General features: G+C 69.7%; 39 protein-coding genes. 17 read left to right on the top strand and 22 right to left on the bottom strand.

What is annotated here, in order from left to right; translation table 11 throughout:
• Positions 1–114: 114 nt before the first annotated feature.
• From ACT3UN_RS13825 to ACT3UN_RS13810, 4 genes are all read right to left on the bottom strand, one after another.
• The gene (locus tag ACT3UN_RS13825; RefSeq protein WP_301442718.1) at positions 115–324 is read right to left on the bottom strand and encodes a CsbD family protein; all 210 of its coding nucleotides are present in this window, start codon (positions 322–324) and stop codon (positions 115–117) included.
• Between the two features lie 89 nt (positions 325–413).
• Positions 414–1,268: a 3-hydroxybutyryl-CoA dehydrogenase gene (locus ACT3UN_RS13820; protein WP_444657310.1), complete on the bottom strand. Its 855-nt coding sequence runs from the start codon at positions 1,266–1,268 to the stop codon at positions 414–416.
• Between the two features lie 107 nt (positions 1,269–1,375).
• Positions 1,376–3,196, bottom strand: a complete 1,821-nt coding sequence (locus ACT3UN_RS13815) for a BCCT family transporter (protein WP_301442716.1) — start codon at positions 3,194–3,196, stop codon at positions 1,376–1,378.
• Positions 3,197–3,637: 441 nt separating this feature from the next.
• On the bottom strand, positions 3,638–4,483 hold the full coding sequence (locus ACT3UN_RS13810; protein ID WP_301442715.1) for a hypothetical protein: 846 nt from the start codon (positions 4,481–4,483) through the stop codon (positions 3,638–3,640).
• Between the two features lie 127 nt (positions 4,484–4,610).
• Here ACT3UN_RS13810 and ACT3UN_RS13805 point away from each other — a divergent pair, with 127 nt between their 5' ends.
• Positions 4,611–5,219 (top strand): DUF1990 domain-containing protein, encoded by a 609-nt coding sequence (locus ACT3UN_RS13805; protein WP_301442714.1) that lies wholly within the window; start codon positions 4,611–4,613, stop codon positions 5,217–5,219.
• 7 nt (positions 5,220–5,226) lie between these two features.
• Here the strand turns inward: ACT3UN_RS13805 and ACT3UN_RS13800 are convergent, their stop codons facing one another.
• Positions 5,227–6,174, bottom strand: coding sequence for a D-isomer specific 2-hydroxyacid dehydrogenase family protein (locus ACT3UN_RS13800; protein ID WP_301442713.1), 948 nt, complete (start codon positions 6,172–6,174; stop codon positions 5,227–5,229).
• A gap of 83 nt (positions 6,175–6,257) precedes the next feature.
• Positions 6,258–7,055 carry a hypothetical protein gene (locus tag ACT3UN_RS13795; protein WP_301442712.1) on the bottom strand — a complete coding sequence of 266 codons (798 nt, stop codon included), beginning with the start codon at positions 7,053–7,055 and terminating at the stop codon, positions 6,258–6,260.
• Positions 7,056–7,364: 309 nt separating this feature from the next.
• On the opposite strand from ACT3UN_RS13795, the gene ACT3UN_RS13790 reads away from it, so the two are divergent.
• Entirely contained in the window at positions 7,365–7,652 is a 288-nt protein-coding gene (locus tag ACT3UN_RS13790; protein WP_301442711.1) for a hypothetical protein, read from the top strand.
• 86 nt (positions 7,653–7,738) lie between these two features.
• Positions 7,739–8,221, top strand: coding sequence for a GNAT family N-acetyltransferase (locus ACT3UN_RS13785; RefSeq protein ID WP_301442710.1), 483 nt, complete (start codon positions 7,739–7,741; stop codon positions 8,219–8,221).
• Between the two features lie 13 nt (positions 8,222–8,234).
• On the opposite strand, the gene ACT3UN_RS13780 is transcribed toward ACT3UN_RS13785, so the two are convergent.
• Positions 8,235–9,098 (bottom strand): CoA transferase, encoded by an 864-nt coding sequence (locus ACT3UN_RS13780; RefSeq protein ID WP_301442709.1) that lies wholly within the window; start codon positions 9,096–9,098, stop codon positions 8,235–8,237.
• A 26-nt stretch (positions 9,099–9,124) separates the two neighbouring features.
• Positions 9,125–9,280, bottom strand: coding sequence for a hypothetical protein (locus tag ACT3UN_RS13775; protein ID WP_301442708.1), 156 nt, complete (start codon positions 9,278–9,280; stop codon positions 9,125–9,127).
• A gap of 179 nt (positions 9,281–9,459) precedes the next feature.
• On the opposite strand from ACT3UN_RS13775, the gene ACT3UN_RS13770 reads away from it, so the two are divergent.
• On the top strand, positions 9,460–10,305 hold the full coding sequence (locus ACT3UN_RS13770) for a PTS sugar transporter subunit IIA (protein WP_301442707.1): 846 nt from the start codon (positions 9,460–9,462) through the stop codon (positions 10,303–10,305).
• A gap of 29 nt (positions 10,306–10,334) precedes the next feature.
• Complete coding sequence (locus tag ACT3UN_RS13765; RefSeq protein WP_301442706.1) at positions 10,335–11,957, top strand: PTS ascorbate transporter subunit IIC; 1,623 nt, start codon at positions 10,335–10,337, stop codon at positions 11,955–11,957.
• 22 nt (positions 11,958–11,979) lie between these two features.
• Here ACT3UN_RS13765 and ACT3UN_RS13760 read toward each other — a convergent pair whose 3' ends face one another.
• Both ACT3UN_RS13760 and ACT3UN_RS13755 read right to left on the bottom strand, forming a co-directional pair.
• A complete protein-coding gene (locus ACT3UN_RS13760) occupies positions 11,980–12,738 on the bottom strand; it encodes a DNA alkylation repair protein (RefSeq protein WP_444657309.1) in 759 nt (252 codons plus the stop codon).
• Between the two features lie 40 nt (positions 12,739–12,778).
• Positions 12,779–14,602, bottom strand: a complete 1,824-nt coding sequence (locus ACT3UN_RS13755) for an alkaline phosphatase D family protein (protein WP_441579472.1) — start codon at positions 14,600–14,602, stop codon at positions 12,779–12,781.
• Positions 14,603–14,813: 211 nt separating this feature from the next.
• Here ACT3UN_RS13755 and ACT3UN_RS13750 point away from each other — a divergent pair, with 211 nt between their 5' ends.
• Positions 14,814–15,896 (top strand): bile acid:sodium symporter family protein, encoded by a 1,083-nt coding sequence (locus ACT3UN_RS13750; protein ID WP_441579471.1) that lies wholly within the window; start codon positions 14,814–14,816, stop codon positions 15,894–15,896.
• Here the strand turns inward: ACT3UN_RS13750 and ACT3UN_RS13745 are convergent.
• Complete coding sequence (locus ACT3UN_RS13745; protein WP_301443661.1) at positions 15,878–16,537, bottom strand: hypothetical protein; 660 nt, start codon at positions 16,535–16,537, stop codon at positions 15,878–15,880. The two genes, ACT3UN_RS13750 and ACT3UN_RS13745, sit on opposite strands and share 19 nt — an antisense overlap.
• 164 nt (positions 16,538–16,701) lie before the next feature.
• Here ACT3UN_RS13745 and ACT3UN_RS13740 point away from each other — a divergent pair, with 164 nt between their 5' ends.
• Both ACT3UN_RS13740 and ACT3UN_RS13735 read left to right on the top strand, forming a co-directional pair.
• Entirely contained in the window at positions 16,702–18,108 is a 1,407-nt protein-coding gene (locus tag ACT3UN_RS13740; RefSeq protein ID WP_301443660.1) for an MFS transporter, read from the top strand.
• A 188-nt stretch (positions 18,109–18,296) separates the two neighbouring features.
• Positions 18,297–18,701 (top strand): YccF domain-containing protein, encoded by a 405-nt coding sequence (locus tag ACT3UN_RS13735; protein WP_301443664.1) that lies wholly within the window; start codon positions 18,297–18,299, stop codon positions 18,699–18,701.
• 30 nt (positions 18,702–18,731) lie between these two features.
• Here the strand turns inward: ACT3UN_RS13735 and ACT3UN_RS13730 are convergent, their stop codons facing one another.
• Entirely contained in the window at positions 18,732–19,457 is a 726-nt protein-coding gene (locus ACT3UN_RS13730; protein WP_441579277.1) for a response regulator, read from the bottom strand.
• Complete coding sequence (locus tag ACT3UN_RS13725; RefSeq protein WP_444657308.1) at positions 19,454–21,232, bottom strand: ATP-binding protein; 1,779 nt, start codon at positions 21,230–21,232, stop codon at positions 19,454–19,456. Before ACT3UN_RS13725 ends, ACT3UN_RS13730 begins: the two co-directional genes overlap by 4 nt.
• Positions 21,233–21,389: 157 nt before the next feature.
• On the opposite strand from ACT3UN_RS13725, the gene ACT3UN_RS13720 reads away from it, so the two are divergent.
• Positions 21,390–22,862 carry a CitMHS family transporter gene (locus ACT3UN_RS13720; protein WP_444657307.1) on the top strand — a complete coding sequence of 491 codons (1,473 nt, stop codon included), beginning with the start codon at positions 21,390–21,392 and terminating at the stop codon, positions 22,860–22,862.
• Positions 22,863–22,899: 37 nt separating this feature from the next.
• Here ACT3UN_RS13720 and ACT3UN_RS13715 read toward each other — a convergent pair whose 3' ends face one another.
• Positions 22,900–24,234 carry a PspC domain-containing protein gene (locus ACT3UN_RS13715; RefSeq protein WP_301443352.1) on the bottom strand — a complete coding sequence of 445 codons (1,335 nt, stop codon included), beginning with the start codon at positions 24,232–24,234 and terminating at the stop codon, positions 22,900–22,902.
• Between the two features lie 137 nt (positions 24,235–24,371).
• Between ACT3UN_RS13715 and ACT3UN_RS13710 the strand changes: the two genes are divergently transcribed.
• From ACT3UN_RS13710 to ACT3UN_RS13685, 6 genes are all read left to right on the top strand, one after another.
• Positions 24,372–25,670, top strand: coding sequence for an ATP-binding protein (locus ACT3UN_RS13710; protein WP_444657306.1), 1,299 nt, complete (start codon positions 24,372–24,374; stop codon positions 25,668–25,670).
• Positions 25,667–26,380, top strand: coding sequence for a response regulator (locus ACT3UN_RS13705; protein WP_301443354.1), 714 nt, complete (start codon positions 25,667–25,669; stop codon positions 26,378–26,380). Before ACT3UN_RS13710 ends, ACT3UN_RS13705 begins: the two co-directional genes overlap by 4 nt.
• Positions 26,381–26,399: 19 nt before the next feature.
• Positions 26,400–26,663, top strand: coding sequence for a hypothetical protein (locus tag ACT3UN_RS13700; RefSeq protein ID WP_301443355.1), 264 nt, complete (start codon positions 26,400–26,402; stop codon positions 26,661–26,663).
• Positions 26,664–26,670: 7 nt separating this feature from the next.
• Positions 26,671–27,114 (top strand): SRPBCC domain-containing protein, encoded by a 444-nt coding sequence (locus ACT3UN_RS13695; protein ID WP_301443356.1) that lies wholly within the window; start codon positions 26,671–26,673, stop codon positions 27,112–27,114.
• Positions 27,111–28,082: a nitroreductase family protein gene (locus ACT3UN_RS13690; protein ID WP_441582175.1), complete on the top strand. Its 972-nt coding sequence runs from the start codon at positions 27,111–27,113 to the stop codon at positions 28,080–28,082. The genes ACT3UN_RS13695 and ACT3UN_RS13690 overlap by 4 nt, the downstream gene beginning before the upstream one ends.
• Before the next feature lie 84 nt (positions 28,083–28,166).
• The gene (locus ACT3UN_RS13685) at positions 28,167–29,927 is read left to right on the top strand and encodes an ABC-ATPase domain-containing protein (RefSeq protein ID WP_301443493.1); all 1,761 of its coding nucleotides are present in this window, start codon (positions 28,167–28,169) and stop codon (positions 29,925–29,927) included.
• Between the two features lie 4 nt (positions 29,928–29,931).
• Here ACT3UN_RS13685 and ACT3UN_RS13680 read toward each other — a convergent pair whose 3' ends face one another.
• The 8 genes from ACT3UN_RS13680 to mmuM form a co-directional block, all read right to left on the bottom strand.
• The gene (locus tag ACT3UN_RS13680) at positions 29,932–30,852 is read right to left on the bottom strand and encodes a hypothetical protein (RefSeq protein WP_444657305.1); all 921 of its coding nucleotides are present in this window, start codon (positions 30,850–30,852) and stop codon (positions 29,932–29,934) included.
• Positions 30,834–32,219, bottom strand: a complete 1,386-nt coding sequence (locus ACT3UN_RS13675) for a M20/M25/M40 family metallo-hydrolase (protein WP_301443495.1) — start codon at positions 32,217–32,219, stop codon at positions 30,834–30,836. Before ACT3UN_RS13675 ends, ACT3UN_RS13680 begins: the two co-directional genes overlap by 19 nt.
• Positions 32,216–33,079: a MetQ/NlpA family ABC transporter substrate-binding protein gene (locus ACT3UN_RS13670; protein WP_444657304.1), complete on the bottom strand. Its 864-nt coding sequence runs from the start codon at positions 33,077–33,079 to the stop codon at positions 32,216–32,218. The genes ACT3UN_RS13675 and ACT3UN_RS13670 overlap by 4 nt, the downstream gene beginning before the upstream one ends.
• Positions 33,080–33,131: 52 nt before the next feature.
• On the bottom strand, positions 33,132–34,223 hold the full coding sequence (locus ACT3UN_RS13665) for a 2,3-butanediol dehydrogenase (RefSeq protein WP_301443497.1): 1,092 nt from the start codon (positions 34,221–34,223) through the stop codon (positions 33,132–33,134).
• Between the two features lie 214 nt (positions 34,224–34,437).
• Complete coding sequence (locus tag ACT3UN_RS13660) at positions 34,438–35,298, bottom strand: N-acetylmuramoyl-L-alanine amidase (RefSeq protein WP_441582176.1); 861 nt, start codon at positions 35,296–35,298, stop codon at positions 34,438–34,440.
• A 31-nt stretch (positions 35,299–35,329) separates the two neighbouring features.
• Positions 35,330–36,409, bottom strand: a complete 1,080-nt coding sequence (locus ACT3UN_RS13655) for a Gfo/Idh/MocA family protein (RefSeq protein WP_301443729.1) — start codon at positions 36,407–36,409, stop codon at positions 35,330–35,332.
• Positions 36,410–36,431: 22 nt separating this feature from the next.
• Positions 36,432–37,931 (bottom strand): GntP family permease, encoded by a 1,500-nt coding sequence (locus ACT3UN_RS13650; protein ID WP_301443728.1) that lies wholly within the window; start codon positions 37,929–37,931, stop codon positions 36,432–36,434.
• 93 nt (positions 37,932–38,024) lie between these two features.
• Positions 38,025–38,939: a homocysteine S-methyltransferase gene (gene mmuM / locus ACT3UN_RS13645; protein WP_301443727.1), complete on the bottom strand. Its 915-nt coding sequence runs from the start codon at positions 38,937–38,939 to the stop codon at positions 38,025–38,027.
• A gap of 36 nt (positions 38,940–38,975) precedes the next feature.
• On the opposite strand from mmuM, the gene ACT3UN_RS13640 reads away from it, so the two are divergent.
• Positions 38,976–40,391: an amino acid permease gene (locus ACT3UN_RS13640; RefSeq protein WP_301443726.1), complete on the top strand. Its 1,416-nt coding sequence runs from the start codon at positions 38,976–38,978 to the stop codon at positions 40,389–40,391.
• Positions 40,392–40,653: 262 nt separating this feature from the next.
• Positions 40,654–41,994 carry a sodium/glutamate symporter gene (locus tag ACT3UN_RS13635; protein ID WP_444657303.1) on the top strand — a complete coding sequence of 447 codons (1,341 nt, stop codon included), beginning with the start codon at positions 40,654–40,656 and terminating at the stop codon, positions 41,992–41,994.
• The last annotated feature ends 91 nt before the right edge of the window (positions 41,995–42,085 follow it).

Here is a 42,085-nt window from a genome sequence, read left to right as displayed (position 1 = left end):
CCCCGCTATATCCGCCCCTGTTCCGGCGGTGCACATGAGCGAACCCCTCCACCGTTCCCGTGCGGGAGGTGGAGGGGTCCGCGTCTACAGCGTGACGCCGGGGAGGGTCAAGGACTAGTTGTCCTTGAACTTCCCGATGACCTCGTTGGCCTTGTCGGTCGCCTTCTCCTTGACGTCCTCGAACTTCTGCTTCGCATCGGACTTGACCTGGTCGGCCTTGCCCTCGTTCTTGAGGTCGTCGTTACCGGCGGCGCCGCCGGCAGCTTCCTTGGCCTGGCCTGCTGCGTCCTCGGCCTTGTTCTTGATGTCGTCGATCCCTGACATTAAAGCTCTCCTTCGCTGTTGACGTAAAAAGGCTTGCGGGCACGAGCATAGTGAAATCCGTCGCGCCGTGCAGGGACCCCCGGGGGTATCTATGCGTAGTCGTAGAAACCCTTGCCGGACTTGCGTCCGACGTGTCCGGCCTGCACCATGCGGCGCAGCAGCGGCGGGCAGGCGTAGGACGGGTCGCCGAACTCCTCGAGCATCACGTCGGCGATGAACGCGCAGGTGTCGAGGCCGACCATGTCCGCCAGGGTCAGCGGGCCCATCGGGTGGTTCGCACCGAGCTTCATGCCGGTGTCGATGTCCTCCTTGGTTGCCACGCCCTGCTCCACCATGCGCACCGCCGAGAGCAGGTAGGGCACCAGGAGGAAGTTCACGATGAACCCGGAGCGGTCCTGCGCCTGGATCGCGGACTTGCCCAGCACCTCGGTGGCGTAGGTGCGTGCGGTCTCCACGGTGGACTCGTCGGTCGTCAGGGCCGGGATGACCTCGACGAGCGGGAGCACCGGGACCGGGTTGAAGAAGTGCAGGCCGATGACACGGCCGGGGTTCTCGGTGGCCGAGGCGATGGCCTGGATCGGCAGCGAGGAGGTGTTGGAGCACAGCGGGGCGCTCTTGTCCTCGACGATGGCGTCGAGCTTGGCGAAGACGTCCTTCTTGATCGCCTCGTTCTCGATGATCGCCTCCATGACCAGTTCACGGTCGGCGAAGTCCTCCAGGGCGGTGGTGAAGGTCAGGCGTGCCAGCGCGGCGTCGCGGTCCTGCTCGCTGAGCTTGCCGCGGTCGACGGCCTTGGCCAGCGACTTCTCGATCTTGGACTCGCCGAAGTCGAGGGCCTCCTGCTTGCCCTCCCAGACCAGGACGTCGCTGCCGGCCTTGGCCGCGACCTCGGCGATTCCGCCGCCCATCTGACCTGCCCCGATGACGCCTACACGCTGAACCATGGTGTTCTCCTTCATGCTCGTGAGAGCTGTCGTTCCTGCACTTGCGTATATGGTTATGTCTACATAGTGTAACCCGGCTCACGGTCGGCGGCGAACCGCGACCGGCGTCACCCCGGTCGCCCGCCCGAACCGTCCGGACCCTCCGGACCGTCCTGCGCGTCCTGAGTCTCCCCCAGCGCGTCGTAGTCCTCGGGATCGGCGTCGCCGATGCCGCCGACGACCCCGACGTCACCGGCGATGATCACGCTGCCGGGGACGATGAGGTTGCCGTCGGCGTCGTAGGACGCCCGGGGCAGCTCCTCACCGTCGTCGTCGTAGCCGGGTGCCGGCTTGCTCTCGTTCTCCTCCAACGCCTCCGGCGAGTCGGTCTTGTCCCACTGGCGGGTCACCGGCTCCGGCCGGGCGTGGAAGTCGTTGTTCATTCCCTTGAGCAGTGAGTACATCATCACGAAGAACATCAGGAAGAACGGCAGCCCGATGATGATCGACACCTCCTGCAAGGCCTCGATCCCGGCGTCCGGCGACATGACCAGGATCGCCGCGGCCACCGCACCGATCGACACCGCCCACAGCACCCGCTGGTAGGTCGGTGTCACGTTCTCCTCCCCCACGGCGAACATGTCGGTCACCAACGCCGAGGAGTCGATGGAGGTGACGAAGAAGATCGCCACGACCACCAGTGCGAAACCGCTGACCAGGGTGCTCCACGGCATGGTCTCCAGCAGGATGAACAGGGAGGACGCCGCGTCGCCGTCCTCGACGACCGGCCCCGACAGGCTCCCCGGGTTCGTGCGCTCGGCGTTCAGGCCGGCGTAGCCGAACACGGCGAACCAGATCAGGATGAACAGGGCGGGCAGCACCAGTACGCCGCCGACGAACTCCCGGACCGTCCTGCCCTTGGAGATCCGGGCGACGAACATGCCGATGAACGGCGACCAGCAGATCGTCCACGCCCAGTAGAAGACCGTCCAGGTGCCCTGCCAGCCCTCACGGGTGATCTGGTCGGCGTCCGACCAGAACATCAGTCTCGGCAGCCACTCGGCGTAGAGCGAGGCGGTGTCCATGGTGCCGCGCAGCAACAGCAACGTGGGCCCGGCGACGAGCACGAAGACGAGCAGCACCACCGCCATCACGATGTTGATGTTCGACAGGTTCTTGATGCCCTTGTCCAGGCCCGCGGCCACCGACCAGCAGGCGGCGCCGACGATGACCACGATGATGCCCACCAGCAGCAGGGTGGAACCCTCGATCCCGAACACGGTGCCCAGGCCGGACTCGATCTGCAACGTGCCCAGGCCCAGGGACACGGCGATGCCGAAGACGGTGCCGATGATGGCCAGCGCGTCGATGAGCTTGCCCGGCCAGGAGTAGATCGCCCCGCCGAGGATCGGCGCGAACACCGAGGACACCCGCGGCGGGAGGTTCCGCTTGTAGATGAAGTAGCCCAAGGCCAGTCCCGGCAGGGCGAAGATCACCCACATGTGGATGCCGAAGTGGTACATCGTGAAGCCCATGGCCTCGTTCACGGCCTCGTGGGACATCGGTTCGGCGTCCTGCATGGGCACGTTCACCGCGTGGTTGATCGGTTCGGCCACACCCCAGAACATCAGGACGCTGCCGAGACCGCCGGCGAAGAGCATGGCGAACCAGCTCTTCAGCGAGTACTCCGGTTTCTGCCCGTCGGGGCCCAGGCGCATGCGTCCGAAGTGGCTGAACGCCACGGCGATGAGGAAGAGCAGGGCGATGGTCACCCCGCCGATGTAGAGCCAGTTGAGGTTCGTCATCAGCCACTCGGAGACCACCGCGAAGTTGTCGCGGGCACTGTCGCCGAAGATCACGCACACCGCGACGAACACCACGATGAACCCGGCCGAGACCCAGAGGATCAGCGGGTCCGGACCGCGCCTGGCTCCGCTGCTTTCGTCCACCCCCTCCCCTGACGCGCCGCGTGTCGACTGACTGGCAGGTGAGCTGTCGGTCGCTGAACTGTCGGTCGGGGAAGTCACATCAATTCCGGTTCCTCCGGGGACACCGGCCGGTCAGGGCACCGTTGTTCCCGGATGGTTGAGGTCGTGTGGACAACGTGGCATCCGAGTGTACATAGGGGGCCAAAACCCGGCCGTGCGTACGCAGACACAGATGACCCCCGGCTCCTGACGAACCGGGGGTCATCTGCTGACGTTTCAAGAGGAGAATGCTCAGCTACCGAATACGGAGTCCTTTCGCGACGGCAATTCTGGATATCACCTCGCCATCTGTGGTGGCGATGTCTCCGACACTACGATCGCAGTCTTGGAGTTTCCTGACAGCCCACTGGAGCGTCCTTCAGAGGTGACTCCGGAAAATTCGGGAGAACGGCAACGAAAAGGTCACGCCCCGACGGCCGGGAGGTGCTCACGGGTCCCGTCGAAGGTGTTGAACAGCACCGGGGTGCCGTTGGACAGGGCACCGACGATGTGGCGCTTGCCGTCGGCACCGGCGACGTGCAGCGGGCTTCCGGAGTCACCGCTGATCGCCGGGATCAGGGCGGTGATCTCCTGGGAGTCGGTGTTCACCGCCAGGACCGGCCCGCAGGTGCGCCCGGACATCGTGCCGTCCTTGCAGACGATGGAGCCGACGAGGTTCTGGGTCACCGGGACCGGGTCGCCGAGGGGCTGGCTGTGGCCACGCAGCGCGTCGTCGAGCACCGGGATGCCCGTGTGCGCGGTACTGGAGACCTCCCCGTCATTCGGGGTGACCGACTCGTCGAGACGGAACCAGCCCACGTCGTCGAGTCCGGCGTAGGGGTCGAAGGGGTTGGCCTCGCCGCCGAGCTCCACACCGCCGGCGGCGATGTCCTCGGCGTCGGCGAGCAGCTGCCCGGAGTCGGTGGAGACCTTCACCACCGGCGAGCCGATCTCCGCCTCGCTGAGGCAGTGCCCGGCGGTCACACCGTAGAACGTGCCGTCCTTCTCGACGACGGAGTTCAGGGTGCACAGCGCCTCGGAGCCGTCGCCCAAGGTGAGCACGATGCCGGCGCCGGCGTGGGTCGAGGTCTGCGCGCCCGCCACCGCCGGCGCCACGACGGTGGTCCCGCCGGTCACCAGCGCGACCGCCATCGCCCCGGCGGACAGGACGCGTCCTGCCTTGCGCCCCGAGAAGAGTTTCGGGATGCGGCTCAGGGCACGGCTCGAACGGGTTCCGGAGTTCCCGGCTGACTCGGTTGTTACGGGCATGCTCGATCTTCCTTCGCTGTGGCAGGGAGGATGTACGTGGGGCATTGTAGCCGGTGTCGCCGAAAAATGCTCTCCACCGAGAAACTACCGGGGCACGGGAGCATGCCGTGTCGGTAGCCTCGGGGGAATGCGACTGCGCCTCCCGTCCTCCCCACCCCGACCGCCCGACCGCGCACTGTCGGAACGCGACCTCACCTACCCCGGCGAGTTCCGCGGACTGTCCGCCTCGGTGCACGACCTCGACGGCCACTCCGGGGTAGCCGACCGCCTGGAGCACCAGGGGTTCCACTGCCTGAGCACCAGCCGGGTCATCGGGCACGGCAAGGACGACCACGCCCGCGCGCTCGACAACCTGCTGGGAGGGCGGGCGCACCGGCTGGCCGGCGCACCGCTGCACCGCGCCGGAACACCGCTGGACGACACCGCGCCGATGGCGGTCGGCGACGTCGTGACGGTGACCCCGGGCCGCGGCCTGCTCACCCCGCTGGACTCGCCGTGCCTGGTCCTCACCGCCGGGCCGGACTCCCTTGTCTACGGCACCCTGCCGGGTCACGTGGAGTGCGGCGAGGAGGCCTTCACCGTGACCCTGCACTCCGACGGCACGGTCACCGCCACCGTCAGCGCGTTCTCCCGGCCCGGCACCCTGCTGACCAGGTTGGGTGGCCCGGTGGGTCGCCGCGTCCAGGCCCGGATGGCGAACGCCTACGTGCGCGGGATCGCCGCGCAGCGACCCTAGCCTCCGGTCAGTAGCCCTTCGACGGGTCAATCTCGGTGGGCATGCGCTCCCCGGAGAGGAAGGCGCGGTAGTTGTCGACGGTGGGCCCGGCGAGCTGGGCGTCCATCGAGGCGCGGGTGTTCGCCGAGTGCGTCGTGATCGTCACGTTGTCCATCTCCCACAGCGGGTGCCCGTCCGGCAGCGGCTCGGGGTCGGTGACGTCGAGTCCCGCGCCGCCGAGCTGCCCGGACTCCAGGGCAGCGACGAGGTCGTCGGTGACCACGACCGGCCCCCGTGCGACGTTGACCACGGTCGCCCCGGGACGGAAGGACGCGAACAGGTCGGCGTCGAACAGGCCGCGGGTGGCGTCCGTCAGCGGGACGGCGACGACGGTGTGGTCGGCGGCCGCCACGGCGTCCGACACCTGCTCGATCGGCAGCGTGCGCTCCGCCCCGTCCACCGGGTTCCCGGTGCGGTTGACCGCGATGACCGACGCCCCGAAGGGGGCGAGCATCTCGATGAGGTGCCGGCCGATGCCGCCGGCGCCGACGACCGCCACGGTGGTGCCGTGCAGCCACCGGGTGTTGTCGTCGACCTCACGCCACACCGACCAGCTGGCCGCCCGGGCGATCCTCTTGTGCATGTGGGTGACCGACAGGAGCAGCGCCATCGCGCTCTCGGCGACCTGGCGTCCGTACACCCCGGACGCGTTCGTCCAGCGGCGGTCGCCCTGCGCGCCGGCGTCGATGACGTCCTGCTTGAAGAAGCCCTCGATACCGGCCTGGCACAGCTGCACCCACTTCACCCGGTCGGGCAGCGTGGGGAAGTCCGCGGGGGCCACACCGTGGCAGATGAAGGCGTCGGCCTCGGCGAGGTCGTCGACCATCACCGCGCCAGCGTCCTCCAGTGCCGCGCGGGTCTGCGGCAGGGGGAACGTGGAGGTGAAGATGTTCAGGGGTGATGCTTGTCGGCTCATGCAACAATTCATACCTGCCACCCCCGGTGTCGTGCCCGGGCACGGGGGTGGGCCCGGTCAGGCCCGCTGGTCAGGCCCGCTGGTCAGGGCAGCTGGTCACGGAACTGGTCCAGGGTGTCGTTGAGCTGGTCCATGACGTCCGGGTCCAGGCTCGGCAGGTCCGGCAGATTGCTGGGCAGGTCCTCGAGGTCCGTGGGGATCTCGATGTCGCTGGGAAGTTCGATGTCGCTGGGCAGCTGGAGCCCCGGTGACGACGGTTCGCCACCGTCGTTGTCCTGGTTGTCCTCGTTGCCCTGGGTCTCCTCCGGTGTCTGCTGCGTGGTGGTCGTCGGGGCGGTCGCCCCGTCCCCGCTGCGGTTGAAGACGAACGTCACCAACGCCAGCACGATCGCGACCAGTGCGGCGACGACGAGCACGATGACGGCGAGCTTGCCGCCACGCTTCTTCCCGCCGCCGTTGTCGTCGGGCTGCCCCGCCCCGAACTGCGGCTCACCGTACTGCTGCTGGTCGTAGGGCTGCTGGTCGTACTGCTGCTGAGCGTAGGGGTCACCGTAGTACTGCTGCTGGTCGTACTGGGGCTGACCGTACTGCGGCTGCCCGTACTGGTCGGCGGGCTGACCGGGCCGGATGACCTGCGTCTCGTCCTCGTTGCCGTACTGGTACTGCGGAGGCTGGGGTGACTGGGGCGACTGGGGCGGTTGCGCACCGGCGCCGCCGTTCCACACCGTCGTCGGGTTCTCGTCCGCGGGAACGTCCTGCCCGTTTCCGTCCTGCCGGGGCCGGCCCGCGGGGTCCCAGGCCGTGGTCGGGGTCTCGTCCCCCTGCCACTCGCCGTCATCCGGCGTACCCCATCGACCGTTCGAGCGACCGTCCGAACTCATGGCCGTGTCCTTTCCTCGTGGGATCCTCATGGGCACGGTCATTGCCACCGGCCCGGTCCAGGCTCACAGGGTACCGCGCCGAGGCGCGGACACGGGCACCGAACACCGCACCGGTCGGCCTCAGGGCCGCCCCCGGTGCGTGCGGGGTGGGGCACGGGAAAAGGGCCGGTCCCGCGTTCCGGACGCACCTGCGGGGTTGCCCGTGTACCGATGCGCAGGTCCGACCAACTATGCTCATGGACGAGTACCCCACGGGAGGACGTGACTACCTCCCGCTGATCCACCGCTGACTCACTCAGGAGAGATGAGATGACCCGCACCCGCCGGACCACCGCCCTGCTCGCTGCCGCCGTTCTGGCGCTGGGGGCGACCGCCTGCCAGCCGCCGAGCGAGAACGACAGCGAACGAACCGCCCCCTCGACCGAGGTCACCCCGGACAGCGGCTACGAGGGCGCCGGCGTTCCGTCGAGTTCCTCCGCCTCCTCCAGCGAGGAGCCCTCCGAGGGCGCGACGGTCTACGGCACCGACGGCGAGCCGGAGACCGTCGGCGACACCGAGCCCTACGCCCCGGGCGCCCAGTCCTCCCCCGTCTCATAGGCGTCTGCGACTGCTCCTTCACCGGCGGTGACGTCCCGGCCCCCGCACGACTGGCGGGCAGGCGGGACGTCGCCGCCGTACGTGCGTTGGAACGACGTGCCGGGGAACCCTTCCGCACCGTCGGGCTCGACGTGGTCGCTGACGACGACCCTCCGGGCGTCGCGGAGCTCACCGCCGCGGTGGACGCCCACCACGTCCTCGTCGTCGACGGTGCCGGGGACGGTTTCACACACCTCGTCGCCTGGTTGTGGGTGGGGCTGGCCGACGGCGACCTCCTGATCGAGCAGGTCTCGGTGGATCCGTCGTGCCGGGGCCGACGCCTCGGCACCCGGCTCATTGCACTGGCGGTGGAGCATGCCCGCGCCCGCGGGTTCCCCGGGGTGTGCCTGACCAGTTTCGTCGACGTGCCCTGGAACGGCCCGCTCTACCGCAGTCTCGGATTCCTCCCGCTCGACGCCAGCGACCTGCGTCCCGATCTACGCCCCGACCTGCATGCCGTACGTGCCGCAGAGCAGGACGCCGGGCTGGACGTCGCACCGCGCGCCGCCTTCCGCCTCCCGCTGCGCTGAGCGGCCCCCCGTCTCAGCGCAGCGGCGCCACCGGCAGGTCGTGTTCACGGGCCCACCGACTCCAGTGCTCCAGGGTGCCGGCGGCGAAGAACTCCCGGAGATCCTCCGCGGTCACCTCGAACGCAGACTCCTCCCCCATCAGTGCTGCCAGTGCCGCGGCGAAGTGCGGTTCGATCGCCGCCACCGCCACGAAACCGTCGCTGGCCGGGTAGATCCCGTAGAGCGGGTAGCCGCCGCCCAGGATCGTCCCCGGCCCGGAGAGCCCGCACCGTGTGGACGCGGCGAAGTCGTCGACGACCCCGGACAGCGCGACCTCGACGTGGTGCCCCTGCCCGGTGCGTTGCGCCCGGAGTACCGCGGCGATGCCGTCGGCGACCGCCCGTTCGGCGCCTCCCAGATCCGCGGCCGGCAGCGTCGGCATCACCGGGACACCGTCATGCCGGGCGATCGTGCCCGCCGCAGCCTGGTAGGTCAGGTCATGCCCCGGGGTGTCCGCCGCCTCCCCGGGACTGCCGGTGATCGCCACCTGGCTCAGGTGGGGATGTCGGGCGTGCAGGTCCTCCCAGTCCAGCCCCAACGCGGCCAGCGCCCGCGGCCGGTGCGAGGTGACCAGCAGGTCAGCGTCCTGAAGAAGGGTGTGCAACCGCTCGGAGCCGGCGGTGGACTTCAGGTCCAGGGCCACCACGTCCTGGCCTGCGGCGAGGTGCGCATAGTACTCCGGGGCGACGAGCGACAGCGGGTCGCCGGACGGCGGCTCGACCTTCGTCACCGAAGCACCCAGGCCGCGCAGCCGGTGCGCGGCGACCGGGCCGGGCAGGTTCACCGCCATCGAGACGACCCTGACCCCGGCAAGCAGTTCATCGCTACTGTCATCCATGGCGGTGATGCTACGTGGGGTCGGCCTCAGGCGGTGGTGGGTTCGGGAAGAAACATGGCGCCGACCATCGCCACCACGAAACCGGCGAGGATGACCAGCCACACGGACTTCCAGTGCCGCAGCGGGAGCACCGGCAGCTCCTCCGGACGAGCGAAGACGGCCCGCTCGTCGTCGGCCAGCATCTGCCAGTTGACCCGGTAGTCCTGGTTCGTCTGCAGCCACCTCTTCAGGGTGCGCGAATCACGCCGGTTGCACAGCAGCCAGTACGCCCCTGCGTTCGAACATCCGGGCCCCGCGAGACCGCCGAAGCCCCCATTACCTAGTTTCGTTACCTACTAAGAGCAGGGATAGGATGAGTCTCATGAGCACCCTCACCTCCCTCCTGTCACAAAGCAGGATCGACCTGGATGTGACTGCCGCCGACTGGAAGACAGCCGTCGCGCACTCCGGGGAACTCCTGGAAGACACCGGCGCGACCGACGCCGCCTACACGACCGCGATGATCGACTCGGTGATCGACAACGGCCCCTACATCGTCGTCGCCCCCGGCTTCGCCTTCGCCCACGCCCGCCCCAGCGAGGCCGTGCACGAGACCGCGATGAGCTGGGTGCGCCTGGCCGAGCCCGTGGAGTTCGGCCACGAGAAGAACGACCCGGTCACCCTCGTCGTCGCCCTGGCCGCCACCGACGCCACCACCCACACCAGCGCCATGGCGCAGCTGGCCAAGGTCGTCGGACGCAAGTCCACCCGCGCGAAGCTGGACGCCGCGCAGACCCCCGAGGAGATCCTCGCCATCCTCGACGGACGCGACGCGCCCGCGTCGGACGCCGGCACCGACAGCACTGCCGCTGCCAGCACCGCCAGCGCCGCCGGGGCGTCCTACTCGATCCCCGACGGGGAGCGCTACCCCGGCGGGAACTCGCGCAACCACATCCTCACCGTGTGCGGCAACGGGCTGGGCACCAGCCTGTTTCTGAAGAACACCACCGAGGACGTCCTCAAGCGCTGGGGCTGGGACGCGCTCGTCTCCGTGGAGGCCACCGACACCATCTCGGCGAAGGGCAAGGCGAAGGACGCCGACCTGATCCTCACCTCCGGTGAGATCGCCAAGACCCTAGGCGACCCCGGGATCCCGGTCTGGGTCGTGGAGAACTTCACCAGCCCCCGCGAGATCGACTCCGCGCTCCGCGCGCTCTACGCCCTGTAAGAACGGCCCCCTCAAAAGGAGAATCCCCCATGGACTGGTTGCTCGCCATTCCAACGTTCATCGTCAACGAGATCCTCGCCGTCCCGGCGTTCCTCATCGGTATCTTCACCGCCATCGGCCTGATCGCCATGCGCCGCAGCGCCGGGCAGGTCGCCGGCGGCGCGATCAAGGCGATCCTCGGCTTCCTGCTCATCGGTGCCGGCGCCACGCTGGTCACCGCCTCGCTCGACCCGCTCGGCGTGATGATCGAGGGCGCCACCGGCATGCACGGTGTGGTGCCCACCAACGAGGCCATCGCCGGCATCGCCCAGGAGGAGTTCGGCTCCCAGGTCGCCTGGCTGATGATCCTCGGCTACGTGGTCAGCCTGCTGTTCGCGCGCTTCACACCGCTGCGCTACGTCTTCCTGACCGGTCACCACGTGCTGTTCATGGCCACGATGATCACCATCATCCTGGTCACCGCGGACTACGCCGACTGGATCGTCGTGGGCCTGGGCGCGGTGCTGCTCGGCGTGCTGATGGTCGCCCTCCCCGCCCTGGCGCACCCCTGGACCCGCAAGGTCACCGGCGACGACTCGGTGGCCATCGGCCACTTCGGCACCGCCGGCTACATCGCCGCCGGTGCGGTGGGCAAGGCCGTCGGCGGCAAGGGCGCCAAGGCGTCGAAGTCCTCCGAGGACCTGAAGGTCCCCGAGGGCCTGCGGTTCCTGCGCGACTCCATGGTCGCCACCGCCCTGTCGATGGTGCTGATGTACCTGGTCCTGGCGATCCTCTACGTGGTGCGGGCCGGGCAGGACGAGGCCTTCGCCGCCTTCGGTGAGGACTCCGTGGCCACCGACCTGGGCAACTACCTGATGCAGGCGGTGACCCAGGGTCTGCAGTTCGGCGTGGCCGTGGCCGTGATCCTCTTCGGTGTGCGCACCATCCTCGGCGAGCTCGTGCCCGCCTTCCAGGGCATCGCCGCCAAGGTCGTCCCGGGTGCGATCCCCGCGCTCGACGCCCCGATCGTGTTCCCCTACGCGCAGAACGCCGTGCTCATCGGCTTCATCTCCAGCTTCTCCGGTGGCCTGGTCGCCCTGGTGATCCTGTCGACGTGGCTGAACCCGGCGTTCGGCGCCGCGCTGATCCTGCCCGGCCTGGTGCCGCACTTCTTCACCGGCGGTGCCGCCGGCGTGTACGGCAACGCCACCGGTGGACGCCGCGGCGCGGTGCTCGGCGCGTTCGTCAACGGTGTGATCATCACGATCCTGCCGGCGTTCCTGATCAACGTGCTCGGCGACATGTCGGGCGAGAACACCACCTTCGGCGACGCCGACTTCGGCTGGTTCGGCCTGCTCATCGGCAACGCCCCGGCCGGGGTGTGGGGCCTGGTGGTCATCGTGGCCGTGGCCGTGGCGGTCTTCGCCGCCGCCCTGGTCGTGCAGAAGAAGCTCGTCGACGGCAACTGGGACGCCGCCCCTGGCCGCTCCGCGGGCTCCTGGATCGGCGAGGGTGCCGAAGAGGGCACAGAGAACGCAGGAGACGCTGCAGGTGCCGGCGCCACCGGTGCCATGCAGGACGCCTCGGCCGGTGCGTCCGGTGCGACCGCGGCCTACTCCCGCATCGCCCCGCCCAAGGGCGCGCCCACCCCGCCGGCACCGCCGGCGGAGTAGGGTCCGCGAGCCTCCGGGGAGCCTAGCTCCCCGCCTCCTGGCGGGACACCATCTCCGCGATCCACGCCGGCGCATACGGTGACGTGCAGTTCTTCGGCGTCGGGTAGTCCTTCAACACGCCGAGGCGCTCACCGATCTCCACGGCACGCTCCCGGAAGTCCGGGTGGTTGATCCCGATCTGCGCCAGGCACTCGTTCTGCGCCCACTGCAAGGTGTCCGGACTGTCCGCCATCGTGGACTCGATCAGGTCGAGCAGGCCGGTGATTTCACCGGCCTGTTCTGCCTGTTCCTCTGTCACGGGGTCCCAGGCAGCCACCTTCTCGGTGGTCAGTGCCCAGCCGGCGGAGGCGACGGTGGGGTCGGTGGCCGGGTCGGTTTCCTCGAACCAACGCTCTCGCAGCTCGTCGACGTGCGCGCTCTTCTTCACCACGTAGCTCAGCAGCCAGGTGTGCACCTTCGGGGTGCCCGCCTGACGCAGCATCGTGTCCAGGGCGTCGGCGTCCAGCGACTTCGGACGCATCAGCAGCGTCGCCGCCAGACGGCAGGCCGAGTCCCCGGTCTCCCACAGGCCCAGCGCCAGCTCGTGTTTCACCGCCGGCTTGCGCCCGGTCCCGGCCTCCTTGGCCACCGCGCGCAGCTTGGTGAGGTTCACCGCGTGGTCGTCACCGTGACGCTCGTTGACCACCAGCACAGCCGGGTCCGCCAGCGCGTCCAAGGCCTCGCGTACGTCGGCTACGGCGGTGTCGGCGGCTTCTGCCTGACTGTCGTCGGTCTCACTCATGCCGCCATCCTATTGACTCCGCCGGTCGAGCGCAGCGTCATCACTGCAGCGGTCCTGCCGCCGGCCTGGCCCCCGGGTCACCGACCCTGGTCTGCCAGCTGGTCGTGTAGGTCATCGGCGCGTCGTCCTGCAGCACCTCGCCGTGGAACCAGTCGACCTGGGTGCGGGTGGAGTCCACGTCGACGACCATCATGCCGTGGCGGGTCAGGTCCACGTACTTGTACCAGTGGTCGATCGTGGTCAGGGCGTCCTGCCCCACCCGCAGCGCCTCCTTCACCGCCGGGGCGGCGACCGGGGACGGCACGATGGCGTCGTAGGCGCTGCCCGCGGTGACGGAGGGGACGATGAACTCCGCGGCGACGACGTCCATGTCGCGGCGCAGCCGGTAGTCCGCCGCCGACGCCGGGATGTCCGCCGCCCACGAGGAGTGGATGTCGCCGGTGAGGAAGACGACGTTGAGCCCCGGCTGCGACCCCTTCGCCCGTCGCTCGGCGATGAGGTCAATGATGCGCTGACGCTCGACCATGTAGCCGTCCCACTGGTCGGTGTTGAGCGCCACCCCGTCCGGCGGCACGCCGACCTGGTCGACGAGCCAGTCGTGCACCCGCGGGTCCAGCGTATTCGGCAGGGTCATCGGGGCGAACATCACCGAGTTGCCGATGAGCTGCCACGTCGTCGAGGAGGTGGTCAGCACGTCGCCGAACCAGCCGAACTGGTCGGTGCCCATCATCGTGCGCGAGGAGTCGTTCACCGTGTTCAACGGCCCCTGCAGGTCACGGTAGGTGCGCAGGTCCGGCAGGATCAGCTCGAAGAGCCGGCCGTAGCGCAGGTGGCGGTAGAGGTGACGGTCCTCGCCGGTGTTGAAGCCCTTCCCGGCGCGCACCGGCATCCACTCGTAGTAGGCCTGGGTGGCCGCGCGGCGCACCTCGGCGTACTCCGCGGGGCCGCCGTACTCGGAGTCGCCGGTGGCGCCGTCGCGCCAGGCGTTGTCGAAGAACTCGTGGTCGTCCCAGATGCAGATCATCGGCTTGGCGGCGTGCAGGTCGGCCAGGTCGCGGTCCCGGTGGTAGTGGCCCTGGCGGATGCGGTAGCCGGTGAGGGTGCGGGTGCGTTGCGCCGGTTCCACGGTGCGCACGATCTCTCCGTAGGCCGCGCCGTACTCGCCGGAGTCGTACTCGTAGGTGTAGTCGCCGAGGTGCAGGATGAACTCCACGTCCCCGCGGTCGGCGAGTTCCCGGTAGGCACGGAAGTAGCCGGCCTCGTAGTTCGAGCAGGAGCACACCCCGAAGCGCACGTTGTCCGGCTCTGCCTCCAGCGCCGGTGAGGTGCGGGTGCGCCCCACCCGCGAGGTCGCCCCGGTGGCCGGGCCGTCGAGCACGGTGAAGCGGTAGTGCAGGTCGGTCGCCGGGGTCAGCCCGGTGACGTTGACCTTCACGGTGTGATCCACGGTGGCGTCGGTGACCTGCTCGCCGGAGGCGACGGTGGATGCACCGAATCCGGGGTCGGTGGCGACCTCCCAGCGCACCTTCGTCGGCGCGCCCGCCCCCGAGCCGGGCGTGGCCTCTGGCGTGGGGGTGACCCGGGTCCAGATCACCACGCTGTCCGGCCAGGGGTCGCCGGAGGCGACGGAGTGCAGGAAGGCGCCGGACGCACCGGACGATACAGCGTCCTGCGCGCCGCCCGGGGCGTCCTGCGCGTAGGCCTGCCCGGCGCCGCCGGCGACGGTGAACCCGGCACCGGCGACGACCGCCCCGGTGAGGAAGCGGCGGCGGGTGACACCCCCGGGTGCCGTCGCGTCCTGCGGTGTCCTGTTTCCCGGCGTCCTGATTCCCAGCGGCCTGGTCGGCACAGTCGTGTTCTCCATCTTCTCGCATCGGCAGCGGCCGTCCACCGGCTGCCTCGTCGGGAAATCACGCTATCGGCCCCCGGGGGTCGCCGCCGGGCGAGAAGAGGGTTGTCGGGGACTGTTGTCGCAGTGTTCATCCCGGGTTAACGCACGGGCCCCGTCCCAGACAGTGGGACGCAAACTGTCGCATTTTAGGATAATCATTCTGGGGCCGATACATTCGTGAAGCATGACGAGTCACGACAGAAGCTCCCCCGCTGCATCCACAGCCGCGCCCACCGCCGCACACTCCCCTGAGGCCCGGCACAAGGAGGACCGCTCCGCGGCCATCGCCGTCACCGCTTTCCCGGTGTTCATCCTCGCCGGCACACTCGCCGCCTTCCTCGCCCCGGCCGTGTTCATCCCCCTGACCGACCACATCAACCTCTTCCTCATGGTCATCATGTTCACCATGGGGCTCACGCTGACGATCCCCGACTTCAAGGTCATCGCCACCCGGCCCACCCCGGTGATCGTGGGCGTGATCGCCCAGTTCGTGATCATGCCGCTGCTGGCCATCGGCGTGGCCAAACTGCTCGGCCTCAACCCGGCGCTGGCCGTGGGACTGCTGATGCTCGGCTCGGTGCCCGGCGGCACCGCATCCAACGTGATCGCCTACCTGGCCAAGGGCGACGTCGCCGTCTCCGTCGCCATGACCAGTGTGTCCACCCTGGTCTCCCCCATCCTGACCCCGGCGTTGATGCTGCTGCTCGCCGACACCCGCACCGAGGTCGACGGTGCCGGCATGGCCCTGACCCTGGTGCAGACCGTGCTGCTGCCCGTCGTCGGTGGCCTGCTGATCCGCACCGTGCTCAACCGGTGGGTCGACAAGGTCGCCCCCGTGCTGCCGTGGCTGTCGATCCTCGGCATCGGCGGCGTGGTGTTCCCCGCGGTGGCCAACAACGCCGAACGCCTGGCCCAGGTCGGCCTGATCGTCTTCGCCGCGGTGCTGCTGCACAACCTCTGCGGCTACCTGCTGGGATACCTCACCGGACGGCTCTTCCGCCTGCCCGAGCCGGTCAACCGCACGATGGCGATCGAGATCGGCACCCAGTCCGCCGGACTGGCCTCCGGCATGGCCGGACGTTTCTTCTCCCCCGAGGCCGCGCTGCCCGGCGCCGTGGCCGCGGTGCTGCACAACATCACCGGCGCGGTCTACGCCGCGCTCGTGCGACGCCGCCCCCTGCCCGGCGAACGCGACGCGGCGCCCGGTGCAGCGACCGGTGCAGCGTCCGAGGCTTCAGTTCAGCAGACTCAGCCGACGATCTCGTAGGAGTCGGCGGTGACGCGCGCAGTCACGCCGTCGGCGGTGATCAGCGCCGCGTCCGGCTGCGTGGTGTCCACCACGAAGCGGTCGCCGACCTCGGTGACCGCACCCTCGTCGAGCGTGCCGGCCTGGTTGGGGCTCGCGGCGTTGCCCAGCAGCCCGTAGAGCTCCGGGTCGCCGCCGACACGGTAGGCGACACCGTTGGCGTCGCCGCCGCGGGTGGCCTCCCACCCGGCGTGGAAGTTCTCCGCCTGGCAGCCCCAGTCGAAGCCGTCGGCCTCCTGGCTGTCACGGAACATGCAGATCATCGAGTCCTGACCGTTCAGCGGGACGGTGTAGTCGGCCAGCTCCACACGGTTCTGCTGGGTGGCAACCTGCTCGTCGCCGGAGGACGGCACGGGGTCCGGTGCCGGGGCGCCGTCGGCGGCGGCACCGGCCGAACCATCGGTGGACGCCGCGCCCGGCGTCGGCTCCGGAGCCTCCCCGGCGTCCTGCTCGCTGGTCATGTCACCCGACAGGGCGGCGTCGGCCGGGTCGGCGCTGACCGAACCGCCGCCTTGCGCCTCCTCGACACCGGCACCGTCGTTGTCGCAGGCGGCGAGGAAGAGCCCTGCTGCGGCCGCCAGGGCGAGCCCTGCCGCGGGCAAGGTCGTGCCTCGTCGAGTTCCAGTCACATCACGCACAGGACTCATCTCCAGTATCTGTAGTTCACAGTAGTGTCACCACCACCGTGCCACACCGGTCCGGTGGCGCGCCAGAGAACGGGGTCTTCCCCGCCTCGCGCACGACCCGGGTCGTTACCATCGGAGAAATGGCCTTGTCAGTGTTCCGGGACCGCCGCGGCCCCGTCCTCGTCGCGATCATGCTGTCCTCCGCGCTCATGGCGGTGGACGCCACGGTGCTGGCCACCGCCGTGCCCAGCATCGTCGACGACCTCGGCGAATTCTCCCGTTACCCGTGGCTGTTCTCCGGGTACCTGCTCGCCCAGGCCGTCACCGTCCCGGTCTTCTCGAAACTCGCCGACACCTACGGGCGCAAACCGGTGATCCTCACCGGCATCGGCGTCTTCGTCCTCGGCTCCGCCCTCGCCGTCGCCGCCCCCTCGATGACCGTGCTCATCCTCTGCCGCATCATCCAGGGCGTCGGTGCCGGCGCGGTGCAGCCGATGGGCCAGACCATCGCCGGCGACATCTACTCCGTGCGCGAACGCGCCAAGGTGCAGGGCTACCTCGCCAGCGTGTGGGCCATCTCCTCGATGCTCGGCCCGCTGCTCGGTGGGCTGTTCTCCCAGTACGTGTCCTGGCGCTGGATCTTCGTGATCAACATCCCCCTGGGCCTGCTCGCCGCGGTGATGGTGTGGCGCAACTTCCACGAGAAGGTGGAGCGCACCCGCCACCGCATCGACGTCGAAGGTGCCCTGCTTCTCACCCTCGGGCTCACCCTGCTGCTCCTCGGGCTGCTGGAGGGCGGCGAGGCATGGTCCTGGACCTCCACCGCCTCGCTGGTCTGCTTCCTCGGCGGCGCCCTCACCCTGGCGGCGTTTGTAATGGTGGAACGCCGCGCCGCCGAACCCGTGGTGAACCTGCACCTGCTGTCGCGGCGCCTGATCGTGCACGCCGTGGTGATCTCCGCGGCCATCGGGGCGATCGTGCTCGGGCTGACCAGCTTCGTACCCACCTACCTGGAGCGCGCCGCCGGGGCCACCCCCGTCGCCGCGGGCATCGCCGTCGCCGCCCTGACCATCGCCTGGCCGCTGGCCAGCGCCAACGCCGGACGCATCTACGTCCCGCACGGCTTCCGCGCCTCGATCACGTTGGGCACCTCGATCGTGATGGTCGGTACGCTCCTGCTGCTCCTGGTGGTCGGCCAGCAGAACATCTGGCTCATCGTCGCCGTCGCCCTGGTACTGGGCGCGGGCATGGGCTTCACCGCCGCACCGAACGTGGTGGCCGCGCAGTCCTCGGTCGGCTGGTCCGAGCGCGCCGAGGTCACCGGGCTGACCATGTTCGCCCGCTCGGCGGGCAGTGCCGTGGCCGTGGCCGTCTACGGCACGGTGTCCAACGCGGTCTACTCCGGCGGCGGCTCGGTGGTCGACGCCACCACCGGGGTGTTCTACGGGGTCGTCGTCGCGGCCGTGGTCCTGCTGGTGGCGGCGTGGACGCTGCCCCGGCGGCAGGCGGGGCAGACAGGGCAGGCGGAGGAGGTGCGACCGGCCTGACACGGTGGTGCACGGCGTGACCAGTCAGCGTGACCAGTCGATGTCACCTGAGTCATGCCCCGGGGAGAAAACGGCCGGTTCTCGACCTGGGGCATGAGTCAGATGACATCCCGGATGGCCTTGCGGCGGTCGGCTCACCCACCCCACGACCGCACGCCGATGACGCTAGCATGGGGGCCATGACAATCCTGCGGTTCGTCCTCAACATTCTCTGGCTGGTCACCGGCGGAATCTGGCTGTTCCTCGGCTACATCCTCTTCGGCCTGATCGCCTGCGTCTTCATCATCACCATCCCCGCCGGCGTTGCCTCGTTCCGGATGGCGAGCTACGCCCTGTGGCCCTTCGGCCGCACCGTGGTCACCAAGTCCACCGCCGGCTTCGGCTCCGGGCTGATGAACGTCATCTGGTTCCTCGTCGCTGGCCTGTGGCTCGCCCTCGGGCACATCGCCACCGCCGCCCTGCAGGCCATCACCATCATCGGGCTGCCGCTGGCCTGGGCGAACCTGAAGATGATCCCGGTCACCTGCTTCCCCTTCGGCAAGGCGATCGTCGAGGACTCCTCGGCGCGGATGATCCCCGAGCCCAACGCCTGACCTCCCGGCGCCGCATGAACCGGCGCGCCCTCACCACCCCCGCCCCGAGGACCGCGAGTACAGGTGCTCGGGGCGTCCTGAACTTCCGTACCGCAGCCGCACGGTGACGACCCCGCGTCCGGCCAGCGCCGATAGCCTGCGCTGCGCGGTCGCCCGGGACACCCCGGCGACCTCCGCCACCTGCGCCGCGGAGTGCTCACCGGAGCCCAGCGCCTCGAGGACGAGGTCCTCGGTGGAGCTCCCGGCCGCGGTGACCGGCTGCGTCGTCGCGTGCATCACCGCCATCGCCCGGTCGATCTCCTCCTGCCGCAACGGGTGAGGCGTCCCGGTCACCCGGCGGAACCTGATGTAGCGCTCCAGGCGCTCCACGAGCTCCCTGCGGTTGAAGGGTTTCACCAGGTAGGCGTGGACCCCTGCGGTGAAGGCGCGCCGCACGGTGGACGCCTCGACGGCCGCGGACAACACGAAGGCGTCGACGCGTGCCGCACGCACCAGCTCGATGCCGTCCCCGTCGGGCAGGTAGACGTCGGCGAGCACGAGGTCCGGGACGAGCCCCGGCACGACGTTCGTGTCCCGCCCCTCCAGCACCGCCCTGGCCTCCGCGCAGGTGCCGACCGTCGCCTGGACCTCCAGGCCCGGTACCGAGGCGACGATGTCGGCATGGATCGAGGCGACCCGGAAATCGTCGTCGAGGACGAGCACCCGCAGGTTACGCGGTGTGCGGGTGGTCGACCGGGCGTCCTGGTGGTGTGTCATCGTGTCTCCTCGTCTGGATTGGTTGAGCCCTCGGCCGTCCCGAACACCCCGGGTAGTCGCACGCCGAAGACCGCCCCGTGCCCCGGGTGCGTGCCGCCGCGGTCGATGACCCAGAGTTCGCCGCCGCGACGGCGCAGCATCTCGCGCGACAGCGCAAGCCCGATCCCGTGGCCGTGGATCGGGTCCGAAGCAGGGGCGGGGTCTTCGGCGGGGACGGGGTCGCCCGCGTCCAGTCCGGGTCCGGAATCGGCCACCATGAGGGTGAGCGCCAGGTCGTCCTGCATCGCGGTGACCTCCACCCACCTCTCCCCGTCGGTATCGTCCGCGCCGCCTGCACCGTCGCTACGCAGGGCGGCGGCCACGGCATTGTCCACGAGGTTCCCCAGGACCGTGGCCACGTCCTCGACCGCACCGTCGCCGCCGATCTGGCCGAGGACCAGCGTCTCCTCCCCTACCCGCAGGCCCACACCACGTTCACCGGCCTCCATCGACTTGCCGCCGAGGAAGGACTGCAGGAACGGTTCGTCGAGCAGCTCCGCGCCCTGCAACGGGAAGTCCACCGGGCCGCGCTCGGCCATGTCCTGCAGGAACGCCCGCGCATCGTCGATCCGTCCGGCGTCCAGGAGCCCGGAGGCGGCGTGGATCCGGTTGGCGAACTCGTGGCGCTGCACCCGCAGCGTGGACCCCATCGCCTGCACGGTGCCCAACCTGCGGGTCAGTGCGGCCAGGTCCGTGCGGTCACGGACCACCACCACGGTGCCGAGGTGGCGTCCCGCCCTGGTCACCGGGTGTGAGTCGAGGTAGAGGACGCGGTCGCCGACGACCACGTTGTCCAACGACGCCGGACGCGCCCCCTGCCGGGCGCCGGTCGCACCGTCCCCGGTGAGCTCGCGGACCACCCAGGTAGGAAGACCCAGCTCAGCGAGCGTGACCGTGACTGTGGAACCGGTGCCGGTGCCGGTTCCGACCCCTACGCCGTCCGCGCCGAGCAGCCGCGCGGCGACCTCGTTGCACACCTCGACCGCACCGTCCGGGGTCACCGACAGGACGCCGTCGTCCACCCCGTCGAGCACCGCGGACTGGTGGCGGACCAACGCCACCAGCTCTTCGGGCTGCACCCCGAGCGTCAGCCGCTCCCAGCGACGACGCATCAGCACACTGGCGAGCACCCCGATGGCCAGGGCCGTCGCCCCGGCCGCGGCGACCCCTACCAGGACCAGCGGCAGGTCGTCGAAGACGCTCGCCCGCCGGAACCCGACGCTGACCTCGCCGACCGGCTCACTGTCGGCGACCTCCCGCGCCGAGGCGTCCGGCGCGTACACCGGGACCTTGGCCCGGGCGGACTGCCCGAGCGTGCCGGTCTCCCAGGCCGTGACCTCCTCGCCCCGCAGGGCGGCCTCGTGGTCGGTGCTGACCCGCTCCCCGATCCGCCCAGGGTCCGGGTGCGCCAGCCGGATGCCGTCGGCGTCGGTGACCACCACGAACAACGCACCGGTCCGGGCCTCCACCCCGGCGGCGAGGTCCACCAGGGCGGCACCGTCCGCGGCGTCCGACCCCGTGTCCCTGTCGCCGCTATCTGTCCCGTCAGCCTCGTCCGCCACCGCGGCGCGCACCTGCGGGTCCTCCGCCACGGACCGGGCGATGGACACGGCCGAGTCCATCGCCTGCGACTTCAGCCGCTCCACCGAGATCCAGGTGAAGACCCCCGAACACACAGCGACGACGGCAACCACCGTCGCGAGCTGCAGCAGCAGAACTTTCGTGGAGAAACGCACGTCGTGGAGTCTACTGCACCTTTGGCAGAGCCAGTGAACAGAATGCACACAAGTCAATGTTTGCACTCAAGGAGATCTAACGCACACAAGGATCGTCACGTGGTCTGCATCACTTTAATCTTCCACTGTCCGGTCAGACACACCTGAAGGAGATGCGATGACCACCGCAGACACCCTGCTCCTGGCAGAAGACTACAACCTGAGCCACACACCGTCCGACGGGATCCTCGACGCACTCGGCGTCCAGCTGATCCTCACGTTCATGGCTCTGATCATGACCAGCCGGATGACACCGATGCTCGCACTGATCCTGGTGCCCACCGTCTTCGGCCTGATCGGCGGCGCCGGCCTCGGCATCGGCGACATGGTCATCGACGCCGTCAAGGACATGGCACCGACCGCCGCACTGCTCATGTTCGCCATCATGTACTTCGGCATCATGATCAACGTCGGACTCTTCGACCCGCTGATCACCTGGATCACCCGGATCCTGGGCAACGACCCGGCGAAGATCGTCTTCGGCACCGCCGTGCTCGCCGGCGTCGTCTCCCTCGACGGCGACGGCTCCACCACCTACATCATCACCACCTCCGCCATGCTCCCGCTGTACCTGCGCCTGGGCATGAGCCCGGTCATCCTGACCTGTGTGGCCGGCCTGGTCAACGGCACGATGAACATCGTCCCCTGGGGCGGGCCCACCGTGCGCGCCGCCGCGGCACTGGGCGTGGAACCCTCCGAGGTCTTCGTCCCCATGCTGCCGTCACTGGCCGCCGGACTGGTGATCTGCTTCGTCTTCGCCTGGCTCATGGGCCTGGCCGAGCGCAAGCGGCTCGGTCGTCTGGAGACCTCCCACCTCACCGGGATGACCCCGCGCACCGATTCCACCGATGCCACTGTTGCAGCGTCCGGTACCGCAGGCGGTGCCGGCGGTGCCGGCGATGTCCCGCCGGTCCACCAGCAGACCTCGATGGCGGACACGATGCTCGACCCGAACCGGGCCTCGCTGCGTCCGACGCTGCTGTGGTTCAACCTCGCACTCACCGTGGTGGTCATGGTGCTGCTCGTCGCCGACCTCTTCCCCCTGGCCTACGTGTTCATGGTCGGCGCGGCGATCGCCCTGACCGTCAACTTCCCCCGCCTGAAGGACCAGGCCAACGAGATCGTGGCCCACTCCAGCTCGATCGTCGCCGTGGTCGGCATGGTGCTCGCCGCCGGCGTGCTCGTCGGCGTGCTGGACGGCACGGGCATGGTCACCGCCATGGCCGAGTGGATCACCGGGATCATCCCCGACTCCCTCGGCGGTTACCTCGCCCCCATCACCGGCCTGCTGTCGATGCCGATGACCTTCTTCATGTCCAACGACGCCTTCTACTTCGGCATCCTGCCCGTGCTCTCCGAGAGCGCCGCCCACTTCGGCATCGAGCCGGTGCAGATGGCCCAGGCGTCCATCACCGGCCAGCCGGTGCACATGCAGTCCCCCCTGGTCCCCGCAATCCTGCTGCTGGTCTCCCTGGCCAACGTCGACCTCGGCGCCCACCACCGCAAGGTGCTGTGGCGGGCGGTCGTGGTCTCCCTGGTCATGCTGGCCGTCGGCATCCTGCTCGGGCCGATCCCCTTCCACGTCGGGTAGACGGGCCCTGCTCAACTCAACTGTTCAACTCACCGGATCAACTCACACGGTCGAAGGTGACCTCGGACATCGTGGACTCGACGTTCACGGTCAGGGTGTTCACCTCACCGTCGGCGGTACTGCCGGCGCTGCCGGTGCTGCCGGTGCCAGTGGCACTGTCTGTGCCACGGACCAGCGTGCCGTCCAGGCTGCCGCAGTCGACGCCCGCCATCGTCACCGACTCGCAGTTCAGGTGCACGCGGTAGGACGGCCCGTCGGTGGTGCGTGGGAACAGCACCGTGACCGAACCCATGGTGGACGACAGGTCGACCACGCTGTCCTGCTCCACCGTAGCTCCGGTGAAGTCCAGCGTCGGTGAACTCATCGTGTAGGAGTAGCTGCTGTGCGCAGGCACCTCACCGATCTGCTGCGCATCACTGGTGAACGTCCCGGAGTAACTGCTGCCTTCCGCGGAGGTCACCCCACCCCACCGGGGAGCCAGGATCGCGCCGAGCGCGATGATTCCGGCAACCACCGCCAGGACCACGGCCAACACCATGGCCACGACCAGGGCGCGCAACCCGCGGCGCTTCTTCTTCGGGGCGCCGGACGCACCGGACGCCGCATCTGCGTCACCGTCGCCGGGCTCACCGGGGTCCGGCAGGTCCCACGCGAAGGGGGCGGTGCCCAGCGGATCCCACGACGGCGGCTGACGACGCGGCGGCTCGAAACCCGGCGCGGCGGAAACGTCGCCGAGGTCGACGGTCGGCGCAGCGTCCTGCCCCTGCGCCGGCTCGTACGTCGGCTGCGTCGGCGCAGCGTCCGACGGCCGGGTCGGCTGTGCCGGCCCCTGGGTAGGCCCCTGCCACCCCTGGTGGTCGTCGCGTTCCAGCAGCCCGACCGGCGCCACCGGCTGGCGCTCGTAGAGCAGCCACCAGGCCACACCCGTCACCGCCGCGCAGACCACCATGCCGGTGAGCGTGATCCCGCCGCTGAGGATGCCGCCGAAGACGAGGAACACCGCGCCCACGATCAGGGTGCCGATCGCCAGCGAGCGGTCCTCGGCGAAGCGCGGGTCGCGCTCACCACGCATCAGCACGTCCAGCGGGGAGCGCGGCACGGTGTAGCGCCGCATGACCAGCAGTGCGATGCCGTAGGCCCACAGGCCCACACCGCCGACGAAGGTCGCCAGGACGAACACCAGGCGCACCAGCAGCGGCGAGACCTGGTAGCGCACGGCGATGCCCTCGCAGACGCCGAAGAACCAGGAGCGGGTGGACTGGCTGCGCGGGAAGCGGACGGGGCGGGTCTCCCACATCCGACGGACCGTGGATTCGAAGTTGCCCCGGGGGCTGCCCGTGCCCGGGCTCGTTGACTGTGCCGTGTAACTCATGGTCCCCATTCTTCGCGGAGCTCCAGCAAAGCACATCGGGGACAGCCCTGAGATCATCCCTGATCATTTCCCTGACCGCGGATCTCAGGGTTTCCCCCGATACCCCGGGGACCCCTGGCCCTGGCAGGCTGGTGGGTATGAGTCACTCCCCTGTCCCGCGTCCCCGGCCGGGCGCGCGCACGACCGGCTCGCCCACGCCCGACCTGTTCCGGGTGTCCGACGGCAAGCTCGTCGCCGGGGTGTGCACCGGGCTGGCCGCGCACCTGGGTGTGCGTCTCACCGTGGTGCGCCTGTTCTTCGCCCTGGCCAACGTGGTCGCCGGTCTGGGGTTCATCTCCTACGCCGCGCTGTGGGTGTTCACCACGCGGGTGGGCACCGCCGCCGAGGCGTGCAACCCCACGTCCGTGGCGTCCTGCCGCGCCCGTGGTCTGGACCCGGGGCTGGTCAACCGACCGGTGCGGGGCGTCGACCGGTTGCTCGTGGCGCTGGCCGTGGTGGTCTTCCTCGCCGGGGCGGCGACGCGCCCGCAGGTCGCGGTCAGCGCGTTGCTGCTCGCCGGCGGTGTGCTGCTGGTGTGGCGCACCTTCGGCCCCAACGCCCTCGCCGGACGCCCCGGGCAGGACGGCCCGGCGTCGCGCGTGCCCGGCGGGCTGCAGTGGGCCAGCCTCGTCGGCGGGCTGCTGCTGCTGGTCGTCGGTATCGGCGTCACCGTCTTCGGCATCAGCCTCGACGACGGCAGCGCTGACGGGACAGGCGGGGTGATCGTACCGGCGCTTATCGCCGCGGTCGCGATCATCGCCGGGCTCATCGTGGTGCTCATCCCGTTGTGGCTGCGCCTGTGGTCGATGGCCAACGCCACCGCCCGCGAGCGTGCCGCCGAGGAGGAACGAGCCCGCATCGCCGCGCGTATCCACGACTCCGTGCTGCAGACCCTCACCCTGATCCAGAAGAAGTCCGGCGAGCCGGAGATCGCCCAGCTGGCGCGCAGCCAGGAGCGTCAGCTGCGCCAGTGGCTCTTCGCCCCCGGCGAGTCGGTGCGCACCGAGACGCTCTTCGGCGCGCTACGCGTGGCCTGCGGCGAGGTGGAGGACACCTTCGGCGTGCAGATACGACCCGTGATCGTCGGCGAGGACCGCGACACCGACGACGCCTCCGTGGCCCTGCTGCTCGCCGGACGCGAGGCGATGGTCAACGCGGCGAAACACTCGGGCTGCCGCGAGGTCAACGTGTACCTCGAGGTGAGCGAGGCAGGCACACTGGAACTCTTCGTGCGCGACCGCGGCCCCGGCTTCAGCGTCGAGGACATCCCGGCCGACCGGCAGGGGGTGCGCTCGTCGATCATGGACCGGATGCGGCGCGTGGGCGGTAGCGTGGAGATCAACTCGGGGCAGTTCGGCACCGAGGTCATCCTGCGGCTGGAAGGGCATGCACAGTGACGGTTTCGGTGTTCCTCGTCGACGACCACGCGATGTTTCGCACCGGGGTGCGCGCCGAGCTCACCGGACGTCCCGAGGTAGAGGTCGTCGGTGAGGCCGGCACCGTCGGCGACGCGGTCGCCGGCATCCGGGACCTCGCGCCGCAGGTCGTCCTGCTCGACGTGCACATGCCCGACGGCGGCGGGCTGCAGGTGCTGCGCGACCTCGCCGCCACCGACCACCTTCCGCAGGTGCTGGGGCTGAGCGTGTCCGACGACCCGACGGACGTGATCTCGCTGATCAGGGGTGGTGCACGCGGCTACGTGACGAAGAACATCAGCGGTGACGAGCTGGTGGACTCCGTGCTGCGCGTGCACTCCGGCGACGCGGTGTTCTCCCCGCGCCTGGCCGGCTACGTGCTCGACGCCTTCACCGCCGGTCCCGCCGAGGCACCGGCCGTCGAGCCCACGGAAGGCTCAGAAGCCACAGAACCCGCCGAACCCGCCCCCTTGCCCGAGGACGCCGACCAGAGCGTCCTGTCCACGCTCACCCCGCGGGAGAAGGAGGTCCTGCGCCTGCTCGCCCGCGGCTACACCTACCGGGAGATGGCCGCCCGCCTGTTCATCTCGGTGAAGACCGTGGAGACCCACGTCTCCAACGTGCTGCGCAAGACCCAGCAGACCAACCGACACTCCCTGTCGAGGTGGGTGTCCGACAACAGGCTGGGATGAGCGTGTAGAAGTGGTGGGCATGAGTAACCAGAACGCCAGCTACACCGTCACCGTCGTGCGCGACGATTCTGTGCAGGACATGCAGGACGCACCGGCGTGGTGCGCCGCCGTCGCCGGCGTCGAGGGTGCCGTCGTGTGGGGCGACGACTTCGACGACCTGGAGGCCGGGGTACGTGCCAAGCTCGCCGACCACGCGCCCGGCGTCGACCCCGACCTGACCTGGGAGATCGACACCGGCGACGGTCCCGGCAGCGCCCACCAGACGCCCCTGAACTCGATGTAGGCGCGCCATGGACCCCGCGACCCTCACGCTGCAGACGCAGCTGGCCACCACACCGACCCGCGCCTTCCGCGCGCTGACGCGGGCCGGCCAGCTGCGCCGCTGGTTCGTCGACAGCCTCGACTACGACCGTTCCCTGCTGGTCTTCGGCGCGGGACGCCAGCTCACCTTCATCACCGGAACCGTGCTCGCCGGGCAGGGGCAGGTCACGACCTTCCGTCCGCCGTCGGTGCTGGAGTACAGCTGGAACAACGAGACGCTGCGCTTCGAACTCGACGCCGAGGGCGAGGAGACCTCCCTGACCTTCACCAACACCATCTACGGGGCGCAGGCCGAGGCCATCGCCGAGGCCTCCGTGCCCGACTGGGAGGAGGCCCTGGCCCGGCTGCGCGGACTGTTCACCGGCGACGGACCGGAACTTCACGGCGACGAGGCACAGGAGGGGCAGGAATGACGGGGACCCCGGGGCCTGAATCACCGGACGCCACGCCGGACGACCGGCTGACCAGCCGCTACGGCCGGGCCCAGTCGTGGACGCCGCCGCAGTGGAACTCCACGCTGGACACCGTCACCGCCCACCGCTCGGTGCGGCTGTGGCAGGACCGGCCGGTCGACGACGCGACCCTGGACACGATTCTCGCCGCCGCGCAGTCCGCGCCGTCCTCGTCGAACAAGCAGACCGTCTCGGTCGTCGCCGTGCGTGATCAGGCGGTGAAGGAGGAGTTGGCGAGCATCGGCGCGCGGATGTCCTCGCACGTCGCCACCGCCCCGGTGGTGCTCGTGTGGATGGTGGACTTCTCCCAGATCCGTTTCCACGCCGCGCAGGTCAAGGCAGCGGAGGACGCCGAGGACGCGGAAGCCGCCGAAGGTAGCGCGGGGCCTGCCGAGGAGATCCACGGGGTGTCCTCGCGTCCCCCGCACGACCTCGGGGCACTGGACTACCTGGACGAGCCGGTGACCTCGGTGCTCGACATCGGCATCATCTCGCAGACCGCCGCGATCGCCGCGGAGTCGCTGGGGCTGGGCACGGTGTTCCTCGGCTCGATGCGCAACGACATCGGCGCGGTGCAGGAGATCCTCGGCGTCCCGCAGGACGTGGTCCCGTTCCTCGGGCTGGCGATCGGCTACGGCGATCCGTCGGAGAACGCCGGGGTGAAGCCGCGGCTGCCGATGGAGCTCTTCGTGCACCACGACCACTACAACGACCGTGGTGGCGACGAAGCTGGTTCAGCCGGGGAGCGTGAGCGTGCCGCCCTGCTCGCCGACTACGACGAGGTTCTGGGCGCCTACTTCGCCCGCTACGGCCAGCACCCGCAGTGGTCGACGCAGACGCTGCACCGGGTGTCGGACAAGGCCGCCACGAAGACGAAGCGTCACCTGCTGCGCCGCTTCCTGGAGCGCGCCGGCTTCGCACTGCGGTAGTCAGCAACCCCGGAGGGTGGTGCGACCATCCTCCGGGGTTGCTCCGTGGGGTGCCGCCCGCCCGGACTGTTACCCTGCACAGACATGACACGACGACCGGACTCAGCGTCAGACCTGCGAAGCACCCTGAACGGACTCGACGGTGCAGGCTACGGCGCGTACAAGAAGCTGCGCGGCTCCCACCGGCTGCACACCACCTCCGGCACACCGGTGACCCTGTCGATCGACAAGGTGCAGGCAGACCCCTTCGCCCCGCCGTCGTTGATCCAGGCCAGCGTGCCGTGGTCGGCGACCGGCATCCCCGGCGACGCGTCCGGCGAGGTCCCGCTGCGCGACCACCTCACCCGGCGCGTGGCCACCGCCCTGCGCGCCCACAACCCCTCCGGTGGCAAGGGCGCGGGTTTCCTGTCCGTCGATGCACCCGGCCAGCAGGTCCTGGACCGCAGCAGCGTGGCCGTCGAACCGGCGGGGAGAGCCGGGCAGGACGCCCACCTCACCGTCCGGCTCGAGGCGGCGATGCCCGCCCAGGGCCGACGCATCCGCGGCCGGGCGGCGGCGACGTTGCTGTGCGAGGTGCTGCCCGCGGTGGTGCAGGATGCGCTGCTCGACCTCGATACACCGTCGCTGGACGCTCTCGCCCAGGCCCGCAGAACCTACCGTGACCAGGAGTTCCTGCGCTCCTGGCTCGGCGGGGAGGGCCTGGTCGGCTTCGTGGCGGACGGTTCGGTCCTGCCGCGTGCGGCCGGCAACTCGCAGCGTCCGCTCACCAGCGCGGTCCCCTTCGAGGCCCCGGAGTCCCTGCGGCACACCGTGACGCTGCCCTCGGGCCGGACGGTGAGCGGGCTGGGCGTGCCGACGGGTGTCACCTTGATCGTCGGCGGCGGCTACCACGGCAAGTCCACGCTGCTCAACGCGCTGGAACTGGGGATCTACAACCACGTGCCCGGCGACGGCCGCGAGTTCGCCGTCACCGACGCCGACTCCGTCGCCCTGCGCGCCGAGGACGGACGCCCGGTCACCGACGTGGACATCTCCGCCTTCCTCCACGACCTGCCCGGCGGGACGAGCGGGAGAACTCCCGACACCAGCTGCTTCTCCACCACCAACGCCTCGGGCTCCACTTCCCAGGCCGCCGGACTCGTCGAGGCGGTGGACTCCGGTGCGACCACCCTGCTCATCGACGAGGACACCTCGGCGACGAACTTCATGATCCGCGACGACCGGATGCGCACCCTCGTGCCTGCTGCGAAGGAGCCGATCACCCCGCTGGTCGACCGCGCCCGCTCCCTGCACGATGACCTGGGTGTCTCCACCGTGCTCGTCGCCGGCGGCTCGGGCATGTTCATCGACGTCGCCGACACGGTGATCATGCTGGACGGCTACCGTCCGGTGGACGTCACCGCGCGCGCCGCCGAACTCGCCGAACCTGCCGGACGCACCGAGCCGATGCGGCGTCCTGCGCCCCGCACCCTGGCGCGTGCGTCGTTCTCCTCCCCGGGACGCGGCGGCAAGGGGCCACGTCCCCCGCAGGCGAAGGGCCTGCACACGGTGCGTGCCGGCGGGAAGTCGGACGAGGACCACATCGACCTGGCTGCCTGGTCGCAGCTCGTCGACTCCTCACAGACCAATGCCATCGCCGCCGCTCTCGCCGGGCTGGATCTCGACGGTGCCACTCCCCTGGTCGAGCTCGTCGACGAGGTTGTCGCCCGGGTCGACCACGACGGGCTGGACGTACTGTCCACCCACGGCGCCGGACGCCACCCCGGGCATCTGGCGGGAGTGCGCCGCCACGAGATCGCCGCCGCGGTGAACCGCTACCGCGGACTACGCGCCACCCGGGCCTGACCGGCTACTGGGGCACGGAACCTGGGGGCGTGGCGATGACCACGTCGTCCGGACCATTGCAGATCTCGCCCGCCTGAAGCTCCGCGCTGCGTCCGGCGGACGGAATGGAACAGCTCCACTCCCCGACCATCATGGCCAGGGTGTTGCCGCCGCCCTCGGACGGGGCGCGCTCGCGGTACTCGTCGATCACGCCCTCGGCCGTCAGGCACGACACCGAACCCTCGCGGACCTCCACCAACGTGTTGCCGGACGCCGCCCCGCACGTCGTACCCGCCGACACCGGTTCGTCGGTCTCGGCGTAGTCCTCGGTGATCTCAGGTTCATCGGGGGCCACGTGGTACTCGGAGTCGAGGACGTCGCCGGCGACGGTCATGGCGCGGTCCTCCCCGCTGACGGTCAGGCCGATGTCGCCGACGGTGCAGTCGAGTTCACCCTCCTCCAGGGCGCAGGATGCCTCACCGACGCTGATCCTTTCCCCGTCCTGCAGTTCCCCCGGGGCCGGCGGCACGCCCTCGAGCAGCGTGTAGGTGACGCCCTCGGCGGTGATCGTCGCCGCACCCGGACGCTGCCGCTCGAAGGGCGGGACCTCGATGTCCGGGGCATCGTCCGGGGCGATACCGCTGCAGGTCACGGACGTGGAGTCGGACGCAGCACTGTCCTCGGCGACCACGCAGAGACCCATGTCCGCCGAATCCGAAGCACCCGTGCGGTAGTTGAAGATCGTGCGCCCGTCCCGCTCGAAGTCGGCCGGGTCGACGTCCACGACCGTCGGGGTGTCGGTCGCCGAGGCCGTCGCCGACGTCGATTCAGGGGCGAAGGTCGGCGTCGGTGCGTCCTGCCCGTCCCCTGAGGAGGAGCAGCCGACGATGAGGGATGCCACGGCAAAGGCACCGGTGGCGAGGGTGGTTATCTGTAGTCTCCGCACAGGAACGTGTCTACCAGGTGGGCGTACGCCCTGACCGTCAAATCCAGATCCTCGAGGTACAGGTGCTCGTCGTGGGTGTGCAGCTGCGCGTTGACCTCGGCCAACGTGCGCTCGCGGGCGTTGAGGGCGAAGCCGTAGCCGACACCGCCGAGGCGCCTGGCGAAGCGAAGGTCGGACCCACCGGCGGCGAGGGCGGGCACGATCCTCGCCTCGGGGAAGAACTCCCCCACCGTCTCCCCGATCGCCCGGTACAGCGCGGAGTCGGTGGTCGACACCTCCGCCGGCTCGGAGATCAGCCGTTCGATGGTCACCTCGTCGGCCAACTCACCGAGGACGGCGCGCAGTTCTGCGTCGACGGAGTCGTCGTCCTGCCCGGGCAGCGGGCGGATGTCGAGCTCCAGGTAACCGCCGGACGGCAGGACGTTGATCGCCTGACCGGCACGCAGCACCGTCGGCGCGATGGTCAGGTGCGACACCGCGTCGGCGTAGCGCGCCAGGTCACCGAACTGCAGGTAGGCGGCGTCGTCTGCACCCGCGAGCAGGGCGTCCTGCACGTCGGGGTCGAAGCGGAAGGCCTCGACGAAGCCCCGCCACAGCGGGTCCTTCGACACCGCCGGACGGTGCGCGGCGATGCGTCCGGCGACCTCAGCCAGGCGGGCGACGGTGAGGTCGCGGCCGAAGGGCTGCGAGCCGTGGCCGGCGTCGCCGGAGACGTGCAGACGACGCTGGGCCGCGCCCTTCTCCCCGACGACGACCACCACGGCGTCCTGCCCGTCGGTGGTGGGCAGGTGCGATCCACCGGTCTCGGAGACGCAGTTGCGCCAGCTGAACGCGTCCGGGTGCTGCTCGGAGAGCCATTTCGCACCCAGCCCGCCGCGGGCCTCCTCGTCGGCGACGCCGACGAAGGTCAGCGTCCCGCGCGGTGGGCGGCCGGAGCTCGCGGCTCCCCGGGCGGCACGGGCGGCCTGCCGGGTGACCACCGCCATCGGCGCGGTGAGCCCCAGCATGTCCACGGTGCCGCGGCCGTAGATCCTGCCGTCGATGACCTCGCCGCCGAAGGGGTCGACGCTCCAGCGGTCGCGGTCGACCGGGACCACGTCGGTGTGGCCGAGGAAGGTCAGCGGTTCGGCGTCCGGGTCGCTGCCCGGCACGGTGACGATGATGCTGGTGCGCCCCTCACGCGGCTGCAGGCGGGTGACCTGAACGGACCCGGCGGCGATCTCCTCGGCGAAGAAGGCCTCCAGGGTGTCGGCGTTGCGGACCTCCTGGCCGGAGTCGGCGGTGAGGTCGTTGACGCAGGCGTTGCGCACCATCGCCTGCAGCAGGTCGAGGGAGTCTGTGTAGAGCTCGCCGTAGGAGTCGCTCATCGCAGCGCCTCCGGCACGTACCAGTAGTCGCCCTCGCCACGGCCGTCGAGGTAGTCGGCGAACTCGTCGGAGCGGTAGGCCTCGACCACGGCGTCCGCCCAGTCGGTGTCGGTGTCCTCACCGCGCACCACGGCGACGAGCTCGAGGTCGGGCAGCAACTCCTCCTGCAGCAGCTGCAGGTCCGGGTCCACCCCGGCGGCGTAGGACATGGAGCCGGGGATCACCGCCCAGTCGACGTCGTCGAGCGCGCGCGAGATCAACCCGGAGTCCAGGGTGCGGATGTCCAGGTCGTGGGGGTTGCCGGTGATGTCGGCGGCGGTGAGGTTGGTCTCGTCGGCGTCGTCGGCGAAGGTGAGCCAGCCGGCCTGGCCGAGGATGCGGTAGGCGCGCGAGGCGTTCGACGGGTCCTCGGGGATGCTCACGGACTGCCCGTCGGCGGCGGCGTCGAGGTTGTCGTGGCGCGAGGAGTACAGGCCCGCCGGCACCGTGGGGATCGGCGTGATCGCCGCCAGGTCCGCCCCGGACTCGTTGTTGAAGTTCTCCATGTAGGCGGTGTGCTGGTCGACGTTGAGGTCCACGCTGCCCTCCTGCAGTGCGACGTCGGCCTGCTGCAGTTCGGAGAAGTCGTCGAAGGTGACCTCGTAGCCCTCGTCCTCGAGGATCGGCACCACGCCCTCGCGGAAGAGTTCGCTGTAGGGCCCCGGGGACGTCCCGACGCGGATCGTCCCGTCCTGCGCGTCGTTTGCGCCGGATGCGCAGGACGCCGCGCCCATCGCGAGCGCGGCGGCGACGGTCGTCGCCCCGGCTGCGCGTAGGACGCGGCGGGTGGTGCTGCCTGTGGCGCTGGTGGCGCTGGTCATGCTGGTCTCCTCGTGGTGGGTGGAACGTCGTCCACCCACCACACTAGACCAGTCAGTCTAGTCCGTTACCGGAGGGGGAGACGAGGATCTTCACCGCGGTCTCGTTGCGGTTGATCAGCGTGTCGAAGCCCTCGTCGACCAGGCCCTCCAGGCCGATCTTGCCGGTGATGAACGGGGCGAGGTCGATCTTGCCGGACTCCACCAGCTCGATCGTGGACGGGTGGGAGTTGACGTAGCCGATGGTGCCGCGCACGTCGAGCTCCTTCATGACCAGCTTGTGCATGTCGAAGTCGGACTTGTGGCCCCAGATCGACACCACGACGAGCACACCGGTGGGACGCAGGGCGTCCATCAGCGTGTCGAGCACGACCTGCACCGAGGTGCACTCGAAGGCGACGTCCGCGCCGACCCCGTCGGTCAGCCCGTTGACCTCGTCGACGACGTTGACCTCGGCTGGGTTCAGGACGACGTCCGCCACCCCGGAGTCCAGTGCCTTCTGCCGGCGCAGCTCGGAGAGCTCCGACATGATGACCCGGGCACCGATGGCCTTGAGCACCGCGGCGGTGAGCAGGCCGATGGGGCCGGCGCCGCCGATCAGGGCGGTCTTGCCCTTGGCGTCGGTGGCCAGCAGGCCCGAACGCTCCACGGCGTGGTAGCCCACTGTCAGCGGCTCGATCAGCGCAGCCTGGTCCAGCGGGATGGACTCGGAGATCTTGTGGATCCAGCGGCGACGCACGACCACGTTCTCCGAGAGTCCACCACCACGGCCGGCGAGGCCGATGAAGTTCATGTTCTCGGAGAGGTGGTAGGTGGTGGACTCGGGGCCGGTGTCCACGCCGTCGGCGATGATGTAGGGCTCCACGACCACGTGGTCGCCGACCTTCAGGTCGTCGATGCCCTCGCCGACCTCGCTGACCACGCCGGAGAACTCGTGGCCGAGGGTGACGGGAGCGTCCTCCCCGGAGATCGGGTGCGGCTTGCCGCAGGCCGGACAGAAGATCGGGCCGTCGAGGTACTCGTGCAGGTCGGTGCCGCAAATGCCGCACCAGGCCACGTCGATGCGGGCGGTGCCGGGCTCCAGCGGCTGCTGGTCGATGTCCTCGACCCTGATGTCGCCACGGTCGTAGAAACGTGCTGCTCTCATGGTGCGGTCCAGTCCTTCCGGGAGGGTGTGGGACCACCGGGTTGACGGCCCCGCGACACCCCCGAGATTAGCCACTTCCGGGGCGCTCCGCCGTAAGGATATAACTCCAGAAATAGTTGGATTTATGACCCCTGAACGGCAGATCACAGCGCCTCTCGAGGGGCGTCGCGGAACACAGAAGCTGTGCCTGGCCTGAGCTCCAGCTAGTCTCCCGTCAGCTCCCCAGCACACCACAGGACGGTGTGGTCGCCGCCGCGGCGACCAGCCCGGCAGACAACCCGTTGATATAGCGCGCCTTCTCCGCGTCCGTGATCCCGTGCGCTCCCCCGCCAGTGGCGCTGCCGAACTCACTGTAGACCCAGGGGGTGTCGGCGATCAGGGAGATCACCGGGATGTCGCCCTCCCACAGCGGGTCGCGTCCATTAAAAGAGTTGTCGTGCACAGACACCTGCGTGCCCTCCAGCAGCGATCGCGCACCGGCCACCACCCCGGACATCCGCTGCGACTCCTGCGCCACCGCCGGGTTGTCGAAGGTCACCGTGGCGGACTGTCCGTCCTGCCCGGTGCCGGTGCGCTGACCACCCTGACGCTGCGGGAAGATCGCCGAGTTCGCCCCGCCGGGTGTGGTGTGCACCGACACCCCCACGAAAGCCCCGGCGTCCGACGCGCGGTCGACCCGCTCGCGGTAGGTCACGTCGTCGTCCACCGACTCCTTGAGCAGGACGCTATCCACGCCTGCCAGCACCAAGCGCGACTCGACGGCGCGGGCGATGTCCATCGCGTCGACGTCCTCCTGCTCGTTGGGGTAGTCGATCATGCGCACGCCGGTGACCGGGTCGAAGTCCTCGGTGCGGGTGCCGTTGTGCCCCGGGTCGATCGCGACGACGCACCGGTCCGCCGAGCTGCCCGACGGAAGAGAGGGCAGGGATGACTGGGCGTACGCCACCCCGGTCCCCGCCGCCCCCAGCGCCATCCCCAGCGCACCGACCAGGGCCACACCCATCCTGGCTGCGGTACGGGAGGGGCCGGAGTTATGGATAGGACTGAAGGGACTGAAGGTACGGAAGAAAAGCATGAGGTAATTCTAAGACATTGAGACGGAAACCCTACTCCGGCCACCCCACCGCCAGCGCCCGCTCGATGACCTCGAGCACCGCCACGCTGCCCGCCGGGTCGACCGGCACGGGCCCCTCCCCACGGATCGCTACGGCGAGCTCCCGGTAAAAGGCGGCGTAGTCACCGTCCAGCGTCTCCACCGTGCGCGGCGCGGCCTCGCCGGACACAGTCCCCCACGACTCCGGCGGGGTCACGCCGAAGCCCGCGTCGCCGGGACGCAGGCCGTCCTTCAACGCCTGTTCCTGACCGTCGAGCCCCCAGCTGGTGTAGCCGGCAGCAGAGCCCACGACCTGGAAACGCGGGCCCGGGTTCGGACGCACCGCGCTCATCCACAGGTGCGAGCGCACCCCGGAGGTGTGGTGCAGGGCGAGGAAGACGTCGTCGTCGGCGCTGGTGCCCGGCCGACGCCGGTCGATCTCCACGTGCATCGAGTCCGGCGCCGAGTCCAGATCCACCGGCCCGAAGAGCTGCAACGCCTGGTCGATCACGTGCGACCCCAGGTCGAAGAGCACCCCGGCGCCGTCGACGGGCCGACCGGAGTAGCGCCAGGACTCACCCGGGGTGGGCTCGAACTTCTCGAAACGCGACTCGAACCGTGTGACCTGCCCAAACTCCCCGGCCTCGACGAGGGAACGCACGGTGCGGAAGTCACCGTCCCACCGCCGGTTCTGGAACACGGTGAGGCAGCGTCCTTCCCCGCGCCCGGCGTCCCGCGCCTTCGCGATCAGCGCGCGCCCGGCCGCGGCGGTGAGCACGAAGGGCTTGTCGAGCAGTACGTGCAGCCCGGCGTCCAGCGCCCCGGACGCCAGGGCCTCGTGCGAGTCCCCGGGCGTACCGATGACGACCAGGTCGAAGGCGTCGGCGCGGGCGAAGACGTCCTGGGCGGAGTCCAGCAGTTCGGCGTCCGGGTACTCCTCGCGCACGGCCGCGCGGCGCGCACCGTCGGTGGTGACCACCGCGCGCAGCTCGAAGGCGGGGTCGGCGGCGATGAACGGGGCGTGGAAGATACGTCCGGACAGGCCGAAGCCGATCACGGCGGTACGGACGGGGGCACTGATGGGGGTGCTCATGGCTCCCCTTCTACACGAAGATCTACACGAACACCGAGATCAGCAGCGCCATGAGCAGACCGAAGACGGAGACCAGGGTCTGCACCGTCATGTGCGTCTTGGTGGCCTGGCCCAGCGTCATGCCGAAGGACTCCTTGACGAACCAGAATCCGGCGTGGTTGATCCAGTTCAGACCCACCGAACCCGAACCGATGGCGATGACCACCAGGGACACGTACGCCGACGGCATGCCCACCACCAGCGGGGCGAGGATGCCCGTGGCGCTGACGATGCCGACCGTCGCCGAACCGGTGCAGAACGACAGGATCAGCCCGATCAGCCAGCCCAGCACGATGAGGTTCATGTCGATGCCGGAGACGACGTCGACGATGGCGTCGTTCATGTCGGAGGTCTTGAGCACCGAGTTGAACATGCCGCCGCCGGCGATGATCAGCGCCACACCGGCGACCGAGCCGAGAGAGTTGCCGAAGGACTTCTTCACGTCCGCACCGCTCATCTTCGATGCCGCGGACAGCACCACCCCGGCGAAGAGCACGCCGATGAACATGGCGATGACCGGCTCGCCGAGCAGTGCGGCGGGGGTCTTCAGCGCCGAGTCCGGGGCGACCAGGTCCACCACCGTCTCGAAGAGCATGAGCACCACCGGCACCAGCACGCACACGAACGCCAGCCACGTGGGCACAGGACGCAGCACGTTGCCGGACTCCTCGCCGCGGCGCGGCTCCGTGGCCACCGCGCCGTCCGAGTCGTCCGCGCCGTCCGGGCCGGACGCTGCGGCACCGGTGCCGCCCGCGGTGGGCGCCGCGGTGTCGGCCTCCAGCTGCGCCGGTGTGGTGCCGGTGTACTGGCGCACCAGCTTCTCGTCGGGCTCCAGGGAGATGCGCGGGGCGATGAAGTGACCGTAGACCGGCCCGGAGAGGATCACGGCGGGCACCGCGCACAGCAGGCCCAGGCCGATGGTCAGGCCGATGTTGGCGTCCAGCCCGTTGACGGCGATCGTCGGGCCGGGGTGCGGCGGCAGCATGCCGTGCAGGCAGCTCAGCGCCGCGATCGCGGGGATGAGGATCTTGAGGTACCAGGTCTTCGGACGGCCCGCGGCCACGTCGAGACGCAGGGCGACGCCGTAGATCACCGGCATGAGCACGACCAGGCCGACCTCGAAGAACATCGGGATACCGATGAGGAAGGCCACGCCGGTCATCACCCAGGGTGCGGTGCGCGGCGAGCTGTGCTCCACGACGAGGTCGGCGATGCGTCCGACCGCGCCGGAGTCGGCGAGCAGGCGGCCGAGCATCGCGCCGAGGAAGACGACGAGGCCGGTCTCGCCGAGGGTTCCCCCGGCACCGTCGATGAGGGTCTCCGGGATGTCGGCGAGCGGCAGCCCAGCGGCGACGGCGGCGAAGAAGGACACGACGGACAGCGCGAGGAACGGGTGGAGTTTCGTGCGCCAGTTGATCAGGAAGATCAGCAGGACGATCGACACCGCCAGAACCCCAACCAAATAAGCTGGTGAATCATACATGGAGAGCCAGGTTACACGTTCACCATAAGCGTCTATTGCACCACGGTAGGGCTATTGATGTGTCGGAGGATTCCCGCTCCGGTCAGTGGGAGTTCAGTGAGCGGACACGAGCTCGCGTAGCGCCGTGATCTCGCGCGGGGTTACCCGGCAGCAGCCGCCGATGACGTGCACCCCGGCGTCCAACAGGTCGGGCACGCTCTCCAGCAGGCCCGGGCCCTCACTGCTGCGCGGCACCCACACCCGGTTCACGTGGTCCCAGGTCTCACCGCTGTTGGGGTAGGCGATCAGCGGCAGGTCGGTGAACTCGGCGAGCCGGCGCACGCCGGCCAGCACGTCCCCCGCCGACCCGCAGTTCACCCCGACCGCGCGGATCGCCGAGGAACCGGACGCCACGGCGGCGACCTCCGCCAGATCCGTGCCGTCGCTGAGCACCCCGTCGCGCCCGGCGGCGACCGTCACGCTGAGCAGAGCCGGACGCCCCACCCGGTCGAGTTCCCCTGCCAGCGCCTCGACCTCGCGGATCGACGGGACTGTCTCCGCCAACAGGACGTCCGCCGGAGTGTCGGCGAGGATCTCGATGCGACGCCGGTGCCAGGCCGCCAGCTCGGCGGTGCTCAACCCGTAGTCCCCGTCGTACTCCGTGCCCTGCCCCGGGCCCGCGCCGTAGGGGCCGACGGACGCGGCGACGAGCACGTCGCCCGCTGCGTCCTGCGAACTTTTTTGGGCAAGCAGGACGCTGCGGCGCAGCAGCGACTCCGCGACGTCCGGCGCCTCGGAGGCGTAGACACCGGCGGCGACGAGACCGTCGACGGTGACCTCGTAGGAGCAGGTCGTGGCGATGTCGGCACCCGCGTCGAAGAAGTCACGGTGGGCGGCGGTGACCTCCGCCGGGTCGTCGCGCAGGATCTGCGCCGACCACAACGAACCGGTGACGTCGTTGCCACGGTCGGCCAGGCGGGTGCCGAGGCCACCGTCGAGAATCATTCGAGGAAGAAAGGGGTCTGTCATCCGGTCCACTGTAGACCGGACCGTAGAGTGTCAGCCATGACAGTCTCCTCGGACGCCCCGGACAGATCCGAACCCCCGGAAACTTCGAACACCGGGCTGCAACGCACCATGGCCTCGCGCCACCTGGTCATGATCGCACTCGGCGGTGTGATCGGCTCCGGGCTCTTCGTGTCCTCCGGCTACACCATCTCCCAGGCGGGACCGCTGGGCGCGGTGATCGCCTACGGCATCGGCGCGCTGGTCGCCTGGCTGGTGATGACGTGCCTCGGCGAGCTGGCCGTGGTGTACCCCGTCTCCGGCGGATTCCACGTGTACGCCACCCGGAACCTCGGCCCCGCCTGGGGTTTCACCACCGCCTGGCTGTACTGGCTGTGCTGGGCCGTGGCCCTGGGCAGCGAGTTCACCGCCATCGGCATCCTGATGCAACGCTGGTTCCCGGACGTCCCGGTGTGGGTCTGGTGCGCGGTGTTCGCCGCCGTACTGTTCGCCCTCAACGCGGTGTCCTCGAAGGTCTTCGGCGAGTCCGAGTTCTGGTTGTCCCTGATCAAGGTCATCGCCGTGGTGGCGCTGATCGTGGTCGGCGCGGCCTCCATCATCGGCATCAACCCGCTGTCGGACGGGGCGATCGGGCTCGGCAACTTCAACACCCCCGACGGGCTGCTGCCCACCGGCATCGGCGGCATCCTGATCACCACCCTGGCGGTGTTCTACGCATTCTCCGGCACCGAGCTCATCGGTGTCGCCGCCGGTGAGACCAAGGACCCGGAGAAGACGATCCCGAAGGCGATCCGCACCGCGGTGTTCCGCCTGACGGTGTTCTTCATCGGCGCGATCGCCGTGATCGCCGCGATCATCCCCTACTCCACCGCCGGGCTGGACGAGAGCCCGTTCGTGACCGTCTTCGACGTCGTCGGCCTGCCGCACATGGCCGACGTGATGAACTTCGTGATCATCACCGCGCTGCTGTCCGCCGGCAACTCAGGACTGTTCTCCTGCACCCGCATGCTGCACTCGCTGGCCTCCGAGGGGCAGGCACCGGCGGCGTTGGCACGCACCACGCGGCGCGGGATCCCGATGCTCGCGCTGTGCGTGTCCATGCTCGGCGGGCTGGCCTCGCTGCTGTCCAGCGTGGTGGCACCCGGTTCACTGTTCCTGGCGTTGGTCTCCGTGGCCGGCTTCGCGGTGGTGGCGGTGTGGATCGCCATCGCCGCCTCCCAGATCGCCTTCCGCCGCCGCTACACCGCCACGGGAGGGCTGGTCGAGGACCTGGCCTACCACTCGCCGCTGTTCCCCTGGGTGCCCGTCGCCGCGCTGGTGCTGTTGGTCGCCTCGCTGATCGGGGTGGGTTTCGACCCGTCGCAGCGTGCGTCGCTGTACTTCGGTGTTCCCTTCACGCTGGCCTGCCTGGCGTACTACCGCTGGCGGCACGGGCCCGGGGTGTTCCGGGCCTGAGGGACTGGGTGCGGCGGTGAGTGTGGCGGTGGGTGCGGGATGGACTGACAGTATTTGAACCTGTGACCCCATCGCCACCATCTGCCTCTGCCGCCCCCGCCGCCCCCGCGTCGCGACCTGCCGTGTCGCTTATGGGCCACGCCACAGGATAGGGTGTGCGAGTTCCGCCTGCCGTCCCCCACACCTACGGGGGACGGCAGGCTTTCTGCCATAGGACCGACTCCGGAAAACATCCCGGTCCCGACCCCCTCCAGGAGGCCATGTGGAGTACACCCCTTTCACCATGCTGACCGACGTCGGCTGGATATCCCTGTTGATCGTCATCGGCAGCATGCTGCGCCGCCGTGTCCCGGTCTTCCGGTCACTGCTGCTGCCCAGCCCGATCATCGCCGGCCTGCTGGGGCTGGTCCTCGGCCCGCAGATCCTGGGCCTGATCGGCCTGTCGGACGCGATGGGCGACTACACCACCCTTCTCATCGCCGTGGTCTTCGCGGCGATGCCGTACTCGATGCAGTTCGACCGTTCGGTGCGCACCGGGGCCAGGACGATGTGGTCGTTCTCCACGGGCATGTTCCTGGCGCAGTGGGGTGTGTTCATCCTGCTCGGCGTCCTGCTCTTCCAGCCCGTGTGGGGCACGGAGGACTGGTTCGGCATGATGCTGCCCGTCGGCTTCGTCGGCGGTTTCGGCACCGCGGCCGCCGTCGGCTCCTCCCTGGAGGCCGCCGGTGCCGCCGGCGCCAGCTCGCTGGGCTTCACCTCGGCGACGGTGGGCACGTTGGCGGCGATCGTCGGCGGCATCATCTTCGCGTCCTGGGGCATCCGCAAGGGCAAGACCACGGAGCTTCCCGCGAAGCTGCCGTGGGACCTGCGCTCCGGCTACATCGACAAGGTCAGTGAGCGTCCCTCCATCGGCCGGGCGACCACGAACCCGTCGTCGGTGGAGCCGCTGGCGCTGCACGTCGGTATCCTGGCGCTCACCGTGATGGTCGCCTACCTGGTCAACCAGGGGATCACGAGCGTGTTCCCGGACGTGTCGATCCCGCTGTTCGCGATGTCCTTCGTGATCGGGATCATCGGCAAGCTGCTGCTGCGGGTGTTCCGCACGCCGGACTACCTGGACCGCGACACGGTGTCGTCGATCTCCGGGGCGTCCACCGACTACCTGATCGCCTTCGGCATCGCCTCGATCGTCCCGGCCGCCATCGCGGACTACTGGATCCCGCTGGTGGTGCTGTTCGTGCTGGGCGTGATCTTCTGCATCTTCTTCTGCTGCATCATGGCACCGACGTTCTTCGGTGAGAACTGGGTGGAACGTGGCCTCTTCGGCTGGGGCTGGGCGACCGCGGCGGTGGCGACCGGTATCGCCCTGCTGAAGATCGTGGACCCGAAGCTGAAGTCCGGCACGATGTCCGAGTACGGCGTGGCCTACGTGGGCTTCGCCCCCTTCGAGATCGGCATGACGATCATCGCACCCATCGCGGTGATCGCCGGCTGGACGCTGGGCCTGGGCGCCGCGACGCTTGTGCTCGCGGTGGCGATCCTCGCCGCCCCCTGGGTGTTCCGGTGGTTGCCACACCACCGGGAGGACGCCCCGGTCGGGTAGACCGGGGCCGACGGTGCCGTGACGCCAACGACTGATCGGCACGAAGGGCGACACTCGTTCCGTGATCTTCCCTGAACACCAGGGTTAAGGG

The sequence above is a fragment of the Corynebacterium sp. AOP12-C2-36 genome, from assembly GCF_052379185.1.
Lineage (GTDB): Bacteria > Actinomycetota > Actinomycetes > Mycobacteriales > Mycobacteriaceae > Corynebacterium.
This window is presented reverse-complemented; position numbering and strand designations above follow the sequence as displayed.

Bases quoted from the DNA above. Each gene is read 5' to 3' on its own strand.
- ACT3UN_RS13770 (WP_301442707.1), top strand. From the start codon at position 9,460: ATGAGCACCCTCACCTCCCTCCTGTCACAAAGCAGGATCGACCTGGAT.
- ACT3UN_RS13780 (WP_301442709.1), bottom strand. From the start codon at position 9,098: ATGGATGACAGTAGCGATGAACTGCTTGCCGGGGTCAGGGTCGTCTCG.
- ACT3UN_RS13670 (WP_444657304.1), bottom strand. From the start codon at position 33,079: ATGACCAGCGCCACCAGCGCCACAGGCAGCACCACCCGCCGCGTCCTA.
- ACT3UN_RS13790 (WP_301442711.1), top strand. From the start codon at position 7,365: ATGACCCGCACCCGCCGGACCACCGCCCTGCTCGCTGCCGCCGTTCTG.
- ACT3UN_RS13720 (WP_444657307.1), top strand. From the start codon at position 21,390: ATGACCACCGCAGACACCCTGCTCCTGGCAGAAGACTACAACCTGAGC.
- ACT3UN_RS13765 (WP_301442706.1), top strand. From the start codon at position 10,335: ATGGACTGGTTGCTCGCCATTCCAACGTTCATCGTCAACGAGATCCTC.
- ACT3UN_RS13695 (WP_301443356.1), top strand. From the start codon at position 26,671: ATGGACCCCGCGACCCTCACGCTGCAGACGCAGCTGGCCACCACACCG.
- ACT3UN_RS13715 (WP_301443352.1), bottom strand. From the start codon at position 24,234: ATGAGTTACACGGCACAGTCAACGAGCCCGGGCACGGGCAGCCCCCGG.
- ACT3UN_RS13800 (WP_301442713.1), bottom strand. From the start codon at position 6,174: ATGAGCCGACAAGCATCACCCCTGAACATCTTCACCTCCACGTTCCCC.
- ACT3UN_RS13805 (WP_301442714.1), top strand. From the start codon at position 4,611: ATGCGACTGCGCCTCCCGTCCTCCCCACCCCGACCGCCCGACCGCGCA.
- ACT3UN_RS13740 (WP_301443660.1), top strand. From the start codon at position 16,702: ATGGCCTTGTCAGTGTTCCGGGACCGCCGCGGCCCCGTCCTCGTCGCG.
- ACT3UN_RS13730 (WP_441579277.1), bottom strand. From the start codon at position 19,457: ATGACACACCACCAGGACGCCCGGTCGACCACCCGCACACCGCGTAAC.
- mmuM (WP_301443727.1), bottom strand. From the start codon at position 38,939: ATGACAGACCCCTTTCTTCCTCGAATGATTCTCGACGGTGGCCTCGGC.
- ACT3UN_RS13665 (WP_301443497.1), bottom strand. From the start codon at position 34,223: ATGAGAGCAGCACGTTTCTACGACCGTGGCGACATCAGGGTCGAGGAC.
- ACT3UN_RS13710 (WP_444657306.1), top strand. From the start codon at position 24,372: ATGAGTCACTCCCCTGTCCCGCGTCCCCGGCCGGGCGCGCGCACGACC.
- ACT3UN_RS13655 (WP_301443729.1), bottom strand. From the start codon at position 36,409: ATGAGCACCCCCATCAGTGCCCCCGTCCGTACCGCCGTGATCGGCTTC.
- ACT3UN_RS13660 (WP_441582176.1), bottom strand. From the start codon at position 35,298: ATGCTTTTCTTCCGTACCTTCAGTCCCTTCAGTCCTATCCATAACTCC.
- ACT3UN_RS13810 (WP_301442715.1), bottom strand. From the start codon at position 4,483: ATGCCCGTAACAACCGAGTCAGCCGGGAACTCCGGAACCCGTTCGAGC.
- ACT3UN_RS13690 (WP_441582175.1), top strand. From the start codon at position 27,111: ATGACGGGGACCCCGGGGCCTGAATCACCGGACGCCACGCCGGACGAC.
- ACT3UN_RS13760 (WP_444657309.1), bottom strand. From the start codon at position 12,738: ATGAGTGAGACCGACGACAGTCAGGCAGAAGCCGCCGACACCGCCGTA.
- ACT3UN_RS13750 (WP_441579471.1), top strand. From the start codon at position 14,814: ATGACGAGTCACGACAGAAGCTCCCCCGCTGCATCCACAGCCGCGCCC.
- ACT3UN_RS13820 (WP_444657310.1), bottom strand. From the start codon at position 1,268: ATGGTTCAGCGTGTAGGCGTCATCGGGGCAGGTCAGATGGGCGGCGGA.
- ACT3UN_RS13775 (WP_301442708.1), bottom strand. From the start codon at position 9,280: ATGCTGGCCGACGACGAGCGGGCCGTCTTCGCTCGTCCGGAGGAGCTG.
- ACT3UN_RS13650 (WP_301443728.1), bottom strand. From the start codon at position 37,931: ATGTATGATTCACCAGCTTATTTGGTTGGGGTTCTGGCGGTGTCGATC.
- ACT3UN_RS13685 (WP_301443493.1), top strand. From the start codon at position 28,167: ATGACACGACGACCGGACTCAGCGTCAGACCTGCGAAGCACCCTGAAC.
- ACT3UN_RS13675 (WP_301443495.1), bottom strand. From the start codon at position 32,219: ATGAGCGACTCCTACGGCGAGCTCTACACAGACTCCCTCGACCTGCTG.
- ACT3UN_RS13755 (WP_441579472.1), bottom strand. From the start codon at position 14,602: ATGGAGAACACGACTGTGCCGACCAGGCCGCTGGGAATCAGGACGCCG.
- ACT3UN_RS13700 (WP_301443355.1), top strand. From the start codon at position 26,400: ATGAGTAACCAGAACGCCAGCTACACCGTCACCGTCGTGCGCGACGAT.
- ACT3UN_RS13640 (WP_301443726.1), top strand. From the start codon at position 38,976: ATGACAGTCTCCTCGGACGCCCCGGACAGATCCGAACCCCCGGAAACT.
- ACT3UN_RS13825 (WP_301442718.1), bottom strand. From the start codon at position 324: ATGTCAGGGATCGACGACATCAAGAACAAGGCCGAGGACGCAGCAGGC.
- ACT3UN_RS13795 (WP_301442712.1), bottom strand. From the start codon at position 7,055: ATGAGTTCGGACGGTCGCTCGAACGGTCGATGGGGTACGCCGGATGAC.